At 62.5% G+C, this 57,671-nt stretch carries 45 protein-coding genes (1 of these 45 running past the window's edge); 34 read left to right on the top strand and 11 right to left on the bottom strand.

Annotation, left to right across the window (positions count from 1 at the left end; translation table 11 throughout):
• The 11 genes from mnmG to PMI40_RS19930 all read left to right on the top strand — a co-directional run.
• Nucleotides 1-32 carry the 3' portion of a tRNA uridine-5-carboxymethylaminomethyl(34) synthesis enzyme MnmG gene (gene mnmG, locus PMI40_RS19980; RefSeq protein WP_008119100.1) on the top strand. Its footprint begins 1,894 nt before the window's first position, so 32 of the gene's 1,926 nt are visible here — the last part of the coding sequence; its start codon lies beyond the left edge, outside the window; the stop codon is at nucleotides 30-32.
• On the top strand, nucleotides 29-691 hold the full coding sequence (gene rsmG / locus PMI40_RS19975; RefSeq protein WP_008119097.1) for a 16S rRNA (guanine(527)-N(7))-methyltransferase RsmG: 663 nt from the start codon (nucleotides 29-31) through the stop codon (nucleotides 689-691). The genes mnmG and rsmG overlap by 4 nt, the downstream gene beginning before the upstream one ends.
• Before the next feature lie 41 nt (nucleotides 692-732).
• The gene (locus tag PMI40_RS19970) at nucleotides 733-1,263 is read left to right on the top strand and encodes a lipocalin family protein (RefSeq protein ID WP_008119096.1); all 531 of its coding nucleotides are present in this window, start codon (nucleotides 733-735) and stop codon (nucleotides 1,261-1,263) included.
• A gap of 24 nt (nucleotides 1,264-1,287) precedes the next feature.
• Complete coding sequence (gene leuE, locus PMI40_RS19965) at nucleotides 1,288-1,911, top strand: leucine efflux protein LeuE (protein WP_008119094.1); 624 nt, start codon at nucleotides 1,288-1,290, stop codon at nucleotides 1,909-1,911.
• Nucleotides 1,912-1,921: 10 nt separating this feature from the next.
• Nucleotides 1,922-2,692, top strand: a complete 771-nt coding sequence (locus PMI40_RS19960; protein ID WP_008119093.1) for a ParA family protein — start codon at nucleotides 1,922-1,924, stop codon at nucleotides 2,690-2,692.
• A 57-nt stretch (nucleotides 2,693-2,749) separates the two neighbouring features.
• A complete protein-coding gene (locus tag PMI40_RS19955) occupies nucleotides 2,750-3,658 on the top strand; it encodes a ParB/RepB/Spo0J family partition protein (RefSeq protein ID WP_008119091.1) in 909 nt (302 codons plus the stop codon).
• A 302-nt stretch (nucleotides 3,659-3,960) separates the two neighbouring features.
• On the top strand, nucleotides 3,961-5,211 hold the full coding sequence (locus PMI40_RS19950) for an MFS transporter (protein WP_008119089.1): 1,251 nt from the start codon (nucleotides 3,961-3,963) through the stop codon (nucleotides 5,209-5,211).
• On the top strand, nucleotides 5,208-6,332 hold the full coding sequence (locus PMI40_RS19945; RefSeq protein WP_008119087.1) for an acyl-protein synthase: 1,125 nt from the start codon (nucleotides 5,208-5,210) through the stop codon (nucleotides 6,330-6,332). Before PMI40_RS19950 ends, PMI40_RS19945 begins: the two co-directional genes overlap by 4 nt.
• A 15-nt stretch (nucleotides 6,333-6,347) precedes the next feature.
• Entirely contained in the window at nucleotides 6,348-8,795 is a 2,448-nt protein-coding gene (locus tag PMI40_RS19940) for an acyl-CoA reductase (RefSeq protein ID WP_008119085.1), read from the top strand.
• A gap of 48 nt (nucleotides 8,796-8,843) precedes the next feature.
• Nucleotides 8,844-10,139 (top strand): phenylacetate--CoA ligase family protein, encoded by a 1,296-nt coding sequence (locus PMI40_RS19935; RefSeq protein ID WP_008119083.1) that lies wholly within the window; start codon nucleotides 8,844-8,846, stop codon nucleotides 10,137-10,139.
• On the top strand, nucleotides 10,136-11,065 hold the full coding sequence (locus PMI40_RS19930) for a GNAT family N-acetyltransferase (RefSeq protein WP_008119081.1): 930 nt from the start codon (nucleotides 10,136-10,138) through the stop codon (nucleotides 11,063-11,065). Before PMI40_RS19935 ends, PMI40_RS19930 begins: the two co-directional genes overlap by 4 nt.
• Nucleotides 11,066-11,100: 35 nt before the next feature.
• On the opposite strand, the gene PMI40_RS19925 is transcribed toward PMI40_RS19930, so the two are convergent.
• Nucleotides 11,101-12,678, bottom strand: a complete 1,578-nt coding sequence (locus tag PMI40_RS19925; protein ID WP_008119079.1) for a glucan biosynthesis protein G — start codon at nucleotides 12,676-12,678, stop codon at nucleotides 11,101-11,103.
• A 302-nt stretch (nucleotides 12,679-12,980) separates the two neighbouring features.
• Between PMI40_RS19925 and bglX the strand changes: the two genes are divergently transcribed.
• Nucleotides 12,981-15,272, top strand: a complete 2,292-nt coding sequence (gene bglX, locus PMI40_RS19920; protein ID WP_008119077.1) for a beta-glucosidase BglX — start codon at nucleotides 12,981-12,983, stop codon at nucleotides 15,270-15,272.
• 60 nt (nucleotides 15,273-15,332) lie between these two features.
• Here bglX and PMI40_RS19915 read toward each other — a convergent pair whose 3' ends face one another.
• The 3 genes from PMI40_RS19915 to PMI40_RS19905 form a co-directional block, all read right to left on the bottom strand.
• A complete protein-coding gene (locus tag PMI40_RS19915) occupies nucleotides 15,333-17,168 on the bottom strand; it encodes an ABC transporter ATP-binding protein (RefSeq protein WP_008119075.1) in 1,836 nt (611 codons plus the stop codon).
• Nucleotides 17,169-17,488: 320 nt separating this feature from the next.
• On the bottom strand, nucleotides 17,489-19,288 hold the full coding sequence (locus PMI40_RS19910; protein ID WP_008119073.1) for a GGDEF and EAL domain-containing protein: 1,800 nt from the start codon (nucleotides 19,286-19,288) through the stop codon (nucleotides 17,489-17,491).
• A complete protein-coding gene (locus PMI40_RS19905; protein ID WP_008119071.1) occupies nucleotides 19,281-20,969 on the bottom strand; it encodes a methyl-accepting chemotaxis protein in 1,689 nt (562 codons plus the stop codon). Before PMI40_RS19905 ends, PMI40_RS19910 begins: the two co-directional genes overlap by 8 nt.
• Before the next feature lie 294 nt (nucleotides 20,970-21,263).
• Between PMI40_RS19905 and PMI40_RS19900 the strand changes: the two genes are divergently transcribed.
• Nucleotides 21,264-23,015, top strand: coding sequence for an ABC transporter ATP-binding protein/permease (locus tag PMI40_RS19900; RefSeq protein ID WP_008119070.1), 1,752 nt, complete (start codon nucleotides 21,264-21,266; stop codon nucleotides 23,013-23,015).
• On the opposite strand, the gene PMI40_RS19895 is transcribed toward PMI40_RS19900, so the two are convergent.
• A complete protein-coding gene (locus PMI40_RS19895; RefSeq protein ID WP_008119068.1) occupies nucleotides 23,010-23,879 on the bottom strand; it encodes a hypothetical protein in 870 nt (289 codons plus the stop codon). The genes PMI40_RS19900 and PMI40_RS19895 overlap by 6 nt on opposite strands.
• Before the next feature lie 206 nt (nucleotides 23,880-24,085).
• On the opposite strand from PMI40_RS19895, the gene PMI40_RS19890 reads away from it, so the two are divergent.
• Both PMI40_RS19890 and PMI40_RS19885 read left to right on the top strand, forming a co-directional pair.
• Nucleotides 24,086-24,934 (top strand): D-amino acid aminotransferase, encoded by an 849-nt coding sequence (locus tag PMI40_RS19890; RefSeq protein ID WP_008119066.1) that lies wholly within the window; start codon nucleotides 24,086-24,088, stop codon nucleotides 24,932-24,934.
• A 125-nt stretch (nucleotides 24,935-25,059) separates the two neighbouring features.
• The gene (locus PMI40_RS19885; protein WP_008119064.1) at nucleotides 25,060-25,332 is read left to right on the top strand and encodes a DUF493 family protein; all 273 of its coding nucleotides are present in this window, start codon (nucleotides 25,060-25,062) and stop codon (nucleotides 25,330-25,332) included.
• Nucleotides 25,333-25,407: 75 nt separating this feature from the next.
• Here the strand turns inward: PMI40_RS19885 and gcvA are convergent, their stop codons facing one another.
• Complete coding sequence (gene gcvA / locus PMI40_RS19880) at nucleotides 25,408-26,325, bottom strand: transcriptional regulator GcvA (protein WP_008119062.1); 918 nt, start codon at nucleotides 26,323-26,325, stop codon at nucleotides 25,408-25,410.
• 118 nt (nucleotides 26,326-26,443) lie between these two features.
• Here gcvA and PMI40_RS19875 point away from each other — a divergent pair, with 118 nt between their 5' ends.
• From PMI40_RS19875 to PMI40_RS19860, 4 genes are all read left to right on the top strand, one after another.
• On the top strand, nucleotides 26,444-26,749 hold the full coding sequence (locus tag PMI40_RS19875) for a DUF2917 domain-containing protein (RefSeq protein ID WP_008119060.1): 306 nt from the start codon (nucleotides 26,444-26,446) through the stop codon (nucleotides 26,747-26,749).
• Nucleotides 26,750-26,825: 76 nt separating this feature from the next.
• Nucleotides 26,826-27,515: a lipoyl(octanoyl) transferase LipB gene (gene lipB, locus PMI40_RS19870; protein ID WP_008119058.1), complete on the top strand. Its 690-nt coding sequence runs from the start codon at nucleotides 26,826-26,828 to the stop codon at nucleotides 27,513-27,515.
• A 44-nt stretch (nucleotides 27,516-27,559) separates the two neighbouring features.
• Nucleotides 27,560-28,543 carry a lipoyl synthase gene (lipA, locus tag PMI40_RS19865; protein WP_008119057.1) on the top strand — a complete coding sequence of 328 codons (984 nt, stop codon included), beginning with the start codon at nucleotides 27,560-27,562 and terminating at the stop codon, nucleotides 28,541-28,543.
• Nucleotides 28,544-29,104: 561 nt separating this feature from the next.
• Complete coding sequence (locus PMI40_RS19860; protein WP_008119055.1) at nucleotides 29,105-30,208, top strand: serine protease; 1,104 nt, start codon at nucleotides 29,105-29,107, stop codon at nucleotides 30,206-30,208.
• A gap of 677 nt (nucleotides 30,209-30,885) precedes the next feature.
• On the opposite strand, the gene PMI40_RS19855 is transcribed toward PMI40_RS19860, so the two are convergent.
• The gene (locus PMI40_RS19855) at nucleotides 30,886-33,318 is read right to left on the bottom strand and encodes a DUF4238 domain-containing protein (RefSeq protein ID WP_008119053.1); all 2,433 of its coding nucleotides are present in this window, start codon (nucleotides 33,316-33,318) and stop codon (nucleotides 30,886-30,888) included.
• A 408-nt stretch (nucleotides 33,319-33,726) separates the two neighbouring features.
• Complete coding sequence (locus PMI40_RS19845; protein ID WP_157221626.1) at nucleotides 33,727-34,527, bottom strand: hypothetical protein; 801 nt, start codon at nucleotides 34,525-34,527, stop codon at nucleotides 33,727-33,729.
• A gap of 60 nt (nucleotides 34,528-34,587) precedes the next feature.
• On the opposite strand from PMI40_RS19845, the gene PMI40_RS19840 reads away from it, so the two are divergent.
• The 3 genes from PMI40_RS19840 (at nucleotide 34,588) to PMI40_RS23465 (ending at nucleotide 36,205) form a co-directional block, all read left to right on the top strand.
• Complete coding sequence (locus PMI40_RS19840) at nucleotides 34,588-35,439, top strand: hypothetical protein (protein ID WP_008119048.1); 852 nt, start codon at nucleotides 34,588-34,590, stop codon at nucleotides 35,437-35,439.
• A gap of 40 nt (nucleotides 35,440-35,479) precedes the next feature.
• Complete coding sequence (locus PMI40_RS24130; RefSeq protein WP_008119047.1) at nucleotides 35,480-35,749, top strand: hypothetical protein; 270 nt, start codon at nucleotides 35,480-35,482, stop codon at nucleotides 35,747-35,749.
• Nucleotides 35,750-35,950: 201 nt separating this feature from the next.
• Nucleotides 35,951-36,205, top strand: coding sequence for a type II toxin-antitoxin system Phd/YefM family antitoxin (locus PMI40_RS23465; protein WP_081496500.1), 255 nt, complete (start codon nucleotides 35,951-35,953; stop codon nucleotides 36,203-36,205).
• 28 nt (nucleotides 36,206-36,233) lie between these two features.
• Here the strand turns inward: PMI40_RS23465 and PMI40_RS19835 are convergent, their stop codons facing one another.
• On the bottom strand, nucleotides 36,234-37,175 hold the full coding sequence (locus tag PMI40_RS19835) for a hypothetical protein (RefSeq protein WP_008119046.1): 942 nt from the start codon (nucleotides 37,173-37,175) through the stop codon (nucleotides 36,234-36,236).
• 397 nt (nucleotides 37,176-37,572) lie between these two features.
• Between PMI40_RS19835 and istA the strand changes: the two genes are divergently transcribed.
• The 11 genes from istA to PMI40_RS19775 all read left to right on the top strand — a co-directional run bounded on the left by istA (nucleotide 37,573) and on the right by PMI40_RS19775 (nucleotide 54,508).
• Complete coding sequence (gene istA, locus PMI40_RS19830; RefSeq protein WP_040502537.1) at nucleotides 37,573-39,105, top strand: IS21 family transposase; 1,533 nt, start codon at nucleotides 37,573-37,575, stop codon at nucleotides 39,103-39,105.
• A 2-nt stretch (nucleotides 39,106-39,107) separates the two neighbouring features.
• Nucleotides 39,108-39,860 carry an IS21-like element helper ATPase IstB gene (istB, locus tag PMI40_RS19825; RefSeq protein ID WP_008119041.1) on the top strand — a complete coding sequence of 251 codons (753 nt, stop codon included), beginning with the start codon at nucleotides 39,108-39,110 and terminating at the stop codon, nucleotides 39,858-39,860.
• A 253-nt stretch (nucleotides 39,861-40,113) separates the two neighbouring features.
• Nucleotides 40,114-41,001: a serine protease gene (locus PMI40_RS23460; protein WP_157221625.1), complete on the top strand. Its 888-nt coding sequence runs from the start codon at nucleotides 40,114-40,116 to the stop codon at nucleotides 40,999-41,001.
• Nucleotides 41,002-41,415: 414 nt separating this feature from the next.
• Nucleotides 41,416-43,539, top strand: a complete 2,124-nt coding sequence (locus PMI40_RS19815; protein WP_008119038.1) for an autotransporter outer membrane beta-barrel domain-containing protein — start codon at nucleotides 41,416-41,418, stop codon at nucleotides 43,537-43,539.
• Nucleotides 43,540-43,656: 117 nt separating this feature from the next.
• Nucleotides 43,657-45,792, top strand: a complete 2,136-nt coding sequence (locus PMI40_RS23020; RefSeq protein ID WP_008119037.1) for a tetratricopeptide repeat-containing sulfotransferase family protein — start codon at nucleotides 43,657-43,659, stop codon at nucleotides 45,790-45,792.
• Nucleotides 45,782-46,957 (top strand): glycosyltransferase family 9 protein, encoded by a 1,176-nt coding sequence (locus PMI40_RS19800; RefSeq protein WP_008119036.1) that lies wholly within the window; start codon nucleotides 45,782-45,784, stop codon nucleotides 46,955-46,957. The genes PMI40_RS23020 and PMI40_RS19800 overlap by 11 nt, the downstream gene beginning before the upstream one ends.
• Complete coding sequence (locus PMI40_RS19795) at nucleotides 46,954-47,847, top strand: alpha/beta fold hydrolase (RefSeq protein ID WP_008119035.1); 894 nt, start codon at nucleotides 46,954-46,956, stop codon at nucleotides 47,845-47,847. The genes PMI40_RS19800 and PMI40_RS19795 overlap by 4 nt, the downstream gene beginning before the upstream one ends.
• A 94-nt stretch (nucleotides 47,848-47,941) precedes the next feature.
• Complete coding sequence (gene ribA, locus PMI40_RS19790) at nucleotides 47,942-48,628, top strand: GTP cyclohydrolase II (protein ID WP_008119034.1); 687 nt, start codon at nucleotides 47,942-47,944, stop codon at nucleotides 48,626-48,628.
• A 65-nt stretch (nucleotides 48,629-48,693) separates the two neighbouring features.
• Nucleotides 48,694-49,839: a GTP-binding protein gene (locus tag PMI40_RS19785; protein ID WP_040502519.1), complete on the top strand. Its 1,146-nt coding sequence runs from the start codon at nucleotides 48,694-48,696 to the stop codon at nucleotides 49,837-49,839.
• A gap of 149 nt (nucleotides 49,840-49,988) precedes the next feature.
• Nucleotides 49,989-52,829 (top strand): EAL domain-containing protein, encoded by a 2,841-nt coding sequence (locus tag PMI40_RS19780; protein ID WP_008119031.1) that lies wholly within the window; start codon nucleotides 49,989-49,991, stop codon nucleotides 52,827-52,829.
• Nucleotides 52,830-52,942: 113 nt separating this feature from the next.
• On the top strand, nucleotides 52,943-54,508 hold the full coding sequence (locus PMI40_RS19775) for an EAL domain-containing protein (RefSeq protein WP_051001856.1): 1,566 nt from the start codon (nucleotides 52,943-52,945) through the stop codon (nucleotides 54,506-54,508).
• Here the strand turns inward: PMI40_RS19775 and PMI40_RS19770 are convergent.
• Both PMI40_RS19770 and PMI40_RS19765 read right to left on the bottom strand, forming a co-directional pair.
• Nucleotides 54,464-55,399: an AEC family transporter gene (locus PMI40_RS19770; protein ID WP_008119028.1), complete on the bottom strand. Its 936-nt coding sequence runs from the start codon at nucleotides 55,397-55,399 to the stop codon at nucleotides 54,464-54,466. The two genes, PMI40_RS19775 and PMI40_RS19770, sit on opposite strands and share 45 nt — an antisense overlap.
• Nucleotides 55,396-56,100, bottom strand: coding sequence for a GntR family transcriptional regulator (locus tag PMI40_RS19765; RefSeq protein WP_008119027.1), 705 nt, complete (start codon nucleotides 56,098-56,100; stop codon nucleotides 55,396-55,398). The genes PMI40_RS19770 and PMI40_RS19765 overlap by 4 nt, the downstream gene beginning before the upstream one ends.
• 148 nt (nucleotides 56,101-56,248) lie before the next feature.
• Here PMI40_RS19765 and mnmC point away from each other — a divergent pair.
• On the top strand, nucleotides 56,249-57,671 hold a 1,423-nt coding region (gene mnmC, locus PMI40_RS19760; RefSeq protein ID WP_040502515.1), incomplete at its 3' end, for an FAD-dependent 5-carboxymethylaminomethyl-2-thiouridine(34) oxidoreductase MnmC.

Genomic DNA, 57,671 nt, shown 5'->3' with positions numbered 1-57,671 from the left:
ACCAGGCCAGGTCGAGCGGGGCCGCCGCATGACGATGGCCACCGACCAGACTGCAATGACACAGGCGCTGCGCCAGGGTGCGCAAGCGCTCGGCCTGGCGCTGAGCCAACAGCAGTGCCAGCGACTGCTGGACTACCAGGCCCTGCTGGGCAAGTGGAACAAGGTCTATAACCTGACCGCCGTGCGGGATCCCTCGCAGATGATGACGCATCACCTGCTCGATTCGCTGGCCGCCGTAGCGGCGTTCGCCGGCGCCCGGCGGGTGCTCGACGTCGGCGCCGGCGGTGGCTTGCCCGGTATCGTGCTGGCCATCTGGGCCGCCGAGGCCGAGCCGGCGATGCACATCACGCTGGTCGATACGGTCCAGAAGAAAACCGCCTTCCTGACTCAGGTGAAGGCACAGTTGCAATTGAGCAATGTCACCGTGTTGCACGCTCGCGTGGAACAGTTGCCTGTCGAGCAACAGTACGATGTCATCACTTCGCGCGCTTTTGCGGAACTGAAGGACTTCGTCGAGTGGTCGAACCACCTCCTGCTCGCCGATGGCAAATTCATCGCCCTCAAGGGGGTGATGCCACAGCAGGAAATCGAACGCTTGCCGACCGGCTGGGCAGTCACTGCAGTGCAGGCATTGCAGGTACCCGGCCTGGACGCGGAGCGCCATCTCGTTTTCTTGGAAAGATCAGCCTGATGAAACCCTCTGTTGCGCCTCGTGTTTTCCGCCATGCAGCCATGGCCGTCATCTCGACCACCGTGTTGACCCTTTGCGCAGGAGCGGCGCAGGCACAGGAAGTCAAGACGGTCGCGTCGGTCGACCTGCAGCGCTATGCAGGCAAATGGTACGAGATCGCCAAGTTTCCGAACCGGTTCCAGAAGGACTGCATCGCCGACACCAGCGCCGAGTACCGCGCCCGCGCCGACGGCAATATCGATGTCATCAATCGCTGCAAGACCAACGCCGGTACTGATGAGGCACAGGGCGAAGCGCGGGTGGTCGCGGGCAGCAACAACAGCAAGCTACAGGTGCGGTTTGCGCCCTCCTGGCTGTCCTGGCTGCCGATGGTGTGGGGTGACTACTGGATCCTCGAACTCGACCCCCAATACACGCTGGTGACCGTTGGCACCCCTTCGCGCGACTACCTGTGGATCCTCTCGCGCACGCCTACCGTCAGCGAAGAGCAATACGAGAACGCCGTCGACAACGCCACCAAGCAAGGCTTCGATACCTCGCGCCTGGTCAAGACGCGCCAGCAGGCGCGCTAGAACGACGTACCGGGGGAGAGCGACTTGTTCCACGCCATCGGCATTACCGACATCTGGCAACTGATTGCCGCCACCCTGCTGTTCCTGGCGTTGCCGGGTCCGGGCACCTTCTGCGTACTCACGTGTACCGCCAGGCACGGCGTGCGTGGCGGGGTAGCGGCGATGGCCGGACTGATGCTGGGCGATATCGTGTTGATGTTCCTTGCCGCCATCGGCGTGGCGGCGTTGTTGCATGCCAACCCGTTGCTGCTGCACGGCCTGCAATACATGGGCGCGGCCTACCTCGCGTATCTTGGCGTGCGGCTGCTGTTTGCAAGAGGCGAGGGCGGTGGTACAGTCGTACCCTTTTCCAACGCGGCCGATTTCCGGCGCGGCTTGCTGGTGACGTTGATCAATCCGAAGGCCATCGTGTTCTACATGGCGTTCTTCCCGTTGTTCCTGGATCCCGCCACGCAACAGGGGGCGTTGACCTTCGTTGTGATGGGTACGGTGATCTGCTGCTGCACGGCGCTGTATGGCGCCATGCTGGTGTTGGTGGGCAATGCGCTGTCGCGTCGCCTGTCGCGCAACCGCACCATCGCCACCCTGGCTTCGCGCCTGGCGGGCATTTTCCTGATCGGTTTCGGCATCAGGCTGACGACACAGTAATCAAAACAATATGGCTAAAATCTTTTGCGTCGCAAACCAGAAAGGTGGAGTCGGCAAGACCACCACCGCCGTCAACCTCGCTGCGGGCCTGGCCCAGTTGAACCAACGGGTGCTGTTGGCCGATCTTGACCCGCAGGGTAACGCGACCATGGGCGCGGGCATCAACAAGTCCGAGCTCGATGCCACCATCTATGAAGTATTGCTGGGCATGTCCGATATCGCCAGCGTGCGCCGTCGTTCCGAGTCGGGCGGCTTCGACGTATTGCCGGCCAATCGCGAGCTGGCCGGTGCCGAGGTCGAGATGGTCTCGCTCGAACAGCGCGAGGCGCGCCTGAAGATCGCCTTTGCCAGCGTGGCCGACGACTACGACTTCATCCTCATCGATTGTCCGCCGGCGTTGTCGATGCTGACCCTCAACGGCCTGTGTTCGGCCCATGGCGTGATCATCCCGATGCAGTGCGAGTACTACGCGCTCGAGGGCCTGTCCGACCTGGTCAACACGATCAAGAAGGTGCATGCCAAGCTCAATCCCGAACTCAAGGTGATCGGTTTGCTGCGGGTCATGTTCGACCCCCGCATGACACTGTCGCAACAGGTCTCCGAGCAGCTCGAACAGCACTTCGGCGACAAGGTCTTCAAGACCGTCATCCCGCGCAACGTCAGGCTGGCCGAAGCGCCTTCCTACGGCATGCCGGGCGTGACCTTCGATCCTTCCTCGAAGGGCGCCCAGGCCTATATCGCCTTCGGCGCCGAAATGGTCGAGCGCATCAAGACGCTCTAAGTTTATTTGTTTCGCGTTCGCGCGCAGTTTTTTATCGGGTATCGAATGGCAACATCTATGGCAACCAAAAAATCCAAGGGACTGGGGCGCGGCCTCGAAGCGCTGCTGGGCGGCTCTTCCGACATCACCGAAGAAGCGCAACAGCCGTCTGCGCCGGGCTTGCCGACCGTGATGCCAGTGACCGAGCTGCAGGCGGGCAAGTACCAGCCACGCAGCCGCATGGACGAAGGTGCGCTCAACGAGCTGGCCTCGTCGATCAAGGAGCAGGGCCTGCTGCAGCCGATCCTGATTCGCGCCATCGGCAACAAGAACGGCCGCGACATCTACGAGATCATTGCCGGCGAGCGCCGTTTTCGTGCCGCCAAGCTGGCCGGCCTGACCGAAGTGCCGGTGCTGGTGCGCAATGTCGACGACCAGACCACCGCCGCCATGGCGCTGGTGGAGAACATGCAGCGCGAAGACCTGAACCCGCTCGAAGAAGCGCAGGGTATCCATCGCCTCATCACCGATTTCGCCTTCACCCACGAGCAGGCGGCGCTGGCGGTTGGCCGCTCGCGCAGCGCGGTGTCGAACCTGCTGCGCCTGTTGAACCTGGCCAAGCCGGTGCAGACCATGCTGATGGCCGGCGATATCGACATGGGGCACGCACGTGCCTTGCTGGCGGTGGATGCGGCGACCCAGATCCAGCTGGCCAACCAGGTGGTGGCCAAGCGCATGTCGGTGCGCGATGCCGAGAAACTGGTTACCCGCTCGTCGGCCGAGCAGGCCGCCAAGCCGCGCGACGCGCGCGAGAAATCACGCGATATCGCCCGCCTCGAAGAAGAGCTGTCGGACTTGCTGGCGACCCAGGTCAACATCAAGACCGGCGCCAAGAATCGCGGTCAATTGATCATCGACTTCAACGACCTCGATACGCTCGACGCCATCATTACGCGATTGCGCGGCGACACGGCCGGACAGCACTGACACCGACAGGACCGCATCGCCGGTCCTGTTTTTCATTTGACGTCGCGCCTGGCCAGCGCATCCCCGAATCGACCGCTTGCGTACCCCGCAAGCGTGGTCGACGCCGCCCGAAGTTCTTCGACCCGGCATCCAAAGAATTAACTCGCATCACGACGACAGGACATCGCAGATTAATGTCAGGCCCGAGATGAACGCCGGCCAGAAAACTTATAAATGACTCTTGTCATTTTTTTGGGTAGCGATAATCGCGGTACCGTTAAAAGCATGCCGATCCCGATGCGGCATCTTTTTTCGGACCACTCATGCCTGCTTGCCTACTGCCGCTGACACCGCTACGTTGCGTGGCCTTCTGTCTGCTGGTCGCCCTGTTCGAGTTACTCGCCTATACCGGCTCCGACCTGGTCATGCCGGCCATGCTCCAGGTGAGCGACGAGCTAGGGGCCGACCCGTTGCACGTACCGTTGACCCTGGCGCTATACCTGCTGGGCGGGGTGGCGCTGCAATGGCTGGTCGGCCCGATCTCGGATCGCATCGGACGGCGCCCGCCGATGCTGTTCGGATGCCTGATGTTCGCCACCACCAGTTTCATGCTTTCGCTGGCACAGGACATCGCGGTGTTCCAGGTCTTGCGCACGCTGCAGGGATGCAGCCTGGCATTTGTCATCGCAGTCGGTTACCCGGCATTGCAGGAAGCGTTCAACCAGGCCGGGGCGTTGCGCATCACGGCATTGCTGGCCAATATCGGTTTGCTCTCGCCGTTGCTGGCGCCGCTGGCGGGGGTCGCCTTGCTCGAGTTCATCGGCTGGCGTGCGCTATTCATGTCGCAGGCCGTCGTGGCCGCCGTAGTGACGCTGGGGCTGTTGCGTTACATGCCCGAGACCGTGGGTATCGAACGGACCGACGGTAGCACGGTGCCACGCCGCGCCCTGAGCCTGACGGCAATGATCTCCAGTTATCGATGCATCTTGCGCAACCGGCATTTTCTTGCCTGTTGCCTCGCCATCGGCCTGACCGCCACCCCATTGATCGGATGGATAGCGCTGTCGCCCCAATTGCTGATGCTTGCCCAGGGCATGGATGGATTCGGCTACGGCGTCATGCAGGTCCCGGTATTCGGCGCCCTGATCGTCGGCAACCTGGTGCTTGCGCGCGCCGCCGCCCGGCGTGACACCCTGGGCCTGCTGCGCATGGGCACCCCTGGCCTGGCCTTGGGCGCGCTGGTCATGCTGGCTGCCGCGTCGGTGCCTGCCGATCCGCTGCTGTGGCTGGTGTGCGGCATGTCGATCTATGCCTTCGGAGTGGGCATTGTCAATTCCACGTTGTACCGAATGGCGTTCGTCGCGGGCGATGCCGGCTTCGGCGCCAGTGCGGCAATGATGGGCACGATCACGGTGGCGCTGATGAGTGCAGGTGTGATGCTGGCCAATGTGGCCGACGCCGCCATGTCACCGCAACGTTTCGGGATCGTCATGGCGCTGGCGGTCGGCCTGGCACTGATCGGACTGCGCGCCGTGCACGCCACCGGCAGCGCCAGGTCAAGGGAGCCAGCATGAAACCGTTACCGCATGTCGCCGCCTTGTGCGCGCTGACCCAAGCCTATCTGCCGGAGCAGGAAAGCCAGCCCTGGTTCAATGCCGCGATGCATGAACTGACCCAATACCACCTGCTCCAGACACCGGGCTACGCATCGTGGGTGGCGGCCAGCGGTGTCGACGTGCAGGCATTGGGCGATGACTGGCATCGCCTGCCGCCGCTGTATGCCGCCTACTTCAAGCAGTACCTGCCGCGCAGCCGCGAAGTCCTGCAGACGACCGAGCTGCACTCTTCCGGCACCAGCGGCCAGAAAAGCCACATGCACTACGACACCGATGCACTGCAGGCATTGATGCACATGTCCAACCGGATTTTTGCGCATTACGGTTGGGATAGGCCGCAACAACGCTGCAATTACCTGCTGTTCGCGTATGAGGCCAATGCCGCCATGCAAGCCAGCGGCAGCGCCCGCACCGATGAGTTCCTGTGTACCTATGCCCCCGCCGCGCGCGTGGTGCATGCGTTGCGTTCCAACGGCCAGATGGGGCACGAGTTCGATATACACGGTGTCATCCGCGCACTGCACGAATTTGCCGAAGAAGGATTGCCGGTACGGATCTTCGGTTTCCCTGCTTTCCTGTGGTTCGTACTGGAGCGCATGCGTGTCGTTGGCGCGGCGCCATTGAAGCTGCATGCGGAATCGCTCGTGCTCACCGGCGGCGGTTGGAAAACGCATGCGGCGCTCGAAATCGACAAGCAGGTATTCCGACGCCGGATACAAGACCAGCTCGGCATCGCCGGCGAGCGTTGCCGCGATGGATATGGGGCTGTCGAACACGGCGTGCCCTACATCGAATGTGCGCAGCATCGCTTTCACGTTCCCAGCTACGCCCGCGCCGTGGTGCGCGACGTGGCCGATATGCGCCTGCTGGACTACGGTGAACCGGGACTGCTTCACCTGATGTCCCCCTATATCAGGTCGAGTCCGGCGCACAGCATGGTGCTGGGGGACCTTGCGGTGCTGCTGCCGCCTGGCCAGTGTACTTGCGCGATTCCCACCGCCAGCTTCCAGGTGCTGGGTCGCGCCGCACCGGGCAAGCATCGCAATTGCGCCATCGCGGCTTCGGAACTCATCAAATAGACCATGGACAAGCCAATGAAACCGGAGAATGCATTTGCCCTGTCAGGTGCCGCCCTCGCTGACGCCATCGATGATGCGGTGCGCCGCTTGCCGTCCACCCTGGCGCACCCCTTGCCGAATCGCCTGCTGCTCGATTGCGTGGCGCGCTTTGCACAGTGGCTCGAGCAGGGTGAGGCAGGGCAACTGCTGTCACCGGCGCAACGCGATGAATTGCTTTCCTATTGCAGCACCGACGTGCTGCAGTTGAAGCTGGAGCGCGAACTGGGCGATGACGCGCACCGGCTGCGGCGCATCGACTATCGCCAAGCGCAATTCGAAGCCTGGCGACCGCTGGGGTGCGTGCTGCACGTGATGCCATCGAATGCGCCGCTGCTGCCTTTCCTGGCCACGCTGGAGAGCCTGCTGGCAGGCAATGTCAATTGGGTGCGTCCCAGCAGCAGCGACCGGCTCAGCGCAGCGTTGCTGGATCGGTTTGCCGCCTGCGATCCCAGTGGCCTGCTGCGTGATTACATCGTGGTGTGGCCACTCGACAGCACCGATACGCTATCGTTGCTGCCCCATGTGGATGGCGTCTCGGCGTGGGGTGGCGACGCGGCACTGGACACGCTGCGCCGACAGCTGCGGCCGGGATGCCGCTGGATTCCATGGGGACACAAGATCAGCCTGGTCTATCTCACCCCCGCGGCAGTCGTCGCCGACGTGGACGATACGACCGCGTCGTCGGCGACATCGGCCATGCTGTTCGATGCCATCGTCGACGAAGTCTGCCGCTACGATCAGGGCGCATGCTCGAGCCCGCAACTGGTGTTGGTCGACAGCGATGATCCGACCTGGCTGCAGCGCTGCGGACAACGACTGGCGCAAGCCTTCGAACGGCGCTTGCCGCATTGGCCATCACCATCGACGGACCGGGGCCAGGCCGCCGAGATCACCCGTACCATCGAAGTATCGCGTATGCGTTGCGCGTTCGAGAATGTCCAGGGGCAGGTATGGGCCGGCGCAGGATGGCGTGTGATCTGGGAACATACCAGTGCGCTGGCCGCGTCGCCCTTGTCGCGCACCTTGCTGCTGCGCCCCATGCCGCGCGATCGGCTGTGCCAGGCATTGCTGGCATGGCGCGGCTACTTGCAGACCTGCGGGTTGGCCTGCGCGCCGTCGGAAGTGGCCTCGCTCAGCCAGTTGCTGTTGACGGCCGGGATCGGACGTATCACGCCCCCGGGGCAACTGCACCAGTCGTACGTCGGCGAGCCGCACGACAATGAACGTAGCCTCACACGCCTGGCCAGGCGCGTCAGCGTCAGCCTGCCGCAGGAGCTGGTCGAGCGCAGGGCCACGCTCGAGAGCGAAGCACCGTACCAATCGCCGGCGGCGATCGATACGCCGGTGCTGAGCAAGGAGCAATTCGGCAATGCCACCTTTAACGCCAGCGCGCGCCTGTTCTTCCGCAGCGGCGGCAGCACCGGCGTGCCGCAGCTGTCGGCATACAGCTACCGCGACTATCACCGGCAGATGCGGGCTGCAGCCGATGGCCTGTATGCGGCCGGTTTCGATCCGCATACCGATCGTGTCCTCAACCTGCTGTACGCCGGCAACCTCTACGGCGGGCTGTTGAGCAGTTTCGTGATGCTCGACAAGCTCGATGCGGTGCATTTCCCGATGGCCAGCCCGGGTAAGGACCAGGATCAAATGGTGGCCGAAGTCATCGCCGGCCAGCAGGTCAATACGCTGATCGGCTTGCCTTCGACGATCTATCAGCTGTATCGCCGGGCAGAGGCCCGGTTGCGCGACTACGGGGGCGTGCGCAAGGTATTCCTGGGCGGGGAGCACGTCACCGATGCCCAGCGGGATTTCCTGGCCAGCTTCGGCATCACGTCGATCCGCTCGGCGATCTATGGCTCCAACGACGCAGGTCCGCTGGGACATGCCTGCTCCCATGGCGACGACGGCGTATTCCATCTGCTCGATGATGTGCAGCAGCTGGAGATCGTGTGCCAGGACGATGATCGTCCGGTGGCCGCCGGCGCCGTCGGTCGCTTGTTGTTCACCTCGCTGGCCAGGCAGGCCCAGGACCTCGTGCGCTACGACATCGGTGACCTGGGGCGCTGGATGCCGGGCACCTGTGGCTGCGGCCTGTCCAGCAAGCGCTTCCAGCTGTTGGGACGGCATGGCCACTTGCTGCGCATGGCGAGCGAATTGGTCGATACCGGGAAGATGTTGCAGCGCCTGGCCATGCCGGCGCAATTCGAGCTCGATATCCACCAAGGGGTCGATCGCCTGACCGCCTACGTCGACGGCGATCCTGCGGTGGCGCGGGCGCGATTGTGCGAGGTGGAAACCCTGGCCGAGATCCTGGCCAATGGACTGGGATTGGTCGAGGTCCATTACCGCGACCAGGCGCAATTCGAAAGCCACGGGCACAGCGGCAAGGCGACCCTCGTTACCGACCGGCGCCTGAAACGCTAGGCACGCCACCATCGCACCGTCGACCCCATCATCCATCCGGAGCCGATCATGTACCCCATCCAATGTTCGAACGACCGCGACACCTTGCGGGAGATGCTTGCCCACGCTCGTCGCCATTCCCGCTACTACGCACGCACCCTCGCGCACCTTGCCGAAGATGTGTGCGAGCTGAGCAGCCTGCCGTTGCTCGACACGTCCAGCTTCTGGCACATCGAGGGCGATCCTGCCGACTGGCATGCGTTGACCGCGCCGCTCGACGACGCCTATGTCTTTCGCAGCGGCGGCAGTACCGGCCAGGGCAAGCTGTCGATCTGCTCGCGCCCCGAATGGCAGAGGATATGCGCCCGCTACGGGGCCGCCATCGGCACCCGCCTGGCGCCCGGAGACCGGGTCGCCAACCTGTTCTTCTCCGGCAACCTGTACGCCAGTCATCTCTTCATCCACGCCGCGCTGGCCTACGTGCCGTTTGCCATCAGTGAATATCCCTTTGCCGGGCACGCCGAGCTCGATACGCTGGCGCAGGGGTTGCGCCTGTACGCGGTCAATGTGCTGGCAGGGGTGCCGACGCATCTGCTGACGCTGGCCTCCTACCTGCAACGGCAGGGCATGACATTGCCGGCCGTGCGCGTCATCCTGTACGGCGGCGACAGCCTGTTTGCCGACAGCCTGCCGCTGTTGTCCCAGGTCTTTCCCAATGCCGCCTGCCATTCGATTGGTTATGCCAGTGTCGACCTGGGCGTGCTGGGTGCCAGTCATCCCGACTGCGGTCCCGGCGAGCATCGCTGCTTCGACGGCGAGACCCTGCTGGAGATCATCGATGAAGCCACGGGCTTGCCGATCGAGGCCACCGGGCGTGGCGGCTTGCTGGTCGCGACCAGTTTGAGCCGGCGCCTGACGCCGTTGATCCGCTGTCCCACCGGCGACCTGGCGGCTTGGTGCGAGCCACCGGGCGCGGCGCGCAAGTTCGTGCTGGCCGGACGCAGCACGTTGAGTCATCAGGTGCGAGTCGGCGGCTATGCCTTTCTCATCCCTGCCGTCATCGAGAAGTGCATTGCGCAGGCACTGGGGCATGGCGCGCCCTGGCAAATGCTGTTGTCACGCGCGGCCGGGGCCGATCATGTGGTCATCCGCATTGCCGCACCCGCCAGCGATACCGCGCACCACCTGCGCGCCGAACTCATCGGGCAGCACCCGGGTGTGGCCGCGCTGGTCCAGGCGCGGCAACTGGTGATCGACATCGCGTGGTGCAGTCCGGGCGACCTGGAGCTGGACCCACGCACGGGAAAACTGCGGCGTATCGTTGATCGGCGTGACCGCGGCGCCCAGCCGGGAGAGCACGCGTGAGCCAGGGGGAGAAGCTGGTGATCCGGCCGTTCGAGCCGGCAGATGCAGGCCAGATCAGCGATCTGTTCACGCACGTCTATGGTCAGCGCTATGTCTATCCCGAGGTGTACCTGCCCTCGCTCATCGGGCAGAGGAATGCCAGCGGGCACTGGCGTTCGATCGTGGCGGAGCAGCAGGACGTCATTGTCGGCCATGCCGCGCTGGTGATCGAATCGCCCCACGCGCGGTGCGCCGAACTGGCAATGATGGTGGTGACGCCGACGGCGATCGGCCGGGGCATCGGCATCCGTCTGGCGCGCGCGCTGTGCGGGCATGCCCGGCAGTGGGGCATGGAGATGGTCGTCGCCATGCTGGTCAGTTCACATTCGCAGACACAGCGCATGGCGGCACCGCTGGGATTCGTCACGACCGGATTGCTGATCGACTACCTGCCGTCGCCGTATGCCATCGGCACGCGGGAGACCTATGTCCTGACGTGCTTGCCGTTGCAGCCTCGGCCCCTGCCCGACATCGTCTGGCCGCGCGCGGCATGGCCATGGATAGAGGACATCGTGGCGCCGCTGGGCACTTGCCGGTCGATGCCGGGTCTGCCAGGTCCCGAGGGCCGCCCAGCGCTGGAAGTACGCAGTGACGGTGAGCTGGTGGTACTGACCATCAATGAGGTCAATGCCCGGGTCTTGGCCGAGATCGCCCGCTTGCCGCGGCATTGCTGCCGCGTGGCCAGGCTGCGGGTGTGCCACGCACTGGATGCCGCGAGCAGGTCGTTGTGGTCGGCCGGATATCGCCACTGCGGACTCATGCCCGCCGCCGATGGTGGCTGGTACTGGTTGATGCAGGCCGGATTCACGACCCGTTCGCTGCGCCTGCACTGTCACCATGCCAGCCGTATCTTCGCCGCCGCCCACGAGCACGGCCCGCATGCATGACGGCAATCGGCCATCCGATGCCCGCCATTTCGTCCTCAGAAGGAGCGTTGTACATCCGAACGGGGCGGTAACTGGTAGCTCCAGGTTTCGGTCAGGGTACGCTTGTCGCTGACCAGCGCCGCGCGCAGTTCGACTGCCTGCGCCACGTTCTTGACCTTCACCCGCAGTGCCAGGCGCCAGCCGCCGGTGGCCGGGTTTGGCTGCAACTGGCTGTCGACGATTTCACCGTTGTTGCTCACGCTGACGAGCGGGCGCACGGTTTCGCCAGCGGCCAGTTGCTGCAATACCGGCCCGGTGAAGTCGACCAGCAGGGCAGTGGAGCCGTCGAAGTGGCGGATCAGGTTGGCCTGGGTCAGTTCGCCATCGGTATGGAAGGTCTTGCGCACCCAGCCGACTTGCTTGTCGAGCAGCGATGCTTCGTCCATGGTCCAGTGCATGCGATAGTCGAACTGCAGCGGCACGCCCTTGGGCGGCAACTGCGCCGGCACCCAGTAGGCCACGATGTTGTCGTTGGTTTCGTCGGCGGTCGGAATCTCGACCAGTTGCACCGCCCCGCGTCCCCAATCGCCGCGCGGCTCGATCCAGGCGCTCGGGCGCAGGTCGTAGCGGTCCTTGAGGTCTTCGAAGTTGGCGAACTCGCGACCACGCTGCAGCAACCCGAAGCCCCTGGGATTGGTGACCTCGAAGGAACTGACCTCGACGTTCTGCGGATCGTTGAGCGGGCGCCATAGCCATTCGCCGTTGCCGGTATGGATCTGCAGGCCGTTCGAGTCATGGATCGCCGGGCGGAAATTGCGCTTCGACGATTGCTGGTTGGGGCCGAACAGGAACATGCTGGTCAAGGGGGCAATGCCCAGGCGGGCCACCTCGCCGCGCAGGAACACGCGCGCCTGCACGTCTAGCAGGGAATCCTGTCCCGGCGTCAGCACGAACTTGTAGGCACCGGTGGCGCGCGGCGAATCGAGCAGCGCATAGAAGGTCAGCTGCTTGTCGCCGGGCGCCGGACGCTGGATCCAGAATTCGGTGAAGTTGGGAAATTCCTCACCCGTCATGGTCGCCGTATCGATCGCCAGTCCGCGCCCCGACAAGCCATACACCTGGCCCCGTCCGATAACGCGGAAATAGCTCGCGCCGAGCACGCTCATGACCTCGTCCTCCTTGCCGGCGCTATTGACCGGATAGACCACGCGAAAACCGGCATAGCCCAGGCGCGAAGTCACATCCCGGTCGAACGACAGGTCACCGAAGTTGAAGCGGTCGGTGCTGTAGCCGATCTCCTGCACCCGTGCGTCCACCAGTTCATGCATCTGCACCGGCGCATTGAATTGCATGCCCTGGTGGTAGAAGGCCAGCTTGAAGGGCGTCTTCTGGTCGCGCCATTCGAACTTCTCGCTGCGCGGCTGGATCTTCATGTAGTCGGCAAACTGCATGCTGGAAAACACCGGCGGCAGGTTGCTCGCCGGTTTCCGGTAAGGCTGGCCAGCCAGCGCCTGGGCCTTGGCCGTGACCTGCTCCAGCGAAAAGGATTGTCCCTGGGCGGCATTGGCCAGCAGGGTCGCGGACAACATCAGTGCACCGCCCATCGGCAGGCGTCGCAATGCATTCAGAATCATCGAATCTCCGTCATCAAGGCCAGCCGCCAGGGCATGGCCGGAAATCAAGCAGGCGCGTCGTGCCATGACCGTGCCGACAAAACAGAATAATATAGCGAACCGTTGTTGCCGACGATGCGTCATAGAACAGCACCACCCATAAGCATCGATCGCGCCACCGCCCAACCCGCCATTGCGGGCCGCGCTCCCCTATGAGGGGCTGCCGTCGCCAAAGTTTTGCAACAGAGAGGATTTGAGTGCCAACCGACCTTACCAACAGGATGCCCGCGCCTGTGCGCGTTCCCCGCATTCGCCATGCCGCCATGCTGTGCGCACTGGCCTGCGCCGCCTTCGCCGCCGCCCCGCTTGCCCAGGCCCAGGCCAAGCCGGAGTTGCTGGGCAACAAGGCCGCCTTCATCGACGATCTGCTGGCACAGATGACGGTCGACGAAAAGATCGGCCAGTTGCGCCTGGTCAGCATCGGTCCCGACATGCCGGCCGGGAAGCTGGCCGATGAACTGGCCGCCGGCCGCGTGGGCGGCACGTTCAATTCGGTCACACGCGCCGACAACCGCCCGCTGCAGGATGGCGCCATGCGCTCGCGCCTGAAGATCCCGCTGTTCTTCGCCTACGATGTCATCCACGGGCATCGCACCACCTTTCCGATCGGCCTGGGACTGGCCTCGTCGTGGGACCTCAACGTGGTCGCCACGGCCATGCGCACGGCAGCCGAGGAAGCCGCTGCCGACGGCATCGACATGACCTTCGCGCCGATGGTCGATATCAGCCGTGACCCGCGCTGGGGCCGCACCTCGGAAGGCTTCGGCGAAGACCCTTACCTGGTCTCGCGCATCGCCGAGGTGTCGGTACGCGCCTTGCAGGGCGAACAGAGCCCGATTGCCGGCAACCGGGTGATGGCGGCGGTGAAGCATTTCGCGCTGTATGGCGCGGTCGAGGGCGGGCGCGACTACAACGTGGTCAACATGGATCCGCAGCGCATGTTCAATGACTACCTGCCACCCTACAAGGCGGCGGTCGACGCCGGCGCCGGCGCGGTGATGGTGGCGCTGAACTCGATCAACGGCACGCCTGCCACCTCCAACGTCTGGCTGTTGCAGGACCTGCTGCGCAAGCAATGGGGCTTCAAGGGGCTGACCGTGAGCGACCATGGCGCCATCACCGAACTGGTCAACCACGGCGTGGCACACGACGAGACCGAAGCGGCCCGGCTGGCGATCAAGGCCGGCACCGACATGAGCATGGCCGACCATGTATACCTGGGGCAATTGCCAGGCCTGCTCAAGCAAGGCCAGGTGCAGCCCGGCGAGCTCGATGGCGCAGTGCGCGAGATCCTGGGTGCCAAGTACGACATGGGACTGTTCCATGACCCCTATGTCCGTATCGGTCGCGCCGATGGCGATCCGGCCGAGGTCAATGCCGAGAGCCGCTTGCATCGGGCTGCGGCGCGCACGGTGGCGCAACAGTCGATGGTGCTGCTGGAGAACCGCAACGCCACGCTGCCGTTGAAGAAGTCGGGCACGGTGGCGCTGGTGGGACCGCTGGCCGATTCGCATATCGACATGCTGGGCAGCTGGTCCGGCAGCGGGGTGGCCAAGCAGACCGTGACCGTGCGCCAGGGTTTGCAGGCGGCGCTGGGGCAGGGCGCCAGGCTGCTGTATGCGCGCGGCGCCAACATCACCGAGGACAAGCACATCGTCGACTACCTCAATTTCCTGAACTGGGATGATCCCGAGGTAGTGCAGGACAAGCGCTCGCCGCAGGCGATGATCGACGAGGCGGTTCGCGCCGCGCGTCGCGCCGATGTGGTGGTGGCGGCCGTGGGCGAGTCGCGCGGCATGTCGCACGAATCGTCGAGCCGCACCCAGCTGAGCTTGCCCGAGAACCAGATGGCCCTGCTCAAGGCACTCAAGGCTACCGGCAAGCCATTGGTACTGGTGCTGATGAACGGACGCCCGCTGGACCTCAACTGGGCGCGCGAGAATGCATCGGCCATCCTCGAGACCTGGTACACCGGCATCGAGGGTGGGCATGCGATTGCCGACATCCTGCTGGGCGAGGTCAATCCATCGGGCAAGCTGCCGATCACCTTCCCGCGCTCGGTGGGGCAGATCCCCAGCTACTACAACCATTCGCGCCTGGGACGCCCGTTCACCGAAGGCAAGCCCGGCAACTACACCTCACAGTACTTCGAGGAACCCAACGGCCCCTTGTACCCGTTCGGCTATGGCCTGAGCTACACCGAGTTCAGCGTCTCCGGCGTAGAGGTGTCGCAACCGACGATGAAAGCCGATGGCCGCATCGACGCCAGTGTCACGGTCAAGAACATCGGTCGTCGGGCCGGTGCCACGGTGGTGCAACTCTATATTCGCGATGTCGCCGCCTCGGTGGTGCGACCGGTCAAGGAACTGAAGGATTTCCGCAAGCTCAGCTTGCAGCCGGGCGAAGAAAAGCGCGTGAGCTTCACCATCGATGCCAAGGCCTTGCAGTTCTATAACACCAGGCTCGAACACGTTGCCGAGCCCGGCGAATTCCAGGTGCAGGTGGGGCTGGACTCGAAGGATGTGAAAACGGCCACCTTCACGCTGCTCGATTGAGCGGCGGTGGATAAAAGAAAGGCGCACCGAGGTGCGCCTTTCTCGTTTGCGCCAGGGGGTTCAATCTTCCTCGCCCAGGAAACCACCGCTCTGGTGCGACCACAGTCGGGCATACAGGCCATTGGCGGCCAGCAGTTCGCTGTGCGTTCCCTGCTCGACGATACGCCCCTGGTCCAGCACGACGAGCCGATCCATGGCGGCGATGGTCGACAGGCGGTGCGCGATGGCGACCACGGTCTTGCCTTCCATCAGCTTGTACAGGCTGGTCTGGATCGCGGCCTCTACCTCGGAATCGAGTGCGCTGGTGGCTTCGTCGAGCAGCAGGATGGGCGCGTCCTTCAACATCACGCGTGCGATCGCGATGCGCTGGCGCTGTCCCCCCGACAACTTGACCCCGCGCTCGCCGACATGGGCTTCATACCCCTTTCTCTGCTTGGCGTCGCTCAGCGTGCCGATGAAGTCGTGCGCCTCGGCGCGGCGGGCGGCGTGGATCATGTCGTCGTCGCCGGCGTCGGGACGGCCGTAGAGGATGTTGTCGCGCACCGAGCGGTGCAGCAGCGAGGTGTCCTGGGTGACCATGCCGATCTGCGCACGCAGGCTGTCCTGGGTGACGTGGGCGATATCCTGGCCATCGATGGTGATACGCCCGCCTTCGATATCGTAGAAGCGCAGCAACAGGTTGACGATGGTCGACTTGCCCGCGCCCGAGCGGCCCACCAGGCCGATCTTCTCGCCGGCACGGATGGTCAGGTCGAGCCGGTCCACTACCGGCCGCGGTGCGCTGCCGCCGTAGCTGAAGCTGACCTGCTCGAAGCGCAGTTCACCCTGGGTGACCTGCAGTGGCCGGGCATCGACGGCATCCTTGACGTCATGCGCGCGGGCCAGCGTATTGATGCCATCCTGGACCGTGCCCACGTGCTCGAACAGGGCCGACATCTCCCACATGACCCAGTGGGCGATGCCGTTCAGGCGCAGCGCCATGGCCGTGGCGGCGGCCACCGCGCCGATGCCGACCTTGCCTTCGGTCCACAGGTAGAGCGCCATGCCGGTGGTGCCCACGATGAGCACCATGTTGAGGATGTGGTTGACCACCTCGAAACCCGATACCAGGCGCATCTGCTGGTTGACCGTGAACAGGAACTCGCGCATGGCGCTGCGGGCGTAGCTGGCTTCGCGCCCGGCATGCGAGAACAGCTTGACGGTAGCGATATTGGTGTAGGCGTCGGTGATGCGACCGGTCATCAGCGAACGTGCATCGGCTTGCTGGCGCGCCACCGTGGACAGGCGCGGCACGAAATAGCGCATGGCCACCGCAAAGGCTGCCAGCCAGACGAAGAAGGGCATCAGCAACAGGAAATCGAAGGTGCCGACGATGCCGATGAGGGTGACGAAATAGATCGTGATGAACACCAGGATATCGCCGGTGATCATGCAGAAGTCACGCACTGCCAGCGAGGTCTGCATGACCTTGGTGGCCACCCGGCCGGCGAATTCGTTCTGGTAGAAACTCATGCTCTGGTTGAGCATCAGGCGGTGGAAGTTCCAGCGCAGCAGCATCGGGAAGTTGCCCGCCAGCGTCTGGTGCTTGAACAGTGTCTGCAACGCGATCAGCATGGGGCTGGCGGCCAGCACCAGTCCCAGCCACAGCAGGGTGTGGCCTTGCTGGGTCCACAGCTGGGCCGGCTCGATCTTGGACAGCCAGTCGACGATGCGCCCGAGCATGGCAAACAGCAGTGCTTCGAATACGCCGATGATGGCAGTGGCCAAGGTCATGGCGCCGATATAGCCACGTACCCCGCGGGTACAGAACCAGATGAACCGCATGAAGCCCCGCGGCGGTGGCGTGGGGTGGGCTTCGGGATAGGGGTGAACCAGTTTTTCGAACCAGGCGAACATGCAATCTCCACAAATGCCGAGCCTGCTGCTGGGGCAGTCGCCGCAATATCGGGGTGCGTCGGGCACATGGGCGGGCAGGCGGGCGATCAGTCGTTCATCGTCGCGCGTCGCGGCAGCGATGCGGGAGCTTCGCGTCCAACGCAGGTGCGCAGCAATAGCTGCGACCGCTCCCGATAGGCGACGATGTTGTTCCGTGAGTGCCGGGCGCCATTGGTCAGGCGGCCCGGCAGCGAGCGAGCATCATCTCATATCGGGGGAGGTAGCGCGAACGGCCCGGCCTGAAAACACTTGTCGGGCAGGCCGAACGGTGGCGCCAAGGTTCAATGCGCGGCGAGGGGTGCGCGCACGTGGCTGGCAAAGGCCGAGGGCGTCAATGGACGGGCCAGGTAATACCCCTGCGCTTCGTCCACCCCCCAGTCGCGGATCATCTGCAGCGTCTGCGCAGTCTCGACGCCTTCGGCGACGATGCGGTAGTCCAGTTCCTTGGCCAGCGCGATCAGGGACTGCACGATGCGCCGGTCGCGCGCGTTGTGATCGAGGTTGCGGATGAGCGACTGGTCGATCTTGACCACCGACGCCGGCACCTGCTGCAGATAGGCGAAGTTGCTGTAGCCGGTACCGAAATCATCCAGTGCCAGCCCCATGCCCAGTTCGCGGATCCGGTGCAATACCTCGAGCACCGCCGCGCTCTGCATCCACAGTCCCTCGGTACATTCGATCTCGACCATGGCGGGAGCAATACCGGCCAGGCGACAGGCGGTCTCCAGGCGCTCGACGATATCGGGCTCTTCGAAATTGGGCGGCGCCAGGTTGATCGCCAGTTTCATGTGCATGCCATCGCCGCGCCAGGCCGCCATCTGTTTCAAGGCGGCGGCAATGACCCAGTCCGAGACCGGGCGTATCAACGCGGTACGTTCGACCAGCGGCACGAATTCGGCCGGCGCGATAGCGCCCAGTTCCGGATGGCTCCAACGCAGCAGCGCCTCGGCGCCATGGTAGACGCCGAGCCGCAGATCGAGCTTGGGCTGGTAGGCCAGCTGGAACTGGCCGTCGGTGGCCATGGCCTCGGGGATATCATTCAACAGCCGGAAACTGCGCTGGTGGCGCTGGTCGGCCTCGGCGTCGTAGACCGTCCAGCGGCGCTGGTGGGTGAACGCCTCGTGCAATGCGGCCACCGCCTTGCGGGGTGCGTCGAGCAGGCTTTCGCGTTGCGTCGTCAGCGTTACGATGCCGCCATAGCTGGGCAGGTTCAGGGGCAGCGACATGCTCACGACCGGCTGCTCGAGCGCCGGCGTGGCCGCGCGCAGGGTGTCGGCAAAATCATGCGCGTGCCGGGGCGAGGACAGCAGCGCGAAACGCGCATCGGTGACATGGTAGACATCGGCCCGGCCCGCCACCAGCTGCTGCAACCGGGCACCCACATTGCGCACCAGCTCGTCGTACACGCGTGCGCCCAGTACGCTGGCGATCTCGAACCCGGTATTGGCGTCGGGCATGTCGATATAGGCCAGCACACGTTCTGGCGGGGATCCGGTCGCGGTGTCATCGGGATCGCGCGCCAGCGCCTCGAGATCTTCGCGCAACTGGAACTTGTTGGGCATGCCGGTCAGCGGATCGACCCGGCCCACGGCGCGGCGCAACAGCATGTGCGACATCGCCAGCGCTGCCAGTTGCTGCAACTGGCGACGCTGGTCCGGTGCAAAATCGCGTGCCACGGTATCGGTCACGCACAGCGCGCCGATGGCATGACCATCCGGCGTCAACAGCGGGGCGCCGGCATAGAAGCGGATATGCGGCGCACCGCTCACCATCGGGTTATCGGCCAGGCGTGCGTCGGCCAGCGTGTCCTGCACCACCATCACGCTGCGCTGGGCAATGGTGTAATGACAGAAGGATTGCTGGCGCGAGGGGGCGCACATCTGGGCGCCACTGTAAGACTTGACCCATTGTCGATCGGCGTCGATCAGCGAGACATAGGCGCCCGATACCTTGAACAGGCTCTGGCACAGGCGCGTGATGTTATCGAGATCCTCCGAGGCCCCGGTATCGAGCAGATGCAGCGAATGCAGCGCTGCCAGGCGCTGCAGTTCCTGTTGCACCCCGGCATCCGGATCAGCCATACGCGCGCTCCAGTGCCGGGGCAGGGTTGATGCGGCCGCCATCGACGCTGCGCCGCGGCAGCACGGTACCAACGTCCAGGGCCGGCGCTGGCGCCTCGAGCTGGAACACACCGACTGCATGGGTCAGGTTCAATGCCTGGTCCTGCAGCGTGGCCACGGCCGAACTGGCCTGTTCCACCAGCGCGGCGTTGTGTTGGGTCACCTGGTCCATCAGGGCGATGGCCTTGTGCACTTCCTCGATACCCAGGCTCTGTTCATGGCTGGCCGACGAGATCTCGCCCATGACATCGGTCACATGCTGCACGCTGGTGACGATCTGTTCCATGGTACGGCCGGCGTTTTCCACCAGGCGGGTGCCGGTCTCGACGTTGTCGACCGAGTTGTCGATCAACTGCTTGACCTCCTTGGCGGCGGCCGAACTGCGTTGTGCCAGGCTGCGCACCTCGGTGGCGACCACCGCAAAGCCACGGCCCTGTTCGCCGGCGCGCGCCGCTTCAACCGCGGCGTTGAGCGCCAGGATATTGGTCTGGAAGGCAATGCCGTCGATGACGCTGATGATGTCGACGATCTTGCGCGACGAATCATTGATGGAGGCCATCGTGTCCACGACCTCGCTGACGATGGCGCCACCCTGCTTGGCGATCTCGGAAGCGTTGCGGGCCAGTTCGTTGGCCTGCCTGGCGTTGGCGTCGTTCTGCTTCACGGTCGAGGTCAGTTGTTCCATGGCCGAGGCGGTCTCTTCCAGCGAGGCGGCCTGGTCTTCGGTGCGCGCCGACAGGTCGCTGTTGCCGGCGGCGATCTGGGCGCTGATGGTGGCTACGTCGGTGGCGGCATCGCGTACTTCCGTGACGGTGGCGCGCAGGTTGCCGCTCATCTCCGACAGGGCGGCCATGATGCTCTGCCGATGGCCGCCACCGTGACGGCGCAGCGCCACTTCGTGGTACAGCTCGCCGCGGTCCACCGCCAGAGCCAGTTGCTTGACTTCATCGGGTTCGGCGCCCAGGGCGCTGCGGATCGAACGGGTGATCAACATCGCCAGCACCGCGCCTGCCACCAGCGAGGCCGCCAGCAAGCCCAGCATGAATGCCTGGAAGCCCCGCGCGGTCGAGCGTGCCTTGGCCGATTCGGCCTGGCTCATGCGCTCCTGCAGGTCGATGAACTTGTTGATCGCGGCCAGCCATTCGGCAAAGGCGGGCTTGGCCTGTTGCAGCATCAGCTGGCGTGCCGCCTCGATGTTGCCGGCTTGGCGTGCGGCGATGATGCTGGCCGCCAGCGGCATGGCGCGTGCCTCGACGGCCTTGATCCGATCGAGCTCGGTGCGTTCGTCGGGGCGCACCTGGCGGCCCTGCTCGCCGGCGAAGATGGCGTCGAGCGGCTTGGCCGATTGCTGGTAGTCGCGGTCCAGCCTGGCGATGGTCGCCAGCACCTCGCCCACTTCCTTGTCGTCGACCAGGGTCAGGTCGCGCAGGGCGATGGCGCGGTCATGCACGCTGCCGCGAAAGTTGATGGCATAGCGCTGCTTGACGTTGTTGTCCTCGCTCACCGTCGTCAGGCTGCCTTCGATGGCGTTGACCTTGACGATGCTGACCACCGTCAGCACCAGCATCATCGCCAGTACCAATGCAAAGCTCAATGCTAGTCGGGCCGCCACGCTCAGCGTGGTGCTCTTGTTGTTGTTCATGTTCTGCTCCCCAGAAGGTTGTGTGCGGATTATTGCCGCCCCGGTGCGGGCCGCCAACTATACGGAGGTATTACCCGCCGCCGTGGCGCCCGTCGCCAGGCGCGTCATCACTGATGAGCTGTGACCGACCGCAGATGGAAGCGCGCCGCGCAGACGCAAGAGCGGACGGCGATTGTATGTTTTGATCGGATCGATAGGCATGGACCGGATTCCTGCCCGACGGGACACAGGCTTAAGGATGACTTAAGTCTGGCGCGGCAAGCTGGACCACGGATAAATCGCCAGGGTCGAACCATGCAACACGCTACTCGCACTGCCACCCCGCCTGCCGCCGCCGGCACCATCTGGGGACTGATCCGGCCGTTCTGGGTATCCGACCAGAAATGGGTCGCGCTGGGCCTGCTGGCGGCCATCATCGCCCTCAACCTGGGCATGGTGTATATCAACGTACGCCTCAACGGCTGGAACCGCGACCTGTACGACGTGCTGCAGGCGCGCGACTTCGCGCAGTTCAAGTCGCTGCTGTGGCAGTTCTCCTGGCTGGCCTTCGTCTTCATCGCCGTGGCCATCTACAGCGTCTACCTGCGCCAGGCGTTGCAGATCCGCTGGCGCTACTGGATGAGCGAGCGCTACATGGACCGCTGGCTGGCCCATCGGGCCTATTACCGCATCGAGCAGGACCAGGCCCGGCACCTGGCCGACAATCCCGACCAGCGTATCGCCGAAGACTTGAATGCGCTCACCTCCGACACCCTCGGCCTGGTGCTCGGGTTCATCTCCAGCAGTGTCACGCTGCTGTCGTTCGTGCACATCCTGTGGGTCGTCAGCGGCCCGGTCTCGCTGGCGGCGTTCGGCCATGCCTGGTCCGTTCCCGGCTACATGGTGTGGTTTGCGGTGCTCTACGCCATCGTCGGCTCGGGCCTGGTGTGGTGGATCGGGCGTCCGCTGGTGGGCTTGAACTTCGCCCAGGAAAGACTGGAAGCCAATTTCCGCTTCGGCCTCATCCGCGTGCGCGAACACGCCGAGGCGGTGGCGCTGTACCGGGGCGAGCGCCAGGAGCGCGCGCAGCTCGGCGCGCGGCTCGACGCCATCCGCGACAACTGGTGGGCCATCATGGGCGTGACCAAGCGTCTCAATGTCGCGGTCAATTTCTGCGGCCAGTTTGCGGTGATCTTTCCGATGCTGGTATCGGCGCCCCGGTATTTTTCAGGCGCCATCTCGCTGGGCGTGCTGATGCAGATCAGCAATGCCTTCGGCCAGGTGCAGGACGCATTGTCGTGGTTCATCAACGCCTTCACCACGCTGGCCAGCTGGAAAGCCAGCGTCAACCGGCTGGCCGGTTTCAATGCCGACGTCGAGCGCGCCGTCGCCGTGGCCGCCGTGAGCGCCATCGAGGTGCGGCGTGGCACCGGCAGCGCCCTGGCCATCGACGCCCTGGCGCTGGCGCTGCCCGACGGGACGCCCCTGTTGCAGCCGTTCGACGCCCGCCTGGAGTCGGGCGAGCATGTCCTGGTGAGCGGCCCGTCCGGATGCGGCAAGTCGACGCTGGTGCGTGCCATCGCCGATATCTGGGCCTACGGCAGCGGACGCATCACGTTGCCGGCCCAAGGCGACATCATGTTCCTGCCACAACGCAGCTATCTGCCGGTGGGCAGCTTGCGCGCGGCCCTGTCGTACCCGGCCGCGGAAGGCAGTTTCGACGACCAGCTCGTCACGCGCTATCTCACGCTGTGCCGTCTGGCGCACCTGGCCGCGCGGCTGGACCAGGCCGCCAACTGGAGCCAGGCGCTGTCGCCGGGCGAGCAACAGCGCCTGGCCTTCGTGCGGGTGCTGTTGAACCGCCCCGCGCTGGTGTGCCTGGACGAGGCCACCAGCGCCATGGATGGCGAGGCCGAGGAGGCGATGTATGCCGCCTTGCCGCGCGAATTGCCCGGCGTGACGGTGCTCAGCATCGCCCACCGCGAGACGGTGGCGAGGTTTCATGCGGTGCGCTGGCAGTTCGTGCCGCAGTCGCGGGGATGCCGCGTCGAGGTGCTGCGGCTATGACCGGTCGCTGGCGTCGGCCAGCATGCGGGCGGTGGCTTCATGACCGATCGAGGCCAGCGTGCGTTGCTGGTTCTCATTCCATAGTTGCATGACCATCATGGCGAATTCGACCTGCTCGCCGTCGGGCTCGATCACCTCTGCATCGGGGTGGCTTACACAGTGGCCGCGCTGGCGGATCAGCTCCAGCTGCAGCAGGTTGAGCGGACTGCCGTCGGTATTGACCAGTCCAGCATGGCCGCCCGGTTCGAGGCGTTCGTCGATGATGTGCCCACCCAGTCGCGTGGTGCGGAAATCGGACGGCCCCGGTGGCAGCTCGGTCAGTGTGATGCGCAGGGGTGGGCGGCCCTCCACGCGCAGCAGGTGATAAAGCCTGTCGATGAGCATCGGCGGATTCTTCCTGGCCACTTCCAGGTGCAGCGCGGGTTCGCCGCCGGCTTCGTCGTCGGAGTCGTCGACGCTGGCATCGCTGTCGTAGCGATCGATGTCGCTGAAGCCGGGCAGGCTCTCCAGATAGCGCATCGCCAGGCCGACCTCGTCAGCATCGAGTCGCGCCAGCGGGATGCTGATATGGGTGAACTGTTGGGCCACCTGCGCCAGTTCCTGTTCGAATTCGCCGCGCGTGTGCGCGTGCAACAGACGGTTGCGGGTGCGGCGCATCTGCACCCCCGGTAATCGGGAGGCTGCATGCTCGATGATATTGCGGGCGTTGCGGTCGATGCCGCGCAGGTATTGGATGTCCCGGTAGCCGAGGGGGCCGGCGGGTTGGAACGCCGAGGGCGGCTCGCGGTATGCGGCGTCGAAGGCGTATTGCAGGATCTGCTGTTGGATTTCCTGCGGGCACAGGCTGTATGAGGCTTTGATCATGATGGTACGGTGTTGCTGTCAAGGGTTGCGTGATGCGGCCATGCGCAAGTGGCAATGGCCTTGACCATGAATGGCATGGGCGGGCTGCGGGTTCCGACCCATTCCTAATTTGCATGACCCGTTACGTCACGCGCGCGGCTGTGCCAGAATGCCTGGCCGGCCGGCTTCGGCCCTCTTTCCCCTTCCTGCTCATTGGACAAGCGCACATGAACGATCCCATCGTCTACCTCAACGGCGAATTTACCCCTTTGTCGCAAGCCCGCGTGCCGGTGCTGGATCGCGGCTTCATCTTCGGCGACGGCATCTATGAAGTGATCCCGATGTATCGCCGCAAGCCCTTTCGCGGCCAGCAGCACCTGGCGCGCCTGTCGCGCAGCCTCGACAGCATCGGTATTGCCAATCCGCATGACCAGGCGCAATGGTTCGCACTGATCGACCAGGTGGTGCAGGCCAACGACCTGGACGACCAGATGATCTACATCCAGGTCACCCGCGGCGTGGCCAAGCGCGCCCATGCCTTTCCCAAGGAAGCCACGCCGACCGTGTTCATCATGACCAACGCCATGGTGCTGCCGTCGGCGTCGGCCATCGAAGGCGGCGTGGCCTGCGTGACGCTGGAAGATCGGCGCTGGCTGAATTGCCAGATCAAGGCCACCTCGCTGCTGGGCAACGTACTGGCGGCCCAGTTTGCCGCCGAGAACGAAGTGACCGAGGCGATCCAGTTCCGCGATGGCTTCCTGTCGGAAGCATCGTCGTCCAACGTATGGGTGGTCAAGGATGGCCGCATCGCGGCGCCTCCCAAGGACAACCTGATCCTGGAAGGTATCCGCTACGGACTGATGGAAGAGCTGTGCGCCGAGCAAGGCATCGCCCTGGAGGCACGCCGCATTACGCGCGAGGAAGTGTTTGCCGCCGACGAGCTGATCCTGTCGTCGGCCAGCAAGGAAGTGTTGCCGGTCGTCACGCTGGATGGCAAGCAGGTCGGCAGCGGCCACCCGGGTCCGGTGTTTGCCAAGGTACATGCTGCCTACCAGGCGGCCAAGGCGCGCCTGTAAGGCGGTTTGGCCGCTGGCGGCGAGGGCGCCGGGAGGCTAGAATTGCGCAATCGCCCGCCGGCCTGCTTGAAGGCAGCGCCTTCATCACCATATCGTTGCATTGAAACCAGTCCGCCCGAACCATCATGCCCCTGCCGACCGAAGAATCCCTCATCGAGTATCCCAGCGACTTCCCGATCAAGGTGGTCGGCGTCATGCATGATGAATTCGCCAATGAAATCGTCGAACTGGTGGTCCTGCATGACCCGGACTTCCATGCCGGCAAGGTCGAGATGCGACCCTCCACGCAAGGCAAGTACCTGTCGCTGACGTTGACCATTCGCGCCACCAGCCGCGAGCAGCTCGACAACCTTTATCGCGCACTGTCGTCCCACGAGCACGTCAAGTTCGTGCTCTGAGCAGCAGGTCTTTTACCGCGCAACCCGGCATCGCCCCCAGGCCATGCCGGGTTTGTCTTGTCCACAGGCGCTGCTTCAGCCGGGCCACCCCTGGGCCCGGAAACGCGCCATCTCTTCCATGATCCAGGCCTTGAAAGCCACCAGCGCGGGCTTGTCGCGGGATTCGGGCAGGCTTACCAGGTAATAGGCTTCGTCGGCCCGGATGGTCAGGTCGAACAGGCGCACCAGTTCGCCCTCGGCGATTTCGCGCGAGGCGATGACATGGCGCGACAGTGCCACCCCGTTGCCGGCGGCGGCGTCGCGCAAGGTCAGCGAGGAATCCTCGATCACCAGCCCGCCGCTGGGCTCGGGCAGGTCCAGCCCGGCCAGGCGCAGCCAGGGCTGCCACGATTCGCGTGTATCCATGCGCAGCAGGGTGCAGTCGCGCAGGTCGGCCGGCACCTGCGGCACCCGTGCCTGGCGCGTGCGGTAGCCTGGCGCGGCGACCGGATAGTAGTAATCGTCCGTCAACTTGTCCACAGTCAATCCCTCGTAGCGTCCATGGCCGAAGCGCAGGCCGACGTCGACGCCGTCCAGGCGCAGGTCGGCCAGGTGGCTGCCGGACTGCAGCACCACCTCGATATCGGGATGGGCATCGATGAACTTCCACAACCGTGGCGCCAGCCAGCGCGAAGCAAACGAGGGCGTGGCCGAGATCACCAGCCGCGCCTGGCGATTCAGGCTGCGCAGGTGCTCGGCGGCCTGGGCGATCTCGGTGAGCGACTTGCGCACCGTGGCGGCGAAGCGGCGGCCGGTATCGGTGATGGCAATGCGCTTGCCATGGCGGGTGAACAAGGCCAGGCCGAGATCGTCTTCCAGGCCACGCACCTGGTGGCTGACCGCGCCCGGGGTGACGTGGATCTCGGCCGCCGCGCGCGAAAAGCATTCATGGCGGGCCGCTGCATCGAATGCCCGCAGCGCGGCCAGGTTGGGCAGCTTGCGCAAGTCCGCCATGTATTTTCCTTGTGAATATTATTAGCAACGGCAGCCAATATAACTCGTTTTGCCACGGCCATGGTACCTCCTAAAATCAAAGCCTGACTGATCGGCAGCGCAACGACTGGAGAACGCCATGCAAAACTTATTCACAAGAGAATTGATCACCGGCGAATTCTGCCTGGATGCCGGGCAGACCCATGCCACGCGGCTGGCGCCGGCCGCACGCGTGAAGGTCAGCCACGGGCTGGTGTGGCTTACGCTGGAGCAGGGCGGGGGCGACATCTGGCTGCACGCCGGCCAGGAATTCGAGTTGCCGGGTGGCGGGCTGGCCGTCTTCGAGGCTGCCGGGGATTGCGCCCGTTTCCAGGTGCTGGGGCGGCCAGCGACCGGCGTGGCCCACCTCATGCGGTGGTTCCCGCATGGATTGTTGCGCTGGTGAGTCGTGCTGCGGTACCGACCTGTGGATAACTTGCACCGGCACGGCGCGTTGAAGCGAACTTCGCTACACTGGCGGCATGCAAACCGCACTTCACAGCGCCCCGGGCATCGCGCCGGTGGCCGTTCCCGCCGCCCCGCAGCTGATCTGGCGCGGCAACGAACCCTACGAAAACACCTTTGCGGCGATGCGCGCCTATACCGATGCGCGCAGCGCCGCCACGCCCGACCAGTTATGGATCGTCGAGCATGCGCCGGTCTATACGCTGGGCCTGGGGGCCGATCGATCGCATGTGTTGAATCCGCACGACATCCCGTTGGTGCAGACCGATCGCGGCGGCGAGGTCACGTTTCATGGACCGGGCCAGGTGGTGATCTACCTGCTGATGGACCTGCGTCGCCAGCGCCCCGGTGCGCGGCTGTTTGCCCGCGAATTCGTCTACAACATCGAGCAGGCGGTGATCGATACGCTGGCGGCGTATAATCTGGCCGGTGAACGCAAGCAGGGCGCGCCGGGCATCTATGCCGCCGACGGGCCGTGGCAGGGCGCCAAGGTAGCCGCACTGGGGTTGAAGATCCGCGGCAATGGCTGCACCTACCATGGGGTATCGCTCAACGTCGACATGGACCTGGCCCCGTTTTCGTGGATCAATCCCTGTGGTTACGCAGGCCTGGCCACGGTCGACATGAAGACGCTGGGTGCCGTTGCCGGCCTGGCCGAGGTACAGGCGCTGCTTGCCGAAAAACTGATTGCCCGCTTGCAGGGCTGAGCAAGGCGCCACGCCGACAAGGCCGCCGCCGCAAAGACGACATCATGACTACCGATATCACTCCAGCAGCAGAAACCTCCAGCAACGCCGCCCGTGTCAATCCGCTCGACAAGCAGAAGGGCGCGGGCAAGACGGCCTGGATCCCGATCAAGATCGTTGCCGCCGAAAAGCTGAAGAAGCCGGACTGGATCCGGGTCAAGGCCGGTTCGCCGACCACCCGCTTCTACGAGATCAAGGACATCCTGCGCGCCAACAACCTGGTCACCGTGTGCGAGGAAGCATCCTGCCCCAACATCGGCGAATGCTTCGGCAAGGGCACCGCGACCTTCATGATCATGGGTGACAAGTGCACCCGTCGCTGCCCGTTCTGCGATGTCGGTCACGGCCGTCCCGACCCGCTCGACCCCAACGAACCCGAGAACCTGGCCAAGACCATTGCCCAGCTGCGGCTGTCGTATGTGGTCATCACCAGCGTCGACCGCGACGACCTGCGCGACGGTGGCGCTGCCCACTTCGCCGCCTGCATCAAGCGCGTGCGCGAACTGTCGCCCGAGACCCGCATCGAGATCCTCACGCCCGACTTCCGCGGCCGCATGGACCGCGCGCTGGAGATCCTCAAGATGGCGCCGCCCGATGTGATGAACCACAACCTCGAGACTGCGCCGCGCCTGTACAAGGAAGCCCGTCCCGGTTCCGACTATGAGTATTCGCTGAGCCTGTTGAAGCGCTTCAAGGACCTGCATCCGGAGGTGCCGACCAAGTCCGGCATCATGGTCGGCCTGGGCGAGACCGACGAGGAAGTGTTGCAGGTCATGCGCGACATGCGCGCCAACAACGTCGACATGCTGACCATCGGCCAGTACCTGATGCCCAGCGGCGACCACCTGCCGGTGCGCCGCTACGTGCATCCCGATACGTTCAAGATGTACGAGGAAGAAGCCTACAAGATGGGCTTCGTACATGCTGCCGTGGGCGCCATGGTGCGGTCCAGCTATCACGCCGACCAGCAGGCGCACGGGCTGGTCTGATCGTATCAAAGCGGCCTGCAACGTTCATTCCGGCCAGATAGCCTCGGCCGCGATACCAGGCTGAAATCGCCCGCTGTCCGATTCCGATCGATGACGCAGGTGTCACCATGAGACGGCGACGGCTGGCAATGCCCTATTTGCCGCCGTTGCCGGCCTGGCGTCGACTCGTCGGCGCGCGTCGGCGCGAATCCCTTTTTTTCCAGCATCGTTGGTGCTACCCGTTGCCAGGCCGACCGGCTGTGCCACATGTCGGCCGGAACGCATCGCCTGCTTACTGCACCGGGCCTGACATGATTTACCTTCAGGACCACCGCCTACCTGCACGCAAGTAACGATCTGGATCCAAAGCGCCGCCGCCAGACTGTGCAATATCTGGCCGCTGCACAGCCAGGGGCCTCCGGTGCGCCGGTTCATCATTGTCCGTACCGAAACCGCCTGCGTCGATAGCGGGTCGTCCAATGTGACACATGCACTGCATAAATACTTATGTACTACTTCCGTGACGTTGATCTTATTAAGATCAACCCGTTGTAGTCGAGTTATTCATGCAAGGACGAAATCATGGTCTTCAACCAGGACAACCGGCTTTCCGCATCGCAGGTCGCAAAGAGGGACCCGCAGAAATTCACCCACTCCCTGGCTGTGGCCCGGGTTTTCCATCATGGCAAGAAGACCTCCGCGACCGCTTTTCGCGTCGGGTCGGGTAACCTCATGATGACCAATGCACATGTACTGTTACCGGGTAACCCGCGGCAGCTGAGCGTCGAATTTACCGATCGCGCCGGCCGCGTCACTCGCGTCAACGGAGACACGCTGCTTGCGGTGGGAACGGACTACAAGAACAGCAATGCTCATCCGAGCACCGGGGACGCGCAATACCTGGATTTTGCGCTCTTCACCATCAATCCAGCGCAGTTCCCCCGGGTGCAGAAATTTGGTTATCTCGAGTTGGACCCCGGCGGCGCCAAGCCGGGACAGCAGATCTATATCCCTCAATACGGCAAGATCGGAAAAGATATCTTGAAGACGTTCGCATTGACCGATGACGCCAGGGGGAGGGAACAACCCAGCCGGATCAATCGGGTTTATCGTGACAGTGACCTGGCGCCGCGTGACCACCACACCAATGTGCAATATACCGCCGACACCTCTGGAGGAGCCTCCGGCTCACCGGTGATATCGGCTGATACGAATAAGGTCATCGCACTGCATAATGGCCAGAACGAGCACACCAATATCGCCACGAATATTTCTTCCATCCTGCCATGGATCAAGGGTTTCCTGTCCGGTAGCACGGCCAAGCGCATGCCTGTCACGCCAACCCGGTCTCCTGCTCAACACCAGCAAGTCAGGCAGTATCAGGTGGGAGAGCGCCGCTATCACAATGGCGACCTGCAGGAGTGGTGGCAAAATCCCAGTGGAGGCCAGAGGTGGGTCGATGTATGGCAATCGAAACATTATGCCGTCGGGCATTTGGTGGTCAAGGACGGGGCCGCCTATGCCTATTTGGGCGACACCACAAAAGACGCTTCCCAATGGGCTCCCGTTTTCGATCCGAACCAGGACTACAGCCCCGACCAGCAGGTCTATTACTACGGGCGTATTGTCGAGGTGGGCAGCCTGAGCCAGGATCGGGCGCGGCCGGCGCGCTCGACCCCGATGTAGCACGGTCTTGCACCGCTGTGGCCACCTCTCGTCGGCCCATTCTCCAATCTCCGAAGATGCGATGTCGAACGCCCGGCGGTCACAGCCACGACCGTCTTGCCTTGGATGATCTCGATATCCAGCGATGCTTGGCGCTCGGCTGTACAAAGAGGTACATGGTCATGCGTATCGCATGATCGTCGCGGAATGCTTCCACACGCAAGCGCCTTGCCCAAGCGCGACACCGCATATCCGTGGAAGCTTGAGCATCAAAAAATAACTATGTACCACATCGATGAGCCCTGCATCCTTAGGATCAATTCATCGTTGGTTTGCAAATGGAAATCATTTTCCGCTGTTCGAGCAGGCCGGGTTGCGGCGACACGACGGGTGGCAAGACAGTATCCAGAAAAACCCGACCGTTCCCGGCCAAGCCCGTGTTTTAGGGAAACGCGAACGAGCTGGCAGGGCTGTTTTCGTGTCGAGCAGGGCAAACACATGATAACCAACGTGTCCACTTTGGATAACTTGAAACGTCGACAAAGAAATACCTGTTTCTTTGAAATTTTGGGGGTGAGAGATGACAATCAGCAGTCAGCACAATCGTTTTTGCATATTTCAGTGATAGCGGACACCTAGTTCGGCGAGGTGGACATTTTCAGTTCGGGCAAGCTGGACATGAGGAATTTTCAAATTTTTCATTTGTCATCTTCTGGCTCATCGAACACCAAACGCAGCGCGTATGGAATGGATCGCGGCCGGGTCACACCGGCGAACATCACGAGCAGCCGCTGCACCTCATGACTGGAAAATCCTGCCGGTGGCACATGCAGCTCTAGGCGGGCGTGAAGCAGGCTGCCATCATTCGTACGCTTCCCTGAGCGTTCGACCTTACCGCGCGCCTGACGCAGTTGCTTTGCCAGCATGTTGGGATCACATCCTCCTCCCGGATGAGCGATCGATTCGGCCAGCCTCCGTAACAGCAACCGGATCGGTGGGCGGTCGACGCTAGCGATGTTTTCTGCCACTCGTTGCGAGTCGAGTTCAACCGGGAATGAGATTTCCCCCAACGCCCGCCGAACCGATTCCCATATGGACTGCGATGGTGCGTAACAAGGCTGGGCGTCCTTCAGGAGCTGCGCCCACTGAGCCTCAGTGTCCACGTGGATGATTGAGCCTGTCAGTAATGCCACATACATAGCAGCTTCTAGATTCAGACCCTTGAATATCTGATGCTGCGCACCGTCCTTGCCTACGGGAAGCGCTTGCAGCAGCGCATATGGATCCGCCTCGGCCTGCTCCTTACAGTAAGCAATAAGCCGATCCGTCATCTCAGTGTCGGCGTCAGGCCTCTGTTTGGCAATCAAACGGCGCTGGTGCTCCTCCGGCAGCATCAAGATGGCGCGTCGCGTTTCCTCTTTTGCAAGCTCTAGGAAACGCTTCTGGCCGTCGCCTTTCGGAGGCTTCCATCCTTCTGTGCGTTGCGTAAGCACTTTCCGTACATGATGACCAAGTGGCGCACTGATCTCCCCAGGGTCGGGCACTAGATGAACGAGGCCGGCACGGATATACGGCTCCAGGATCAGAAGCAGCATGACGTTCTTGAGCGTCTGCATCTTGTGGCCAGCTGGCGACTCTATGGGGCTGAATTCTGGCTTCATGCGCGTACCTATGAAGAATGGGTTCACAAGCACGATCTCATCAACAAACGGCAGCCAGCCCAGTACCGCCGCTTCAATGGTGCGCGGATCACTGAAGCCCATATATACCGACCGCAAGACCTTCGAGTTGGGTCGCGGTAACAGTAAGGCTAGATCGGTGTCATCCGCCCACAAGCTAGCGAAAACACTATGAATTCGTTTGACATGCTCGTCATTCAGGTCGCGGCGAATATCTTCCCAAGATGCTCCCTCAGAGAGCCCCAAGATGTGCTGAACCGCGTTGCAGAACATCAGGTTACGTTCGCGCAGACCGTAGATATCCCACGGAGGGCGCTCTGAAGCTGGCAAACGCTGGCAACAGTCTTTGAAAGCGTATGCGCTGCCGCAGCCGCAGAATTCGTTGGCCCCAATGTTTTTGCGGGGAGATTTGCGGGTAAGGAACTCATGGGCCTTGGACGTACGGCCATATTCGTCCCAATAACCTGAGGTGCCATCTTTGTAACCGACATAGATCTCGCCACCAAAGCGCCATAGATCGTCCTTGGGTAGCAGCACGTTAGCGATCTGCGCCCATGCTCCTTTGAACTCCTGCTCCGGATAGAGCCACTTTTTTTCGGCGGCCGCGATGTAACGCCTCGCCCTCGACTTCAATAGATAGTTGATCGCGATCACCTCCTCCCGACTTAGGCGACGGCCGCGAATGAAGTTGTCAGTGCGCAACATCCCCTCGCCTAGGTGCCGGGCGTTCGTGCGCAGTCGCATCAGGTCAAGATGATTCTGTTCCTTAGCATATTCCAAGTGAGTGAGGATCAAGCAAGTGTTGGCGTCCAGGGCGAACACCGTCTGAGACCCAACTGCCGCCACCAGCGGATCCTGCGGGTAAGAACACTTCTCGGACGTCGGATTCATTGCCGCGTTGTAGACCGTAACGGGATGGTCCGTCAGGATGAACTTCACATCCGAATCGTGTGCCGAGACAATCTCCCTAACACCCTCGGCCCACATCGTGCAGTGCATGAACCGGAGTGCCTGCATCTCGACCATCAAATCAACTTGCCCCAGAGCGCCGTAACACGAGAGGATCCAGTCCAGCCCCTTGGGTGTGCGAAGCTTCTGCGCTGCCATGTGTTCAAAGAAGTCCTGAAACGATTCATGCACCTCGGCAGGATTCCCGAGCGAGAAGGCGCGGACTGCTTTTGCCCCTTGATCGTCAATGACACCAAACAAGTGCTTCTCGACTTCGTCGTTGACGACTGCGCCAAAATGGGTGGTATATAAGTCGTACTCCACGAAGCAGTTCTTCGTGCCCCATTCATGAAGCTCGGCGCGTGGCACTTGCCGGCCATCGGGTAGCGTCTTGCGATCCGGGGCCAAGTTGAGATGAAAGAGACGGGATTGGCCGGGAGCGAGAAAACCGCGCTGGTACCACTGCGGAACGTAATGATTGTTCCTAGTTTTCTGATCGGTCATTCGCTCACCTTGCCCGTTTTATACCTAAATTTTCACATAGACATTGTCCGCGACCGGCCAGACGCAGACATCATTAAAATTGAGCTTACTCAAGATATAGGTATGCAATAGAGAAAACCTAAACTATCGTTCCGCACGAATACGGAGAACTCAAATGGAGATAGGAAAGCGGTATAACGTTGCCTTCTCGACGGGACATTATGAAATCGAATACGAAAAGAATGTGACGTGCGTCAAGAAAACGCCTAAGTCATATCGAGTCAAAAGGGAGGACGGAACGACCAGGCTGGTCGGGCACGACTCTATTTTGGAGCTGAAAGAGCTTCGCGGCCTTTCAGATCTGTGAGATTTCTGTTTTCCTATACAGCGATCGGAAGGGGCGAGTCATTTTCCATCCCGACATGCCTCTTAGGCATCATCAGCAAGTTCGGAAAAGAAATCGAACCTCTGCTCGGAGAGCGGCCGCACCGATAGGACCATTTGTCTGGTGTCCCCCTCTCTTGCAAGAGGCCCGCGCAGGTAATGCCCTAATGCCAACTCAATAAGCGCCAAGGTCTCCCCGGCAATTGACAGAAGAAGCTCCAATCCCTTGTTAAGCCCCCGAGCCGGATCTTCAGGGTCCGCAAGATTCAACCATGCCAAATTTGCGAAGGCGTCAGCTGTTGCGTACAGCGTGTGCGCACTTCGTTCCCCATAAAAGACACGAAAGTCCCAATGTTCATTGACGTCGCTTAAAGCAACTTTCACATCATTGAACACGGGGTAATGATTGAAATGTTTGTTCCTGGCTTTACGAATCCAGGCGTTAGAAGAAAACTGCACCAGGACACTTTCTACCGCGGCCCGTCCTTCCGCTGGAGACTCACGAACGAAATTAGTGACCAAGAAGTCGCCTATTCTTTTTTCGTCTCGCAAAAGAGTGTCAAACTCAATCAGCTTGCCTAACATCAGCCTTGTAAGAAACATAAGCTGGAGTGCATGCCCGTCCTTGACAATCGAAGACTCGGCGTCAATGTTCTTCTGTGCTATATACAGCATCCGCTGAAGCCATGAAATCTCATGAAAAATGTGCCCTAAGAGAAGCAATGCATATTGATCTGCTGGAGGAATCTTCGCGAACACAGATCCGCTGATAATCTGTTCATGCACACGGATGACGCCTTTAGGCAGCTCTCTGCCGAGAGTCTTTCGCAAACGCTTTTTCTTCATCCGCATTTTCATTCTGGTCCCCAATAATTGACACCCTGTATCTTTGCACGAGTATGAGTCATGTATGTCTATTTCGATCATAACGTCCTGATTGACGCAAACCATGCCAGGCTTGAAGGGAACTGGGGGGTGTGGCATGAGCTTCAGTCGAAACTTGCACGGCTCTCTGCAAGAGTGGTGCTATCGGCATGGCACATGGTGGAGAACGCCAAAGCTCGTGACAACCAGGAGCGCCGAGCATACAGCGCCATGATCACCGAGTTACAACCACTCTTTCTCAGCAACAACAACTTTGTGAAGCAGAATGAGTTAGTTCGTTATCTCTTTAATGCCGGTGCATGGATCGAAAATGGAGAAGATCGATTGCCATTTCACGATAGCCTAGCCGGGATGTGGACCACTTATGGCGGTCCAGTATTCATTGGCGAACAGTTTGGTGAGTTCGTTGAGCAGCTTGTCACTGATCCTCAACTTCGGGCACGGATCATGACACCGCTAGCCGAAGCACTAGCGTTGGTAAAGGGCGCACGCGAGGCGATTCAGGAAGATCCCGGTTTGATTGGCGCCGAAGCCATCGTCAATCGAGAATGGCTGTTTGATCATTTGCCAGAAAGAGACCGGCAAGGCCAATTTATACCATTGGCATATAGAGAGTCCGCGGCGCGCTTTGCTGCCGAGTCGATTGGACAGGTATTGGAATCCTGTCCAACGATATTGGCCGACGATCTTCGTTATAGAAACGCTTTGCTCACAAACAATAGAATTGATGCAAATGACGCTGCCGACACTCAACACGTGATCTTGCCAGTTGTTCACTGCGACCTGATCGTTACCCGTGACCGCCGCCTGCGTCGCTTTATTAACGAAGCCGGATTGAGGTGCAAAGCAGTGGAATCACTTGACGCTGTTTAGCCAGAAGTCCCCATCGATTTCAAGCTCAGGAAAAACAAGCATGAAAAGACTACTAATTCGGTGGTTCGTAGGTTGGACCGATTCTTGGAATCAGGAGATGCATCGTGAAATCGAGCATCGTGTTATTGAGGCTCATAAGCGTCATTTCCCGGAGATCTCGCCAAATCGTGAGGAAATGATCAACCAAATGAGGGAGTTCTACTACAGCAGAATGATAGCTACGGCCAATTTGCTAGTTGCCGCCGGAGCGATTTTATTAGCGCTGGTCGCATTAATTGTCTCTGCTATAGGCGTTATTAAGGCATGGTGAAATCCTGAAAGGTGAGCTTTTACAGGGAGGTGAGCTTTTACAGGGACCATAGCCACACTGCCGCAACCACGCTATCATGAAAGCGCGAGCCCCCGGTGCGACCTCTGCGAAAGCATGCCCCGGGGGCATGTGTTTTATAGCCAGGAATTCTCCCCTGGTATTTTTCCTGACCATGGTATTTCTGCACCAAAGGAGTTTGCTGTGGCAATTACTTCCTTACACGCGCAAGACTTTGCTCAAGATGTGCAAAAGGCCATTGCTGCGACCGAGAATGGACCAGTCTTTATTACAGACCGCGGCATACCGAGCCATGTTCTACTCAGCTACCTGGAATATCAACGCTTACTCGCGCTGAAGCGCAGCATCGCCAGCAACCTTGCTATGCCCGGCAATGCTGACGTCGAATTCGAGGTACCACGTGCCAATATATGCCTCCGCCCAGCGGACTTCCTGTGATTGGGAAAAAAGCTGATGTACATCGTTTCTATACCTCCAAAAGCTTGATCCCACGCCTGCGAGCGCCACCTCTCGGCGATTTGGCCGCCCAGGCTGCCAACCATCCTTCCGCCCTAGTTGTGATCGGCGTCCACAAGTAAACCGCCCCTCCTATCGCCTCAACGACCTTGGCTCCAAGTTCCTCTCCATAAAGAACGGCTGACAGGATACGAAGACTATTAGCCGATGTGTCGGCCTGCTTCCTGACTAGGCTAGCCAAATGAGGACGCCGTACGTCCAGCCAATGAGATAAGCCAGATGGCGGTAGAAGCGCAGGTAGGTCAAAGCCTGACTGGTGGAATTCCATCTCGTCCCGAGTAGTTAGGGCCAGCACATGCTGCTCAAAGGCTGTTCTCAGACGTTGCGCTTGCTTCAAAGATATATGTGCACAAGCCGGCTGACTACGGGCGGCTGAAGCCTCATCAAAACTGGTCGTATGGAAGGCACATACGTCCTTTCGCCTTGCAGGAAGCCAGCAATATTTGCAGAAACGGTACAGATCCCTCGTGCCGTCATTGGTTTCTAAAAGTGGCTTGGCGATGGGGACTCCGAGGTAGCCGCACACTCGGTTGAACGAGAAAACCTCGATAAAAGGTGGGAAGTCAATTTCCCGCGGCGGCCTGTCCGAATGCCTCACAAACAACTCAATCAATCGACCAATCGCGGCCAACAGTTGCTTCTGCTGCGATTCGGAAGCAAATACCAATGCCGGATAGAGGGTCCGAATCTTGTCCCAGGATGGCTGGCCCTGAATAGAGACCAGAGCACTGTCCACGTCGGAAAGAAGCGGCACCAAATGCTCGCGAATTACTTTGATCGCAACAGCTGGCGTGACAGCCCGGTCTTCGACCGCTGCGGCCATGCGCCTCAGCACTGAATGATAGGGGTCTGGGATGCTGTCGAGATCTAGATCGTCCAAGTGAAAAGGCATTTCAAATGTCCAGATAGCCTAGTAGTTTTCGCGACACGTTCTGCGTAGGATGAGCCACCGATTGTTTGGTTACCGTCCAACAGCATCGTTTCGGCAACATGGGCGGCGTTTCGGCAACGTGGACAGCAATTTAATGCTGCTGTGGGCGATGTTTGGCATCGCGAACATCAATTACTTGAGGAGATTTTTCACCTAGTCAGTAACTAAGAACAAAAAATCCCCCCTAAAAAAGCGAAAAGCCCGAGTGACCAGACTCGGGCTTTATCGTCGGCCGTAACCGAAAAGATCTCAGATCTCGCGGAGGAGTATCGGCTGCAACGTCTTTCCTGTCAAGGAGAGCGTAAGGGGAATGCACACCCTTTTGCGGCGCGACTCCTGCGCTGCTTGGAAGATGCCTATGAGGCTAGAAATCTATTTGCAGCGTGAAATAGCGCGGCTGCACTTCTATGAGCTATCTAGTTCAGATAGAACCATCGCCGACACTGTTGGTATTTCTCCCACGACCGTGGGTGTCTTGCGCAATAAACTGCGAGCAACAACGCTTAATTGGAGTGACATCCAAGATCTCGATGATGATCAGTGGCGCACCGTGATCGGTACTCACGATCGCAGCGTTGCCGCCCCGAAGCCAGCACCAAATTGGGAATGGGTCCATCAAGAGATGCAGGCAGAAGACGCCACCCTGGAGCATATCTGGCAAGAATGGCGTGAATCCGAGCCGACCGGCATTGGCTACACTCAATTTACCTCGGGGTATCGTAAGCACGTCAGGAAACTGCACATCGTCATGCGGCGCGTTCATTTTCCGGGCGATAAGCTGTTTGTTGATTTTGCGGGGCGGACCATCGATGTCCACGATGCCGAAACAGGCGCCATCGAAGAAGCTCAGATCTTCCTTGGTGTGCTTGGCTATTCCAACTACACGTTTATCTATGCAGTCCCCAGCCAAAAAACGGCAGATTGGGTTGAATGCCATATCAAGTGCTTTGAGTACATGGGCGGAGCACCGGCCTGGGTCGTGAACGACAACCTAAAAGCCGGTGTATGGAGAAGAGAACGTGATCGCATCGTCATCAATCCTACCTATCGGGACTGCCTAGCGCACTATGGCACCGCCGCCCGGCCAACCAGAAGTCGCAAGCCGAAGGGCAAGCCCAAGGTGGAGGTCGGCGTTCAAATCGCACAACGGCTCCTATTTCGGCTGCGGCATCGAAAGTTCTTTACCTACGAAGAACTGAATACTGAGCTTTATGCGCTGAGTGAGAGGATCAATCACCATCCTTTTAAGAAGCTGGAAGGATGTCGGCATCAGTGGATGGAAGATACCGAGAGGGTCAAGCTTCGCCCGTTGCCGGCTCAACCATTTGAGCTGTGTGACTGGAGATATCAGGTCCGAGTTGGCCAGGATTATCACGTAGAGCATCAAGGGGCGTTCTATTCTGTCCCTTACTACCTGGCAGGTAATCGAGTGGATCTGAGATTCACTCAGACCATCATGGAAATCTTCCTGGCCGGCCGCCGCGTCGCAATGCACCTTATTCAAGTGAAGCAGGGAGCCGCGGTGACCGAGCCAGAACACAGGCCGCTTTCGCACATAGCCGTCGCTGAGGCTGAACCCGCAGAACTGACCCGTTGGGCAGAAACAGTTGGCCCCAATGCCCACAAGATGATCGCGTACCACCTCCATGATCGACGCGATCCGACGAACGGGCTTCGTGCTGCTCAGCGGATGCGAAGCCTGGCAAGAACACACGGGAATGAACGCTTCGAGGCCGTATGCGCCTATGCACTGAGATTGCATATCACAAGCCTTCGCAACGTGGAGTCTGTTTTCAAGACGAACGTCGATTTGCGTCCTGCCAAGGCCCAAGACAGTGAATCTCGTCCCACCCACGACAACGTGCGCGGGCCTGAATATTTCGGAGAATGACCATGAGTAGTCAACCACAAAACACCACCCAGCTCCGCGAATTGAAGCTCCCGGCCATGGCCGAAGCTTATGAACTCCAAGCGCAGCAGCCGAAGCTGCAGAACATTGCCTTTGACGATCGCTTGGGGATGCTTCTTGAGGCCGAGACTGCCTCCAGGAAGTCACGCAAGCTCAATAGGCTGATCAAAGTTGCCAACTTCCCTGAGGCGGCTTCATTGGAAGATCTTGATGCACGTGCCTCTCGCGGGCTAGATAAGACACTTGTGGCAGCCTTGTCAACTTGCAGCTGGATCTCGCGACACCAGAATCTGATCATTCTGGGCGCCACAGGTGTTGGAAAAACCTGGCTAGGTTCGGCCTTTGGCCAACAGGCATGCCGGCTTGCGATGCCCGTCGCGTTCCATAGGGTGTCGGATCTGTATGCTGCTGTTGTGGAAGCGCAGCTCGATGGATCGCTCCCATCACTGAAGGCGCAACTTTATAAGCCTGCTCTGCTTATCCTGGATGATTTCGGAATGGGGGAGATGACTCCTGCAGCGGCGCAAGTGCTGCTTGACGTGGTCGACAGACGTTCTCGTACAGGCTCGGTACTCATTACCAGCCAATATCCAATGGAAAAGTGGCATGGCATCTTCCCTGATCCGACGATCGCGGATGCGGTCCTGGATCGTGTTGTTCACCAAGCCTACAAGATCCAACTTAAAGGGGAGTCAATGAGGAAATTGCAAGGTAAGAAAATGATTGCTGAGACATAACAGTGTCTACATCGCCGAAACGGTTGTCCAGATAGCCGTTTCGGTGGTCGAGTTGTCGGCAGTGTGTCCAGCTCGCCGGCATGCTGCCCAGCTGGTTCCAAAGTGAGTGTCCACCTCTGACCGAACTAGGTGTCCATGAGGGGCCGAAATATGCAGTTTTGCAGCAAGTCCATTGGCAAGGCAGGATCCAGGAATATCTAACAGATCCGGTCGAGCCGTTTTCAATAAGGACGATCGAATACCTGCATCGCAGGTGGCACTAACAGATAATGAAAAATTTAGACATTCCTTGTCGGTCGGCCGGATTGTAAATAACAAAACAGGAGAAGCAGGCACGGTTTTTCGCGTCGGTCCGGGCAATCACGTGATGACCAACGCACATGTCCTGACGACGCCAGATATGCGCGACTACAGCATGCAATTTACCGATCCTGCCGGCAGGGTCACGAGCGTAAATGCCGAAGAGCTTGTCCGTTATAGCCCTGCCCCCTGGGAGCGAAGCTTGCGCCCTGATATAAGCACCAAGCAAAGGCTTGATGTTGCAGTTATCACGTTTGATCCGTCGCAGGTCGACAAGATGAAGCAATTCGGCTATCTCGAATTAGATGCCGAAGGGGCAAAGCCAGGCCAGAAAATCTATCTTCCTCAGCATGGCAGGGTGGAAAAGCATCACCCCGACGGCACGTTGGAGACGCAATTTCACAAGACGATCACGCTCTCCGACGACGCTAGCGGTCGAGCGCAACCTAGTCGTGTCAATCGCGTCTATGTGGATAGGGACATTGATCCACGCTACCCCCGTGAGTCGGTTGACTACACGGCTGACTCAGCGTCGGGAGCATCCGGAGCTCCCGTGATTTCAGCCGACTCGCACAAGGTCGTCGCGTTGAATTTTGGTTCCGGGCGGGATACCAACAGTGGGGTAAACATGCGTCCCATCTGGGAACTGGTCAAAGGACTCTTCAGCGGAAAAGCGGCAGGCAGTCAGCCAGATTCGACCAATGCCACCCATCCTTCCAGGCCGGGGCCAGCCATTGCCTCCACCAACTCCACCGATCAATCCGGGACAGTATGGGTGAAGTCCAATTGGGAACCGCCAAGGCAAGAATGGGTGATGTCCAATTGGCGACCGCCGAAATGACGTGAGGCATTGGCGCCATCGCTGGGCAATCCGGCAGCGTTTGATTGCCCGCACGCCGGGCATGATCGCAGCAAGGCACTCTGGTGGTCGAAGATGCAAACGCCCAGGCCTGCCACCAACTACGAACGTGCTGCACGTTAGTCCCCTTGTCGCTGCCGGGCAGCGGAGTCGGCAGGGTGAGCAGGCCTGTTGTCCGGGGGCGCAAGCGGCGCAAGATAGACGTCAAGACGTTTCGTTTCGTCGGCCCTCCTGAGCTGGAATAAAGGAATAAAACCCTTTTTATTTTTGGGCTTGGCGCGGAGGAGGAGCAGGCATACTCATGACAAATGACAACAATAATGAAAACTTATAGATACAACAAGAATACCTACTCATGGCGGTGGTGATCCCATCGACGCTTCCAGGGAAATTGTAATGTCGGGTAGTCGCAGTCACGCAGCCAGAAGGCCTGCCTGTTTTTCCAGGCCCCGTTCCACTGTTCGAAATAGTATTGTCATCGGCGCTTCGGCGCTGGCCCTGACGGCGACCCTGGAGGCGTCGGCCGCGCCTTGCGGTACCAACGTCGCGGTAGTCAATACCTCTTGCACGCAGGGACTGACCTGGTCCAACGCGGGCGGCACCTTGACCAACAATGCCACCATCGATGGTGTGGGCGGCAATTTCAACGGTTTTACCGCCGGTGTGGGTGTCACCGGTTCGGGCTCGCCCCTGTCGTTGCTGGTCAATAACGGCACCATCACCGACACCTACGTCGCCGTGTGGACGCAAAGCCGCGGCATCGACACCCTGGTCAACAATGGCCTGATCATGTCGCCGAGCGCCTGGGCCATCGCCGAGAATATCCGCATCGGCACCATCGTCAACAATGGCACCATCTACGGCTCCATTTCTGCCTATAACACCGGCAACATGACCATCGTGGGCGCTGCCAACGGCTTCGGAACCATCACCGGCGGCGGCAACAATGCGGTGGTCTACAACAATGCCGGCGATATCGAATTTGCCGGTGGCAGCACTCTGCTCGACAGCAACATGACGGTCAGTGCCTCCAACAAGGTGTTCAATAACGGCGCCACGCTCAAGTTCGTGCGTAACCGCAGCGTCTCGGGCAATTACCTGCAAACGGGCGGCTCACTGATCTTCGCGGCGACTTCCGCCAGCGCGTTCCCGCGCTTGTCCATCTCGGGCACGGCTACGCTCAACGGCGGCACCATCGTGCTGGTGCCTGTCAGTGGCCAGAACGCCACCTCCTATACCATCATCACGGCGGCCGGGGGGGTGACCAGCACTGCGGTAGCATCGGCGGCAGGGTATTCGGTGACCAGTGCGGTGAGCGGCAACAACCTCGTCGTCACATTGAGCCAGATCGTCGCCCCGACCGATCCTTCCTCGCCATCGATACCTGCGGCGCCCGTGGCATCGAACTGGACATCCAGGGCAAACGGCGTCGGCGGCTCGGCCGTGCCCATCGGGCCGGTACTTGACAGGCTGTCCGGCAATGCTGACTACGCGTTGATCCTGACCGGCCTGTCGATGTTGCAGGCAGCGCCCCAGGGGCGTGCCCTGCAGCAGCTGTCGGGTCCGACACCACTGCCGCAAGCGTTGTCCGGGGGCGCTTCATACGCGCTGTCGTCCGGCGCCATCTCGCAACGGCAAGTGACGCTGCTGGCTGGAAGGCCCACGGCCAAGGCGGCCGGCTCGTCGACCGACGGCACCGGCCTGTGGGGACAGTTGCTGGGTAACAAAGCATCCATGAACGGCACCGGACAAGCGGGCGGTTTCCATTCCTCCGGCTATGGACTGATCCTCGGTGCGGACCGCCAGTTGGGCCCGCAGGTGGTCCTGGGCGGTGCCCTGGCCTGGTTGCATAACGACCTCAAGGGCGAGGGCAGCAACACCGGCAGCGACGTCAAGCTGGACAGCTACCAGCTGGCCGCCTATGGTTCATGGCGCCCGCGTGGCGGCCAAGGCTATCTCAGCGGTATCGCTTCGGTGGCGCGCAACAACTACGACCAGGCGCGCGCGGTCGATTTCCTGGGCACCGCCAGCGCCAGCTATCGCGGCTGGCAGGCCCAGGCCAAGCTGGAGACCGGTTACGACTTGCCGATGTCGGCAGGATTGACCGTCACCCCGTTGCTCTCGCTGCAAGCGGCCCGCATCAGCAACGACGGCTATAGCGAAAGCGGATTGGGTGCGGCGAGCCTGAACGTGCAACGCCAGGGCTTCAGTAACCTCGACAGCGAACTGGGGGTGCGCCTGAGCAGTTATACCGACACCGGCTGGGGCCGTTTGACCGGCGACTGGCAAACCGGCTGGGTGCATTCGTTCAGCAACGATGCCATTGCCACCACCTCCAGCATGGGAGGCGTAAGCTTTGTGTCGACCGCCGAACGGCTGCCCAAGGATGGGGCGCACATCGTGTTGCGTGGCACGCTACAGCGCAGCAATAACCTGTCGTATGCGGTCGGCTACGAAGGTGACCTGCGCTCCCGCTTCCGAAGCCAGACCGCCTCGGTCAAGATGCGCTACGATTTCTGATCGCGCAGCAGGATTGACCAGGCCCGGCTGCATGCCGGGCCTTTTTTTCGTCCTCCGATGAGGACGCGCCATTCGGGTAACATCGTTGTCCGGCCTTTCGTTCGCAAGGAGCTCCGGTTGTCCGACAAAAGATCACGGCCCGATCGCTCGCCGCCGCCACTGCCGTCGCAACTAACGCCACTGGCCGAGGCCGCGCGACTGACCAGCGCCCTGACCAGGATCGATCAGTCCCTGGAAACGGCCTATGCCCATTGGCGTGCCGGCCAGCCGGCCCAGGCCTCGATGCTGTGCGAGCAGGTATTGCAGGTAGCGCCATTGCATGCACCGGCGCTGCACTTGCTCGGCCTGATGGCGCATGCCGAAGGCAATATCGCAGATGCGTTGCGGCTGCTGGAACTGACCTGCGCGCAGCCTGGCGCCTCGGCTGATTTTCACAGTAACAATGCCGAGGTCAGTCGCCAGGCCGGATTGCTGGGGCGCGCGCAGCAGGCAGCCCGCAAGGCCCTGGCGCTGTCGCCCGGTCACCCGGCGGCGTCGTGCAACCTGGGCATCATCCTGCAGCAAGCCGGGCAGCTCGATGCCAGTGCCGAACTGTTGACGGCCGCCGCCGCCGCGGCCCCCGACAATGCGGACGTGCTCAACAACCTGGGCAATACCAGACAGCTGATGGGAAGCCTCGACGAGGCCATGCTGAGCTACGCGGCAGCCATCGAGCGCGATCCCATGCATGAAGCGGCCTACGCCAATCTGGCCAGCCTGCAACTGGAACTGGGCCAGTTCGACGCCGCCGCCGAGAGCGCACGGCAGGTGCTCGATTTGAACCCGCAGAACATTGCAGCGTATCTCGTCTTGGCCCGTCTCCACGCGCAACGCGCACGGATACCAGGTGCGCTGCGGGAAGTGGACAAGCTCCTCAGTTTCAGTCCCGCCTGCGAGGAGGCGTTGCGCCTGCGCGTGGACCTGCTGCTCGATAGCGGCGACCTGCTGGCGGCAGAGGAAGCCATGCAGGCATTGCCCGGGCCACGGCAGTGGCGCGATCACTTGCTGCAGGCGCGCCTGTACGCCATGCGCGGCCACGACACGCAAGCCCTGGCGGCTACCGGGCGCGCACGCGACGCCGTCGCGCGGCAGGAACCCGTCGTGTCGATTGCACATGCGCAGGCGCTGGCGCGCACCGGACAGGCCGAACAAGCCTGTCTTGACCTGGGAAGGCTGCTGGATCAGGTGCCATCCAGCGCCACTGCCTGGCAGGCCTTGGCAGAACTGACGGGGCAAGCGCTGGCGCCGCATGACATCGATCGACTGCATGCCATGCGGGAACAAGGTCGACAGCAGGGCAGGGGATGGCGCGACAGCGTGGCGTTGCATCGTGCATGGGGGCACGCCATGCTCGCCGGCGGCGATGGCGATGCGGCATTGGCCGCCTATGGGATGGCCAATGCACTGGAAGCGCGAGCGCATCCATTCGACGCAGGACAGTTTGCCGCATTGGTCGAACATTCGATCGCCAGCTGGTCGTTGCCTGCCACCGTGGCGCGCAATCATGCCACGGACTCGCCAGTGTTCGTGCTCGGCATGCCGCACTGCGGCGCGGACCTGATACGTTCGATGTTGTGCGGTGGCGCATTTGCCGGTCAAGACCGCTACGACCTGATGGGGCATATCCTCGCCAGCCTCGCACAGGACCAGCAACCGTTGGCCAGCAGCCTGGAGATCGCGCTCGAGCTGAGCGACGACGATTACGCCGAGCTCGCGCAATACTATCTTGATTGCGCCGCCCCCACTGATGACCTGGTCGACGCCTGCCACGTCAATTCGCTGCTGGTCGGCTTCATCGTCCGGGTGTTCCCCGCAGCGCGTTTCATCGTCTGCCGGCGCGACCCGGTCGAGACCTGTTTGGCAGGCTATCGGGAGCCGCCGGGATTCGGTCCCGCCTTTCCCCGCGCGCTGCCCGAGCTGGGTGTCTATCATCGCCGGCACGAGCGGCTGGTGCAGCATTGGACCTCGCACCTGCCGGCGGGGCAATTGCTGGAGATCGATCACGCCCGGCTGCTCGCCGATCCAGCACAGGTGGCAGCGCAGGTCGCCGCCTTTCGCGGCGTGCCTTGCCGGCTTCCGGCGCATGCGCAACTGGCACTCAGGCGCCGGGAGGCCGCCGCACTGGCCGCCGTGCTGCCGTCCTCGCCGGTGCTGTCGGTACTGCGGGAGGCACTGCGCGAACCGCACGCAAACGGGGTCACCCATGACCGATGAGATGAACGGCGCCGATTTTGCCGCGCACCAGCAACGCATGGCCGACGCCTTTTCGGCCGGCCAATTCGAGCACTGCGAGCGAATGGCGCGCGCACTGATCGATGCCGGTTACGCCACGTTGCCGATCTGGCGCACATTGGGTTTGTCGTTGCGCCAGCAGGGACACGTCATGTCGGCGCGCGACATCCAGCAACGCCTGGTCGACAGCGCCCCGGGCAATGTCGACCTGCGCTTCGACCTGGCCGAGACCTTGTTGCTGCTGGGGGATTTCGAGCGCGGCTGGCAGCACTACCAGTACCGCTACAGCCTGGGCCACACACGGCACATGGATCGCAAGATCAAGGCTCCACCCTGGAATGGACAACACATGCCCGGCAAGACCTTGTTGATCCATGACGAGCAAGGATATGGCGACACCTTCCAGTTCATCCGCCTGGTCGAGCGCGCCAGGCGCCAGAGCCAGGCGCGCATCGTGGTGCAGATCCAGCCCGAGCAGGCGGCATTCGCGCGCCGCTTGCCGGAAATCGACGTGGTGGTGCCGCAGGGACAATTGCCGCCTCCGTTCGACGCGCACTGCCAGATGATGAGCTTGCCGCGCGCCCTGGGCCTGCGCCTCGAGGAGTTGCCCGGGAGCGTGCCTTATCTGCAGGCAGATCCGACCAGGGTGCAGCGGTGGCGGCAGAGGTTGCACCAGCTGCGCCGTCCGTGGGTTGCGCTAGCCTGGGCTGGACGCCCCACGCATGACAACGACCGCAACCGATCCATGACGCTGGAGCAGCTGTCGCCGCTGGCGCCCATGGCGGCGCGTGGCATCAGTCTGATCTCGGTGCAGAAGGGCCCGGCTGCCGCCCAGGCAATCAAGCCACCTGCGGGTCTGAGGTTGGAGGTGCTGGGGGACGAGTTGATGGATTTCGATGACACAGCGGCCGTGCTCCAGTTATGCGACCTGCTCATTTCGGTGGACAGCTCGCCGGTGCACCTGGCCGGCGCCCTGGGGCGGCCGACCTGGGTCATGCTGCCCATGGTGCCCGACTGGCGTTGGCTGCTGGAGCGCGAGGAGTCGCCGTGGTATCCGGGCACGCGCTTGTTCCGCCAGTCCACGCGTGGCCATTGGGACGATGTGGTAGCGCGGGTGGCCGAGCAGTTGCACCGTTTCGTCGCATGAGAGTGCACCGCCGGCGCAGCGTGCGCGTGCTGGGATGGCTGGTCATACTGGCCGGCTTGCTGCAGACGGGGTGCGCCTCGCTGCAGGATCGCCAGGACCTGTTGCGGCAGCTGACGCAAGCCGCAGGCTGGCAAAGCTATCTGATCGACACTCCTGCGTTCGATATCGCGGCGGCAGCTCCGTCGAGGCGATCCGGCGATGGGCCGCTGGTGGTCTACCTGGAGGGAGACGGCCGCGCCTATCTCAACGCTTCGCAAGCCTCTGCCGACCCGACGCCGAGTTCCCCGCTGGCGTTGCGCCTGGCATTGGCCGACGATCGCAACGGCAAGCTGCTCTACCTGGCCCGACCGTGCCAGTACACCATGCCCGGGCATGGCCGCCATTGCGAGCGCCGCTACTGGACGTCGGCGCGCTATGCGCCGGTGATCGTGGCATCGATCGACCAGGCGATCGACCAGGAAAAGCAAAGCACGCATTCGACCCGGGTGGTGTTGGTGGGGTATTCCGGCGGCGGCGCGCTGGCGGTGCTGGTGGCGTCCCGCCGCAAGGACGTTGCCGCGATCGTGACCGTAGCGGCCAATCTGGACCTGGATTACTGGACCCGGCGTGACGGGTTGGAAAGGCTCGACCAGTCGCTGGACCCGGGCGACGTCGCCCGCCAGGTAAGTACGATTGCGCAGGTGCATTTTGCCGGTGCCGAGGATGACGTGGTCGGGCCGGACGTGGCACGGGCGTTTCTCTTGCGCATGACCGATGCCCGCAGGGCCAGGTTGGTGATGCTCGACGGCGTCGACCATGACTGCTGCTGGGTCGCCCGATGGCGTGGCCTGTTGCACGGGCCAGAGATGGATGAGGTGATCAAGGGCCCGGCGCCGGGCCGAGTTGAATAGCGCCCAGGTCGGCCCCATCTGCACATGACTGAAAGAAAACCGGCCGCGAGGTAAGATACGCGGTTCACCGCATCCGTATTGAAAGCAGGTTGTCATGTCGTTATCGATCCAGGCCGGCGCCGAAGCCCCGGAAGAAAAACTCGAATTCGTCAGTTCGTGCCAACTGCCCATGCCGTGGGGCACCTTCGAGTTGCATGCCTTCCATGACGAAGTTTCCGGCAAGGAACATCTGGCCTTGACCTTGGGCGATATCGCCGACGGCCAGCCGGTGCTGGGGCGCGTGCATTCCGAATGCCTCACTGGCGACGCCTTGTTCTCGCAGCGCTGCGATTGCGGCGCCCAGCTCGAGGCCGCGCTCGAGAAGATCGCCAAGGAAGGCCGCGGCGTGCTGTTCTACCTGCGCCAGGAAGGTCGTGGCATCGGCCTGCTCAACAAGGTGCGCGCCTATCACCTGCAGGACCACGGCGCCGATACGGTCGAGGCCAACGAGCAACTGGGGTTTCCGGCCGACATGCGACGCTATACCATCGTCTTGCCGATGCTGGCCCACCTGGGCGTCAACAGCCTGCGACTGATGACCAACAACCCGCGCAAGGTCAAGGCGCTGGAAGACAGCGGCATCAAGGTAGCCGAGCGTATCCCGCTCATCGCCAACCACAACCCCTTCAATATCGGCTACCTGGGTACCAAGGCCAGGAAGCTCGGCCATCTGCTGCCAGGCCTGGCGCGCCCTGCCGAACAACCCGAGAAAGTGCCGCTCGACCTGCACGACAACGAATGACCGATGCCCAGACGGACCCGCGCGGTCCGTCTGTCGTTTGTGACCCCCAATTGACCATCCACGCCATGACCCAAGCCCATCGCCCCGCCCCCGACACGCCGATCCCGGTCTCGCTGCTGACCGGCTTTCTGGGCAGCGGCAAGACCACGCTGCTGAACCACCTGATCCACCAGCCCGAGATGAAGCACACGCTGGTGATCATCAACGAATTCGGCGAGATCGGCCTGGACCATCTGCTGGTGGCGCACAGCCAGGACGAGACCGTGGTCGAGATGAGCAGCGGCTGCCTGTGCTGCACCATCCGGGGTGACCTCAAGAAGACCCTCAAGGACATTACCTGGCGTTTCGCCGAGGGCGGACGCCGCAAGTTCGACCGGGTAGTCATCGAGACCACCGGCCTGGCCTCGCCGGTACCGATCCTGCATACGCTGATGACCGACAGTTTCATTGCCGAACGCTACCGGCTCGACGGCGTCATCACCACCGTCGATGCCGTCAACGGCATGGCCACGCTGGACAATCACATCGAGGCCGTGCAGCAGGCAGCGGTGGCCGACCGCCTGTTGCTGACCAAGAGCGACCTGGCCGACGAGGCCACGCTGGCGGGCCTGCAGGCGCGCCTGCGTACGCTCAATCCGGGAGCGCCCCAATACCTGCCCCGGCACGGCGATATCGACGCGGCCCGCTTGCTCGATGCGGGCCTGTTCCGGCCTGGCGAGAAGACGCCGGATGTGGCGCGCTGGCTCAACGACGAGGCGTTCGCCGACGACGCCCAGGCGCACCAGTCGCATGACCACGGGCATCACGGGCACGACCACGGGCATCATCATCACGACCATGATGTCAATCGCCACGACGACCACATCCGCGCCTTCTGCTTCACCTTCGATGCGCCCATCGAGCCGGCGCTGTTCGACGAGTGGCTGAGCTTGCTGGTCGGCTTCAAGGGCCCCAACATCCTGCGCATCAAGGGCATCCTGAACCTGGCCGGCCAGGACCTGCCGACCGTGATCCACGGCGTGCAACATATCTTCCATCCCACCGTGACGCTGCCTGCCTGGCCGTCCGCGGACCGCCGCAGCCGCATCGTCTTCATTACCCGCGATATCGAACGCGCCACCATCGAGCGCTCGTTCGATGCGTTCATGCAGGCCCAGGCCATCACGCAGCAAGAGCACAAAAAGCAACAGTCCTCGCCCTATCACTACTGAATGTCGTGCCGGGCGGCTGCTCGATATTGCCGTATTGCAACGCTGCATTGGATTTATTTGTTCGATGCCAATAAAAATAGTTGGCAAGCTGCCGATAATCCTTGGAAGAGCAGCTATGATCAGTATCGGACAGGGATAACGAAACAGGTATGCAGCGTGTGATCAACAAGCTGGGGGCGACGTTGTCGGCATCACTCGCGTTGATGTTGGGCGTGTGCGCAACCGTGGCAGTCTTCGTGGCGACCAGCCGGCTCGAGGACGACGCCGTCAACCTCGACTTCGAGCGTCGTGCCGCGCTGCGCACCTTCACCATACAGCGCGGGCTGGAAGAAGCGGTGCAGGTGCTGTCCGTGATCAACCATTTCTACCGTACCGTGGGCGATCCCACCCGCGAACAATTCCGCGAATTCACCACCCCGTTGCTGGAGCGCTATCCCTATGTGCGCGCCTTCGGCTTCCAGCGCTTCGTCGCCGGGCAGGACCGGGCCGTGTTCGAGGCCTTGCGCCAGGGGCAGGTGCCCGGTTTCGGCATCACCGTGCTGCTCGATGACAAACTGGTGCCGGCGCCGGAGCGGTCCTATTACCTGGCAGTCGACTACATCGAGCCGGTCAGGGGCAATGAAGCCGCGCTGGGCCTGGACCAGTCGGGCAACCCCTCGGTCATGCAGGCGCTCAATAGCGCGTTGCAAAGCGGTCGTCCTGCCTCAAGCCTGCCGCTGCGCCTGGCACAGTCGCCCGCCGACCAGCGCGGGCTGTTGCTGATGCAGCCGGTGTATCGGGGCGGCCAGGCCGATGCCGGCGGAGCAGGCCGGCGCAGTGCCATGATCGGTGCCACCACGGCGGTACTGCAAGTGACCGAACTGGTGGACAAGATCCTCAGCGGCGCCGGCCTGCTCGAGGACCGCGAGATCGGCCTGCGGGTGCATGTCGGCCCCCAGGCCGACGACTCCACCCTGGTGTTCCAGCGCGCCAGCGAACAGGTACGCGGGCACGCCTGGGGCGACCTGATGGGCCTGGCTTCGCTGTTTCGCCAGCCCTCGCGCAGCAGCACCCAGTTCGATGTGGCCGGGCAGACCTGGCATATGGAAGTGAGCGTGCCGCCGCATTCGGTGTTTGCCGATCACTACGGTTCGTTGCTGATCCTCATCGCCGGCCTGTTGTCGTCGGTGCTGTCGGCGGCCTACCTGCGATCGATCTCCATGCGCTCGCGCCGGGTGCAGCGCCTGGTCGAAGAAAAGACGGCCGAGCTGCGCCATACCAATGCACTGCTGTCGGACGACATCCTGGCGCGGCGCCAGGCCGAAAGTGCGTTGCTGCTGCGCCACCAGGCCATCGAGGCCAGTGCCAACGCCACCATCATCCTGTCGGCGCAGGAACCGCTCTATGCCATCGAGTACGTCAATCCGGCCTTCGGCCGCATCACCGGCTACAGCGCCTCCGAGGCGGTAGGCAAGAGCATCCGTTTCCTGGAAGGGCGCGACAGCGACCCGGATGGCTTCGAGACGGTGTGGATGGCCATGCGCGACAAGCGCGAGTACAACGTGGTGCTACGCAACTACCACAAGGATGGTTCCGAGCTGTGGAACGATTTCTACATCGCACCGGTCAAGGACGAGCGCGGCGAGGTGACGCATTTCGTGGCGGCGCTATATGACATCACGTCGATGAAGCGCTACGAGGCCGAGCTGGAGTTCCAGGCCAGCCGCGATACCCTCACCGGACTGATCAACCGCCATATGCTGCGCCACCATCTGGAGCAGGCCATCGGCAATGCCGAACGGCAGAAGCAGGCGCTGTGGGTGGTGTTCGTTGATCTCGACCGCTTCAAGTTCGTCAACGACACGCTCGGCCACAAGGCGGGCGATACCTTGCTGCGCACCGTTTCCGGCCGCCTGCGGGCGGCCGTGCGCGAGGCCGATTCGGTGGCGCGCCTGGGTGGCGACGAATTCATCATGATCCTGCCCGAGCAGGACGAACTGACGCTCGATACCCGCAGCCTGCAGCGCATCATGGACGCGGTGGCGGCCCCCATCACGCTGGGCGGCCATACGCTGTTCATGACCTGCAGCATCGGCGTGGCCTGCTATCCGGCCGATGGCACCGATGGCGAGACGCTGATCAAGCATGCCGACATCGCCATGTACCGCGGCAAGCAGACCGGGCGCAACAACTTCCAGTTCTACACGCCGGCCATGAACGAGCAGGCGCTGGAGCGCCTGCGCATCGAAGGCGACCTGCGCAGCGCACTCGAAAACAACGAATTCGTGCTGCATTACCAGCCCAAGGTCGACCTGGCCAGTGGCCGCGTGGTCGGTAGCGAAGCGCTGATCCGCTGGCAGCACCCGCTGCTGGGCATGGTGTCGCCGGCGCGCTTCATCGGCCTGGCCGAAGAGACCGGCCTGATCCTGCCGATCGGCGCCTGGGTGTTGCGCACCGCGTGCGCCCAATGCCGGCAGTGGCAGCTCGACGGCCACGACGGCATCGGTGTATCGGTCAACCTGTCGGTGGGCCAGTTCCTGCAGAAGGACCTGGTCTCTTCGATCGGCGACGTGCTCGACGATACCGGCCTGCCGCCGGCCTCGCTCGAACTGGAACTGACCGAAAGCCTGATGATGACCGATGTCGAGCACGCCATCGGCATTCTGAACGGTCTCAAGGAGCTCGGCGTGCGGCTGTCGATCGACGACTTCGGTACCGGATATTCATCGCTGGCCTACCTGAAGCGCTTCCCCATCGATGTGCTCAAGATCGACAAGTCGTTCGTGCGCGACATCACCAGCGACGCCGACGACGCGGCCATCACGGCCTCCATCATTTCGCTGGCACGCCACCTCAAGCTCAAGGTGATCGCCGAGGGGGTGGAAACCGACGAGCAGCTCGACTACCTGCGCCATTACGGCTGCGACGAGATCCAGGGCTACCTCTTCAGCCCGCCGGTGGCCGCCGACCGGTTCGAACAGATCCTGCGCCAGGAGCGCATCTCCATCTAGCGGAATACAGGGGCGTATTGCCCCCTTATCAATATAATAACGGATCGTCTACGGCCCAATAATGGGTTGCCTGCCGGGAACTATCGTGTATGGTGTCCCGGATATCACCCGGGATGACATTCGTGCAGCTCACTCGCTATTCCATATTGGCTACCGCCGTCGTGCTGGGCACCGTATGCGTGGTGCTGCCGGCCGCGCTGGCATGGAATTGGGCATGGCAGCGCGCCGAAGCCCAGCAGCGCGCCGGGTTGTCGCGCCTGGTCGAGCTGGCGGCCGAGCGCGGCCACACCATCGTCGAGCAGGTCAGGGCGACGCTGGACGGCCTGGAGGCACCGGCCGGACCACGCTGTAGCGCCGCCGACGTTGCCCGCATGCGCGCGGGCACCATCGATGTCCGTTTCATCGAAGAGATCGGTTTCCAGCGTGACGACCAACTGCTGTGCAATTCCTGGGGCGAGGTCAACCAGGCGATGCGGCTGTCACCGACGCACACCGTGGTCGGCCCCGGGGTGCAACTGCGGGCCGCCGGTTTCTCGCTGGCCAGTCCGGGCACCCGCCTGGTCAGCGTAGCGGGCAGTGGCTACTACGCCTATGTCGCGCCGGGCAGGTTCGTCGACATCGCCGTGCCCGACCAGGTGGGGCTGGCCGTGGCCACGGCGGCCGGCGAGGCCATCGCCCACCGCCAGCAGGCTGGCGACGACGGCGAGCGGTTGCGCGTGACGCATGCCGATGGCATCTTCAGTATCGTCGCCACCTTACCGATGCAGCAGGTCGCCCACGCCGCCACCCGCCAGCGATGGGCCATGCTGCCACTGGCGGCGCTATGCTCGCTGGCGGGCCTGGGCGGGCTTGCGGGTTGGCTGCGCCGCCGGCTGTCGCTGGCCGGGGAGCTGCGTGTGGCGCTCGCCCGGCGCCAACTGCAGGTGGTCTACCAGCCGCTCATCGACCTCGCCAGCGGCCGCTGCATCGGTGCCGAGGCCTTGGCACGCTGGCAGCATCCGAGCGGGCGCTGGATCACCGCCGATGTCTTCATCGCCGAGGCCGAGCGGCACGGGCTGGTCGGACGCATCACGGTGCAGGTGATCCAGGCCGTGATCCAGGACATGGGACCGTTGCTGCGGCACCATCCCTGGCTGCATATCTCGATCAACCTGAGTGCGCAGGACATCGACGACGACAGCGCGCGGCGCGAGCTGGCCTGCCTGATGGCGCTGCACGGCCTGGCGGCGAACCAGATCTGGCTCGAGATGACCGAGCGCGGGTTCATGAACGCCGAGCTCGCGCGCGCGGCCATCGGCGGCTTGCGTGCCAATGGCCACCGCATCCTGATCGACGACTTCGGTACCGGCTATTCGAGCCTGTCCTACCTGCAGACGCTGCCGGTGGATGGCTTGAAGATCGACAAATCGTTCGTCGACATGATCGCCTCCGATACGTCCGCCAGTGGCGTCATCGACCACATCATCGACATGGCCAAGTCGCTTGGCCTGATGATCGTTGCAGAAGGAGTCGAGACCGTGCAGCAGGCACACTACCTGCGCCAGCGCGGGGTCCAATTCGGGCAGGGATGGCTGTTTTCCAAGGCGTTGCCGGCCGATCATTTCCTCACCTTCTGCCAGGCCGACAGGATCGTCTCAACGATGGGCGATCCAGGCCAGGATCAGGGCAATCGTCGGTAGCGACAGCGTGGTCGAGATCAGGATCGCGCGCGACATGCCGGCCACCTCGCGCTGGTAGAGTTCGGCCAGCATGAACGGGCCGGTGCCGATCGGCATGGCCGCCAGCAAGATCGCGCTGTCGGCCCACAGGCGCGGCAGCGGCAATACCCAGTAGGCCAATATGGCCGTGATGGCCGGCTGCAGCAGCAGCTTGAACGCCACCAGCAGCCCGACCGGCGCACTGGCGCCGTGGCGCGGTGGCTGTGCCAGGAACAGCCCCAGCGACACCAGCGCGCAGGGACTGGCCGCGGCACCCAGGATCTTGAACAGTTGCTGTACCCCGCTGGGTAGCGCCAGGCCCGACAACGCCACCACGATGCCGGCCAGGGGCGCGATCATGATCGGGTTGCGCACCAGCGAGCGGCCGACCTTGCCGATGGTGCGTAGTACGCCGGCCTGCACGTGCAGGCAGGTCTCGAGCAGCACGATGGCCACGGCAAACAGCAGGCAGGCGGTCATCACCATGGCGATCACCGCCGGCGGCAAGCCGTCCGTGCCGAAGGCCAGGTAGGACAGCGGAATGCCGATGAAGCCGACGTTGGCGTAGGAGGTACCCAGGCTGTCGATAATCACATCGGGCGCCGCCGCTTGCTGGCGGATGCGGATCCAGGCGGTCAGCACGAACACGATGGCCACGCCGGCGGCGAACACCGCGATGAAACGCAGGTTGGCGAAGTCCGCCGCCGACAGGCGCGACATCGAGTCGAACAGCAGTGCCGGCAGGCCAAGGTAGATGACGAAGCGGTTCAGCTCGCTGGCGGCGTTGTCCGACAGGATCTTGCGGCGACGGCAGGACCAGCCCAGCAGGATCAGCGAGAAGATCGGAAAGACGATGTTGAAGATGGCGATCATGCACAAGCGCGCCCGGCCGCGCCATCGGTGCTGGCCAATACCTGCGCCAGCCGTTGCGCCGAACTTTCGGCGTGCTGCCGCGCCAGCTTGTCGGCCAGTGCGCCACGTCCCTGGATCATCGCCTGCAGGATGGCTTCGTGCTCGGCCCATACCGCCACGTGCGAACGCACCTGTGCCGACAGGAAGGCGCCCATGGCGCGCCGGATGTGGTGCCAATGGATGGCGGTGGTCTCGGCCACCACCGGGTTGCCGCAACTGCGATAGATGAACTGGTGGAAATCCATGTCGGCCACGATGCAGGCCGACAGGTCGTCGCGGGCGCCGGCTGCGCGACCGCGGGCCAGCAACGCCTGGCCTTCGCGTTGACCCAGGCTGCAGGCCTGGGCGTCGTGCTTCCAGCGCTCGGCACCGGCGCGCGCGGCCAGGCCGTCGAGCACCGCACGCACCTGGTACAGCTGCAACAGATGCTGCGCGTCGATGGCGGTGACCATCACCCCCTTACGGGCGGCGTCGGCGATGAACCCTTGGCGCTTGAGCAACTGGAACGCCTGGTGTACCGGCTGGCGCGATACCCCCAGCTGCTCGGCAATGCCCTCCTGGGTGATCTTCTGGTTGGGTGCCAGCGCACCGGAACAGATGGCGTCCAGCAGGGCATCGTAGACTTGCTCGATCAGTTGCGTGGCGGAATCGATCTTGTACATGGAAGGCGGGAGTGACAACGATATTTGTATTCTGTATACAGAATAGGGAGGGCGTGATGGCCTGTCAAGCGGCGGCCCGCGCTTGGGCAGCGTAGAATGGCGAGCTCGCGCCATGGCGCATCCGCGCCGCGCCCGCCCAATCATTTTCATGCCTGCCAAGCCCCTTACCGCCGCCACCGACGAGCTAGTCGCCCTATGGCGCTCCGATCCCTTCGCCAGCAACCCCGAGCTGCTCGCCGAACTGCTGGACTGCCCCGAGGCCGGGTTGCAAGACTGCCTGCGGCAGCAACAGTGCGCCACCGTCGTCGACCTGCATTTCGGCGCCGGGCTGGCTTTCCTGCTGACCTGGCAGTGCTTTGCCCGATGGCGTGAGCAAGGCGGGGCCGAGCGCCTGCACTACGTGGCGATCGTGCCGCATCCGTGCGACCCGGCGCAACTGGCCGCGCTGCACGCACAGTGGCCGCAACTGGAGCACACCGCCCGCCAGTTGCAGGCGGCCTGGCCATTGCCCTTGCCTGGCACCCACCGCGTGATGCTGGCCGATGGCGCAGTCACCCTGACCCTGGTGCTGGGCGAGATGGACGAGGAATTGGCGCGCCTGGATGCGCCGACCGACCTATTCTACCTGCATGCCGACCCGACCCGCTTCGATCCGCTTGCGTCCGGCTGGAACCCGTACCAGTGCAAGCGCCTGGCACGCCAGGCCTGGACCGGCGCCCATGCATTGGTCTATCAGGGCGACCAGGCGACGGCGCAGGCGATGCGCCAGAACGGGTTCGAAGCGCATCGGCTGCCGCAGGCCATGGCCTTGCACTATGCGCCCGCCTGGGTCCGTCCGGCAGCGCATGTCGCCACCAGCAACACGCCCCTGCTGCGCCAGCCGCCGCACGCCCGCCATGCACTGGTGATCGGTGCCGGCCTGGCCGGCTGTGCCGCCGCCGAGCGGCTCACCGCCCGGGGCTGGCGCATCGACCTTATCGATGCCTGCGATGGCCCGGCGCAACGCGCCTCGGGTAACCACGGCGGATTGTTCATGCCGGCACTGGCGCGTGACGAGAGTCCGCTGGCCAGGCTCAGTCGCGCCGCCTACCTGTACGCGCTCAATCATTGGCAGTGGCTGGGCGGGATCGGCCTGGACCGTACCGAAGCCGACGGTGTGGCCGGCGAGCAGTGCGGGGTGTTGCAACTGGGACGCGACGCCAAGCAGGCGACGTCGTTCGAGCTGGCCGCCGCGCAGTGGAATTACCCTCCGCACTATGCGCGCTGGCTGGGCCAGGACCAGGCAGCGGCACTGCTGGGCATGCCGGTGGCGACCGGTGGCTACCTGTTCGAACGGGCCGGATGGCTCAATCCGCCCTCGCTGTGCCGCCGCCTGCTGTTTGTGGCGCACGCCCAGGCGCGCTTGCACCAGCACTTCGGGCGTACCGTGGCCAGCCTGGTGCGCAATGGCCAGCAGTGGCAGGCCGTGGCGAGCGAAGGCGACGTGATCGCGGCCGCGCCGGTGGTGATCCTGGCTGCCGGGGCACAGGCCAAGGCCTTGTTGCCTGCTGCCGGCCTGCCGCTGCAGGCGG

The sequence above is a fragment of the Herbaspirillum sp. YR522 genome (genome assembly GCF_000282575.1).
Taxonomy (GTDB): domain Bacteria; phylum Pseudomonadota; class Gammaproteobacteria; order Burkholderiales; family Burkholderiaceae_D; genus Herbaspirillum.
Note: the sequence above shows the minus strand (reverse complement) of the source record. Positions and strands in the feature narration are given on the sequence as shown.

Bases quoted from the DNA above. Each gene is read 5' to 3' on its own strand.
- rsmG (WP_008119097.1), top strand. From the start codon at position 29: ATGACGATGGCCACCGACCAGACTGCAATGACACAGGCGCTGCGCCAG.
- PMI40_RS19970 (WP_008119096.1), top strand. From the start codon at position 733: ATGGCCGTCATCTCGACCACCGTGTTGACCCTTTGCGCAGGAGCGGCG.
- PMI40_RS19960 (WP_008119093.1), top strand. From the start codon at position 1,922: ATGGCTAAAATCTTTTGCGTCGCAAACCAGAAAGGTGGAGTCGGCAAG.
- PMI40_RS19955 (WP_008119091.1), top strand. From the start codon at position 2,750: ATGGCAACCAAAAAATCCAAGGGACTGGGGCGCGGCCTCGAAGCGCTG.
- PMI40_RS19950 (WP_008119089.1), top strand. From the start codon at position 3,961: ATGCCTGCTTGCCTACTGCCGCTGACACCGCTACGTTGCGTGGCCTTC.
- PMI40_RS19945 (WP_008119087.1), top strand. From the start codon at position 5,208: ATGAAACCGTTACCGCATGTCGCCGCCTTGTGCGCGCTGACCCAAGCC.
- PMI40_RS19940 (WP_008119085.1), top strand. From the start codon at position 6,348: ATGAAACCGGAGAATGCATTTGCCCTGTCAGGTGCCGCCCTCGCTGAC.
- PMI40_RS19935 (WP_008119083.1), top strand. From the start codon at position 8,844: ATGTACCCCATCCAATGTTCGAACGACCGCGACACCTTGCGGGAGATG.
- PMI40_RS19925 (WP_008119079.1), bottom strand. From the start codon at position 12,678: ATGATTCTGAATGCATTGCGACGCCTGCCGATGGGCGGTGCACTGATG.
- bglX (WP_008119077.1), top strand. From the start codon at position 12,981: ATGCTGTGCGCACTGGCCTGCGCCGCCTTCGCCGCCGCCCCGCTTGCC.
- PMI40_RS19915 (WP_008119075.1), bottom strand. From the start codon at position 17,168: ATGTTCGCCTGGTTCGAAAAACTGGTTCACCCCTATCCCGAAGCCCAC.
- PMI40_RS19910 (WP_008119073.1), bottom strand. From the start codon at position 19,288: ATGGCTGATCCGGATGCCGGGGTGCAACAGGAACTGCAGCGCCTGGCA.
- PMI40_RS19905 (WP_008119071.1), bottom strand. From the start codon at position 20,969: ATGAACAACAACAAGAGCACCACGCTGAGCGTGGCGGCCCGACTAGCA.
- PMI40_RS19900 (WP_008119070.1), top strand. From the start codon at position 21,264: ATGCAACACGCTACTCGCACTGCCACCCCGCCTGCCGCCGCCGGCACC.
- PMI40_RS19895 (WP_008119068.1), bottom strand. From the start codon at position 23,879: ATGATCAAAGCCTCATACAGCCTGTGCCCGCAGGAAATCCAACAGCAG.
- PMI40_RS19890 (WP_008119066.1), top strand. From the start codon at position 24,086: ATGAACGATCCCATCGTCTACCTCAACGGCGAATTTACCCCTTTGTCG.
- PMI40_RS19885 (WP_008119064.1), top strand. From the start codon at position 25,060: ATGCCCCTGCCGACCGAAGAATCCCTCATCGAGTATCCCAGCGACTTC.
- gcvA (WP_008119062.1), bottom strand. From the start codon at position 26,325: ATGGCGGACTTGCGCAAGCTGCCCAACCTGGCCGCGCTGCGGGCATTC.
- PMI40_RS19875 (WP_008119060.1), top strand. From the start codon at position 26,444: ATGCAAAACTTATTCACAAGAGAATTGATCACCGGCGAATTCTGCCTG.
- lipB (WP_008119058.1), top strand. From the start codon at position 26,826: ATGCAAACCGCACTTCACAGCGCCCCGGGCATCGCGCCGGTGGCCGTT.
- lipA (WP_008119057.1), top strand. From the start codon at position 27,560: ATGACTACCGATATCACTCCAGCAGCAGAAACCTCCAGCAACGCCGCC.
- PMI40_RS19860 (WP_008119055.1), top strand. From the start codon at position 29,105: ATGGTCTTCAACCAGGACAACCGGCTTTCCGCATCGCAGGTCGCAAAG.
- PMI40_RS19855 (WP_008119053.1), bottom strand. From the start codon at position 33,318: ATGACCGATCAGAAAACTAGGAACAATCATTACGTTCCGCAGTGGTAC.
- PMI40_RS19845 (WP_157221626.1), bottom strand. From the start codon at position 34,527: ATGAAGAAAAAGCGTTTGCGAAAGACTCTCGGCAGAGAGCTGCCTAAA.
- PMI40_RS19840 (WP_008119048.1), top strand. From the start codon at position 34,588: ATGTATGTCTATTTCGATCATAACGTCCTGATTGACGCAAACCATGCC.
- PMI40_RS24130 (WP_008119047.1), top strand. From the start codon at position 35,480: ATGAAAAGACTACTAATTCGGTGGTTCGTAGGTTGGACCGATTCTTGG.
- PMI40_RS19835 (WP_008119046.1), bottom strand. From the start codon at position 37,175: ATGCCTTTTCACTTGGACGATCTAGATCTCGACAGCATCCCAGACCCC.
- istA (WP_040502537.1), top strand. From the start codon at position 37,573: ATGAGGCTAGAAATCTATTTGCAGCGTGAAATAGCGCGGCTGCACTTC.
- istB (WP_008119041.1), top strand. From the start codon at position 39,108: ATGAGTAGTCAACCACAAAACACCACCCAGCTCCGCGAATTGAAGCTC.
- PMI40_RS19815 (WP_008119038.1), top strand. From the start codon at position 41,416: ATGTCGGGTAGTCGCAGTCACGCAGCCAGAAGGCCTGCCTGTTTTTCC.
- PMI40_RS19800 (WP_008119036.1), top strand. From the start codon at position 45,782: ATGACCGATGAGATGAACGGCGCCGATTTTGCCGCGCACCAGCAACGC.
- PMI40_RS19795 (WP_008119035.1), top strand. From the start codon at position 46,954: ATGAGAGTGCACCGCCGGCGCAGCGTGCGCGTGCTGGGATGGCTGGTC.
- ribA (WP_008119034.1), top strand. From the start codon at position 47,942: ATGTCGTTATCGATCCAGGCCGGCGCCGAAGCCCCGGAAGAAAAACTC.
- PMI40_RS19785 (WP_040502519.1), top strand. From the start codon at position 48,694: ATGACCCAAGCCCATCGCCCCGCCCCCGACACGCCGATCCCGGTCTCG.
- PMI40_RS19780 (WP_008119031.1), top strand. From the start codon at position 49,989: ATGCAGCGTGTGATCAACAAGCTGGGGGCGACGTTGTCGGCATCACTC.
- PMI40_RS19775 (WP_051001856.1), top strand. From the start codon at position 52,943: ATGACATTCGTGCAGCTCACTCGCTATTCCATATTGGCTACCGCCGTC.
- PMI40_RS19770 (WP_008119028.1), bottom strand. From the start codon at position 55,399: ATGATCGCCATCTTCAACATCGTCTTTCCGATCTTCTCGCTGATCCTG.
- PMI40_RS19765 (WP_008119027.1), bottom strand. From the start codon at position 56,100: ATGTACAAGATCGATTCCGCCACGCAACTGATCGAGCAAGTCTACGAT.